We start from the raw sequence: 48,880 nt of genomic DNA, 5'->3' as shown, positions 1-48,880 counted from the left end.
TAATTTATAAGCAGTTTTCCAACTTTCATGTAATTGTTTCTTCTGTAATAAATACTCTTGCTGATTTAGTAGCATCATATCCCCATCTAATACTAGATTTCTTTCATGAATATGATCCCACCAACGAGGTATTAAGCGATTTAAGGTCTTAGCAAAGTTGCGAGAAAATTGAGCAACTATTCTTGATTTACCAGGAGATACAGGAATAGCATAAACCAGTAAACCTAATTTTTTGCCAGTATTACCAAGCTCAATTGTATATTCTAATCTACAAGGTGGTTCAAATGTAATAGTTGTGGGGACTCCCCTTTCGATATTTACTTCAATTAAATTAATGGTTGATTTGACTATATTAAGAGCTATAGGTCTAGCTTTTTCTCTATTACCTTGAACTCCATGATGAGAAAAAGGAACATGACTAGGATCTGCTACATTTTCTATTAATGTTTGCCAATCGTATTCCAAATCTCGAACATAATTCGACCACACAAATCCTTTCTCTGCATCTATTTGGGGTGATAAAGGTAAAGGTGTATTTTCAGCTATTGCTGCTGTTTTTTGATCTGGCCACACCCAAAGTAGTTCCTGTTGTTGACGAACAGGAAAGGAAACAACACAAAAATTTTCTTGATTTTTAGCGATAATTTCTGGGTTTTCTGCTTGGGGAACACGCTGACAAATGCCATTTTCATTAAATTCCCAACCGTGATAACTACACATTAAGTTACCTGTTTTAGTTTCTATTCTACCTTCGCTTAATGGTGCGAGACGGTGGGGACATTGATCTAAAAATACCCGATATGTTTCTGAGTTACTGGGTTTCCAAATTACTAATCTTTTTCCTAATAAGGTGATGGGTTTAGGTTTTTGCGGTTCCAAGTCTTCTATAGGTACGAGTGGATACCAGTGCTGAAAGAAATTAAATTCAGATTGCATATTGCTTCTAAGAGATAAAACAAGTACACTACTGATATTATATTGTTCCAAAAATTTTAATTTATCGAACTATTCAAATTCACCATGGCCAATCCCTTTTTTCCAGGTAAACCAGTTCCTCCAGAACATTTTGTAGGCCGCACATCAGAAGTTAACTTTGCCTTTGACCTAATCTATAAGCGCAGTCATTGTGCCATTTGGGGTGGACCGGGAATGGGTAAAACCTCATTTTTGCGGAAACTTGCTTCTGAACAAGCATTGCGAGAACATGGTATAGATCCATCTAAGGTTGTCATTATTTTACTTAGCTGCGAAAACATCATTCCCTTCACTCCTGCTGGTTTTTGGCGCGAGGTCTTAACTATGCTGTGTGATCAATTAGACAGCGAACCGCAATTACAAGCGGAAATTAAACCCTTACTTGAACAAACAGTTACAAATGATAGTTTACGCCAAGCACTACGGAGATTAGGGAGAAAAGGTAAATTTTTATTGTTGTTGGTAGATGATTTAGACGCAGCTTTAGTAAGCAATGATCAATACACAGAAGCGGAAATGGTAACATTTTTAGCCCAATGTCGTAACTTGGCTGTTCATGCAGAAGAAAGTCAATATCTATCCATGATTGTTACCTCACTTCAACCCCTGAGTCAACCTGATTGTGGTCCTAAACCTAATCCTAATGCTTCTCCTTGGTACAATCACTACTTATTTCAATCTCTGAAACTATTTACTACGAGTGAGTTGGTTAAACTATTGACAATAATTAGACCACCAATGTTACGGGGCGAAATTATCAATATTACAGGTGGACATCCGACTTTAGTACAAACTGCTAGTTTCTTGCTATGGGGACAGATACAAGCCGGGGCAAAGCCCGATATTGACACATTTGCTAAGGGTTTTGAAAGAGATACGCAACAAATTTTTCAAACCATTTGGGACAGATGTAATGAAATAGACCAAGCCTTATTAATGCTAATAGCTTTGTTAGATATGGGAGGTCATATAGAGGAGATTCAATTTAATTTGGATGGTATAGGACGTATTCTTACCCAACATAGACGCTGGTTAAGTACATTAGAAGATAGGGGTGTAATTACTTCCAGTTCTACGGATACAGGAACGTTTTACTCTTTCACCTCATCACTGATGAAAAAATGGGTGACAGAGGAAATTTTGAAGACATCAAATACTTTAATTAAAGATAGAGAAAAAGAATTTCTCAATCTTATCAGTCATGGACAAGTAGGGAAGGTTAAAGAAGTAGTTACTTGGTTGGGAAATCATCCACAGAAGGTAAGGTCTGTCTTAGATTGGATTGCAAAAGTAGCGCCAGTATTTCCTAAATAAACTTTTGAGTAGGAAAGTCTTATGGAACTTCTCTACTAAGTTTATGAAAAGTGATTGATGTGAAATTGAATTTATAAGTTGTGAGAAGATGAAATATGCAAAATCCTTATGTAGTAGGTATTCCAATTAGAGATCCTGAAAACCTTTTTGGACGCAAAGATATATTCAGTCTGATTGATGATAGTCTGCAACACAATGTGCAACTAATTTTATTTTACGGACAACGACGAGTTGGTAAGACTTCAATACTGAAATTTATTCCTCAAAATATTGCAGCAGCTATTGAAGATGAATTTATTTTTATTAGTTTTGATTTTCAAGCTCAAGAAAGTTCACCTCTCGAAAATATTTTACACGGGATGGCAAAAAAAATTTTAGGGGATCTGTCAATAGATGAAGAATTTTTAGATAGTCTAGCAGATGATATAAAATCTGACACTAATGTTTTCTCCAGTCAATTTTTGCCAACTATTTATGATCGCTTAGGTAGTAAAAAATTGGTTTTTCTCTGCGACGAATTTGATGTTTTAAGTGAGCCAAATGCAAGGCATATTATCCAATTACGAGAACTATTACGAGAACTACATGAAAGACTATTTATTATTGCAGTTGTAGGTAGGCATATCTCAAGATTACCAAAGTTGATTTCTTTATTGCATGAAGCACCATATCATAGAATTGGTTTTTTAGATAGAGAAAATACTAAAAAAATAATTACTCAATCTGATACAGTAGCTTTAACATATCAACCAGAAGCAATAGAAGCTATTTTCAATTTATCCGCAGGACATCCTTATTTTATTCAAGTTATTTGCTTTGCTCTTTATGGTACAGCACGCAATGACTATACAAGAGACCCAAGACCTGAGTTTTTACGGATAACTGATACAGATGTTGAAAGTATTATAGATCAAGCAATTGTACTAGCTCAAGGTGCTTTAGACTTCTGGTTTGGACTGACTCCTGAACAGCAAATTATTCTTTCCGCAGTAGCAGAATCTCAAAAGATAGCTATTACAGAAAATCAATCTATTCCTGAACAACCACTAACCCTATTAGAAAAATATGGAATAGTGTCAACAGGATATTTGATAAAAGCACACGAACAATTAGTTGAATATGAATTTTTAGATGATACAAAATGTAAAGTTAAAATGGAATTAGTTCGTCGGTTGTTATGTAAAGAACATCCGTTAGAACAAGAAATTAAGAATGTAGAAAGCACTAACCAAATTGATGTTAATAATCTTAATTCAGTAGCACAAAGTCACCCTGACAGAGCATTACATCTGTATGAACAAGCGTTACACCTTAATCCTAATAACTTTGAAACTGTAAAATCTTTAGCCGCAGAATATTTAAAGATTCAAGATTTAAGTATTCAATCCCTCGATAAAGCCTGTGAACTGTATAACCGAGCTTATTTATTTTATTCTATTAATCATCAACAAGATATTGTTTTAGATCCTTTATTGACCGTAGCTGAACAATATTCAAAAAATGACAATTTTGAGCAAGCCATAGAGATTTACACAAGAGCTTACAATATTGATAAAGAACGTAGCAAAAACGGACTTTTGCAAACAAGAGGAAATTATATACATAAGTTGATAGTTAATAAAAAACGGACTGAGGCAATACAACAGTGTGAGTTAATACTGGAAATTGATCCTAATAACAACATTGCCCAACAAGAACTAGAAAAAATTAATGCCTTCATGACAAACACTAATCCACTACCTCAAGAAGAAGATACAACACCTAAAAAGAAAACTCCTATAGCAAATATAAATTGGCTGAAGTGGGGGGTAACTGGCATCGCGATCGCAGTTGTGAGTTTAGGTATTTATCCAGGTTTCAGAACTTGTCCAGCAGGGGAAAAGAAAGAATTTGGAGTTTTTTGTGTAGCAGATAATAGTAGAATTAGTCGAGGAGAAAGAACCTTATTTTCTACCACTCCTAATAGATTCCGTGATCAAGGTATTCGGGCTTTCCAAAAAGGCGATTATCAACAAGCAGCTAATTTATTTAAACAAGCTATACAAGCAAACAGAAATGACCCAGAAGTAGTAATTTATTATAACAATGCCCTAGCTCGTGAAGCAGGTTCTCCTATTACCCTAGCAGTAGTCGTACCAACGGACACTAAAACTGTGAATGCTCAAGAAATATTACGTGGTGTAGCGCAAGCACAAGATCAATTTACTAAAAATAAAGGACTTAATGGTAGGTTACTAGAAATAGTCATTGCTAATGATAGTAACAATGATCAAGCTGAACAAGTAGCTCAAGAATTAGTGAAAGATACTTCAATACTAGGAGTAATTGGACATAATTCTAGTGATGCTACCCAAACTGCATTACCAGAATATGAAAAAGCAGGATTAGCAGTTATTTCACCAACTAGCACTAGCATTTTACTCAACAACCCAGTTTTCTTTAGAGCAGTTTATTCTGATCAAAATGGAGGTAGAAAACTCGCTGAATATGCTTATAAGAATTTACAATTAAAAAAGGCAGTAATTTTTGCCAATCCTAACAGCGACTATAGTAATAGTATCAGAGAAATATTCACAAATCAATTTGAAAAATTAGGGGGTGAGGTAGTTCGTAAACCGATGATTGATTTAACTGCTACTACATTTGATGCTGAGAAAGAAGTTGCTAAAAGCGTATATGGTGAGAAAAAAGCAGAAGCAGCGTTTTTGTTCCCAGATACACAAAGCACTGGTATTGCCATTAAGATTGCTAAAGAGATTACCAGCAGGAACGAGAGATTAAGAAATAGTCCGCCAATACGACAATTAAAAATGCTCAGTGGAGATACTCTTTATAATAATGAAACTTTAGTTAGACGCGGAAAAGATACTGAAGGTTTAATAATTGTCATACCCTGGTTTAGAGAAACATTACAAGCTAAACCTTTTGCCCAAAAATTAGATCAAATATGGGGAGGAGGTATTAGTTGGCGGACTGCAACTAGCTATGATGCAACTCAGGCTTTTATTAAAGTTTTATCTAACAATCTATCACGGACTACAGTATTAGAAGGATTAGAAAAAGTCAAGCTCGATAGCAGGGAAACATCAGGCTATCCACTTGAGTTTACAAAAGAAAGAGAACGTCAAGGTGAATCTATTCTTGTGCAAATTAAGGATGGTAAATTCGTCGAAATTAAATAAGAGGGTGTTTGAAAAGTCCCTCATGGTGTATCAAATATTTTTAGATACCCCTAAATCCCCCTTGAAAAGAAGGACTTTGACTCTAGTTCTCCCCTTAGCAAGCTACGGTGTACACCTAAAATCACAACCTAACACTTTTCAAACAACCTCTAAGAGATTTAACTGATGAAATTAATACTTGAGATGTGTTACGATGGTGGTTTTTCAGAGGTATTGTGAAAGGATGATTACTTTTCCCAAGCATCAAAGAAATCCTTATATTGTTGGCCGTCCTATTGACCAAGAACTTTTGTTTGGACGGGAGGATGTGTTTTACTCTATTACCACTCATCTTCAACAGCAGCAACAAATTATTGTATGCTATGGACAGCGGCGTATTGGTAAGTCATCTGTCATTAGGAATATTCCTCATAGATTAAAGGATTTGAACGAGTTTGTTTTTGTTAGGTCTAGTTTAGACTATTACTCTCAAGAACCACTAAGCAAGATTTTAGCAGATTTAGCGCAACAAGTGGTTAGTGACCTGTGTTTAGATGAAGAGAATATAAAATTACCTGGAATTATAGATTTGGAATCTGATTCTCAAGTTTTTTTTGATGAATTTTTGCCCCAGGTGTATCAATTAATAGAAAATAAAAATATAGTATTTTTACTTGATGAATTTGATGCATTATTAAATAATGATCATCCAGAATTATTAAGACATTTTAATACATCTCTTCCTAAAATAATCAGCACTAATAATAAACTATTTCTCATTTTATTTATAGAACAAAAATCAATAAATAATCCCAAATTAAAACAAATTTTTAAAGATGTACCTGTAATAGAAATTGGGCTATTAGATGAAAACAGTACCAAAGATTTGATTATTAAACCAGCCGAAAATATCCTTGAGTATGAAGAGGATGCAATAAAAGAAATTTTTAATCTATCAGCAGGACATCCTTATCTGATTCAGGCAATATGTTTTAGTATTTTTGGTAGAGCGCGAGAAAATGATAATTGGAGAGTTAATCGAGAAGACGTAGAAGCTATTATAAATAAAGTAGTTGAATTAGCAGGAGCTGGTTTAGCCTGGTTTTGGGATGGATTTTCTATTCCAGAAAAAATTGTTTTTTCTGCAATTGCAGAATCTCAAGAAACTTTAGAAAATTATTTAGCATTAATAACAAGATTAACAAATGAGCTAGATCATAAATTAATGACAGAAACAGAACAACTTCTCAGAAATAATGGTTTTTTGGATGAAACAGAAGAGAAAATTAAAATAGAATTAGTGCGTCGTTGGATCATACAACATCATCCATTAAAAGAAGAAATTCATGAATTGGATAAATTGAACCTTGATCAAAAAAAAAATCAAAGTATTCTAGAATTATATCTAGATGATTATACAGAAGTTAGTGACCAAAATAATGTTTCATTTTTTGAAGATGCAAATCAAGTTAAATATGAAATAATCAAATCACCAACCAAATTACCAGAAAATAATTCATTAAATATAAATATATTAAGTGACCGCCAAAAGGCTTTTCTAGAAGTTACTTTACCAAATCAAAAAGCGATTATTTTGGCGGCAATAGCCACATTATCATTAATTATTTCTAGTATTATATTAGTTAAACATACCAACCCATGTCCAGTAGGAGAAAAGAAAGAATTTGGAGTTTTTTGTGTAGCAGATATTAGAATTAGTAGAGGCGAAAGAACCCTATTTCCTGCTGATACTAATACATTTCGTGATCAAGGCATTCAGGCTTTCCAAAAAGGCGATTATGAACAAGCAGCTAATTTATTTAAACAAGCCATACAAGCAAACAGAAATGACCCAGAAGTAGTAATTTATTACAACAATGCCCTAGCTCGTCAAGCAGGTTCTCCTCTTACCTTGGCAGTAGTTGTACGAAGTACTGAAGGAGTATTACGTGGAGTAGCTCAAGCACAGAATCAATTTAATATAAACAAGGGCTTGACAGGTAGATTACTAGAAATAGTTATTGCCAATGATAACAACGATCCAAAACAAGCTCAACAAATAGCTCAACAACTCATTAAGGATACATCAATATTAGGAGTAATAGGACATAATTCTAGTGATACTACCAAAGCGGCATTACCAGAGTATGAAAAAGCTGGATTAGCAGTTATATCTCCTACCAGCACCTCTATTTTTTTACTCCAAAATCCAGTTTTTTTTAGAGTTGTTTATTCCGATGAAGTTGCGGGAAAAGCACTGGCTGAATATGCTTTTAATAAACTGAAAGTGAAAAGAGTAGTTGTTTTTATAAATCCTGGGAGTATTTACAGTAATAGTATCAGAGAGCTATTTACCCGTCATTTTGAGAAACTAGGAGGTAAGGTAGTTCGTAACGTTGATATAACTGCTAGTTCATTTGATGCAAAGAAAGAAGTAGCTGAAAGTGTAGATATTAATAAAGCACAAGCAGCCATACTATTGCCAAATATACAAATTGCTCATATTGCTATTAACATTGCTAAGGAGATTACCAATAGAAATCAGCAACTCAAGACCCAAAAAGTGGAAATACCAGAATTAAAGATGTTAGGTGGAGAGAGTCTTTATAAAAAAACAACTTTAGAGAAAGGTGGTGAAAATGGTAAAAATGTAGAGGGTTTAATAATCGCAGTTCCCTGGTTTGAAGAGCAACCAGAAGCCAAAACCTTCGCTAAAAGAGCAAAAAAACAGTGGACGGGAGATATTAGTTGGACAACTGCAACTAGCTATGATGCTACTCAGGCTTTTATTAAATCTCTAGCTGGGAGTTCGTCAAGAACTACAGTATTAGACAGGTTGAAAAATGTTAATCTTTCTACCAGGGAAACATCAGGTTATCCACTTCGGTTTACAGAAGAAAGAGAGCGTCAAGGTCAGGCTGTACTAGTGCAAATTAAGAATGGTAAATTTACTATAATTCCCAATAAGTAAATCAGGTTATGAAAAAATTGTATGTCTGATTCTGTGATTACTGTGACTGTAAAGTTATTTGCTATTTATCAAGAAGTTTATGGAGTGAATGAGTTAGTGTGGGAGTTTCAATCTGGTACACCTGTACAAGCGGTGTGCGATCGCCTAATTACTCAACACCCCAAATTAAGCAAATGGCGAGAAATAACCCGCTTTGGCGTGAATTTACAATTTGTTGAACCAGATACCATTCTCCAAAACGGTGACGAGGTGGTTTTAATTCCCCCAGTGAATGGTGGTTAGAGACTTCCAAATCAAAATATGTCCCAAAACTAACGCAAAAACTCTCTCTATTTCTTCTCTCTCTGTGTTCTCTGTGCCTCTGTGGTTCTTTTGTTCATTTATTGGGATAATTTTTTTCTTGGAAGTTCCTTAATGAGAATATATTCAAATACATTAAAAAGAAATTAAATATGATTAAGTTAATTTTTACAACAATTTTGATAATTTTCCTCACAGCTTGTACTAGTATTGCCTTATTACCAACACCGGAATTAGTGCAAAAAGCGATCGCACTCCAACTAGAACAAACCCAACAACAACTTAACCAACAGCTAGATTTAAACTTCCAAAAGTTTAATATTCAGCGCATATCTATCACTCAACAACAACCCCTCACCATTGAAAACTTACCAGCTTATCGGGTACAGGGAGATTACGACTTTACTGTAAAACTACCAAAACGCAGTTTCAAACAATTTAAAAAACCCTTTGAAGTCTACCTACAAATTCAGAAAGAAGGTAAAAGTTGGCGGTTATTAATACCAGAAAAAAACCATCAAAATCCTCAATCCAAATGGCAGAGTTACCTAATTCTTTAATGGGACGATTTTTAATTATGATAGTTATCTTATAAAAAATGGCTCTACCGCTCCCTTTATGATATTTTCGATAAAATATCCCTAAAACCCTTACACTGACTGGATTTGAGCGTTTAATATTTTCAAAAATAGGCAATCGCATATTAATTTAGATCAAACCCATATACAGCAATGGTTATGGACACATAAAAGGGGGTATTTGATCACAAGGGGAGCGGTAGAACCTAAAAAATATAAAATAATTTTATAACTTGATGTAACCTCTCTGTACCAAAATAAATGTACATTAGCTAATATAATCAAGATTATAACCGCATTAAAAAATCTATTAATCTCAGATTCAACCTGTGATATATGCTGGTTTAAGGTTAGACTCTAAATATATAGGAAAAAAATACTTCTTTCCTTAATTATTGTAAAATTCACTTAACAAACAAAGATTCAGTTTGAAAAAGTGTCATCTAATGCAAAGGAGAAATAAAAATGACAGAAAATAATCAGGATAATATCAGTAATACTGAAGAAAGTTCTCAAGGAACAATCATAGTGGCTGGAATGCGTCCCATTACCACCGGGACTTTACAAGTAGTTGATACCTTTAACTCTATGGGAATTCGTCCCATAGGTGCAAACACATTCCAAGTAGTTGATAGTATTAACTTGTCTGGTATTCGTCCCATTGGTTCTAGCTCCTTGGTAGTTTCTGACAACTATTCTGTCTTCGGAAATCGGCCAATAGCGCCGAACACCTTCGATGACTCCGAGCTTTTGATGGGTTTTCTAGACTAATTACTTTTCAATATTGTCATTATATCAAATTCAACCTGGTTTTATCAATAAACTGGGTTGTTTTATTAAAAAAATTCAGGAGTCAGGGGGTGCAGCGGAGAATTTTTTCATTACCAATTACTGATGTGAAAAAAGGAGTAGTTTAATATGCCAAAATCTCCAATTTTATCAATATCTTTAAACTTCCAAGAAAATTATCCATGTCCAGTATGTCGCGTGGGTAAAATTTCGCAAATGTTGATGATGGAAGCTATGTGTTGTGATTTCTGCAATGAGATTTTTACAGTTAATTTGGAATTACAACAAGTTAAAATGCCTTCTAGAGAACCGCCTTTAGTTTGGACTTGGGATGGATTGAGATGGACACAAGCACGATTAGGAAGTGTGGAATTAGGTTGGGGTTATGGTTTATCCGCAATTGCTTTTATTATTTTACCGACTACCTTAATAGGAGTGACAGCATATTATTTTCCTCCTCATTCTCATGTTCCCCTATCATGGATTCCATTTGTTTGGACGGTGCTAACTTTTTTGTCACACTTAGGAATTATTATTTGGATTTTTATTGAAGTTTATCAGATTCCTATTATTGCATATTTCCGAGGTATGACCCGTTGGCAAAATAGACTAATTAGATAAATGTTACCAATTGCGAGCATTATTAGAAACCTTAAGTCTCCTCACATTAAATGACACTCATCAAGCAGTAATACTCTCAAGTTTCCTGTCTCAATTTCAACGCTGTGGTTTGCCAATAATGTTTCAATCTCTTTTTTTGATGGTTTTGCTCCATATTCACGGTATTAATAATAAGTGTTGATGCAGTTTGACTTGATTGAGTATGACTAGAATACTAAAAAAGGGCATTCCAGAAAAACACCCCACCAAAATTCCTACAACACCTTACATTGCCCATAATGACGCAAAAGATGATCACATAAAACTAAAGCCACCATCGCATCAACCATTGGTACAGCACGGGGTAAAACACAAGGATCATGTCTTCCTTTTCCTGCTAAAACCGTTTCTTCCCCTTCCTTCGTTACGGTTTTTTGTTCCTTTCTAATCGTAGCTGTTGGTTTAAAAGCCACGCGGATAATAATGTTTTCACCGTTGGAAATTCCCCCTTGAATCCCTCCTGAACGGTTAGTTACTGTGCGAATTTCCCCATGTTCATCAATATAAAATTCGTCGTTATGTTCAAAACCTGTTAACAAAGTTCCGTCAAAACCAGAACCGATTTCAAAACCTTTACTTGCGGGTAATGACATTACCGCCTTTGCTAAATCTGCTTCTAATTTATCAAAAACTGGTTCACCTAAACCCGTGGGAACATTCCGCACCACACATTCAACGACACCACCGATAGAATTACCATCTCGACCGGTTTGTTCAATTAAGGAAATCATGGTATTAGCAATTGCGCCATCTGGACAGCGGACGATATTGCTTTCGACATCTGCTAAAGTGACGGTATTGGTATCAACAACGCCTTCTAAATCTTTAATTCGCTTCACATAGGCGATTACTTCTACACCTGCAACTTGATGTAAAATCTTTTTAGCGATCGCACCAGCAGCAACTCTACCTATTGTTTCACGCGCCGACGACCTACCACCACCTTGCCAATTTCTGAATCCATATTTAGCATCATAAGTAGCATCTGCGTGAGAAGGGCGATATTTCTGCGCCATCTCATCATAATCTTCGGGACGAGTATTTTTATTTCTGACTAAAATGGCAATAGGTGTTCCCAGAGTTTTTCCCTCAAACACACCCGATAAAATCTCACAGGTGTCAGCTTCTTTGCGAGGAGTGGTAATTTTACTTTGTCCTGGCCGTCTTCTATCTAACTCAAATTGAATTTCCTCGGCAGAAATTTCCAGTTGTGGGGGACATCCATCAATGATAACGCCCACACCGCCGCCGTGAGATTCGCCAAAAGTAGTAATACGGAAAAGATGACCAAAAGTGCTGCCCATGATGTTGAGAAAATACAGACCGGAATATTTATTTTACATGGAGCCAAGAGCGATCGCCAAGCATGACCGAGGAATCGCTGATGAAAAATCCCAAATTCCCCATGACAATCAGTTATCTTAAAGACTCTCACCTTCTCCCCCTGTCACCTGTTAATAATCGAGTCTGACAGTTAAACTGTTAGAAGAAAACTATAATTTCTAGATTTGACAATTTCCGCCAAAAACAGCCATAAAGCGTAACTATTATGAAAAATTTGCACAAAAAAGCTTTGATAAAACAGCAGTTACCAGGTTCATATCCGCGTCACGCCTTAGCAGGAATCATGGCTGCTGGGTTAATGATATTACCCGGTATGATTAGTGTTAGTCCCGTTTTAGCGCAACAAAAAACCGAGCGAAATTCTTTAACCTATGGTGAATTAATTCAAAAAGCCAATAAAGGAGAAGTTAAAAAAGTAGAGTTAGATCAAGCTGAACAAACAGCTAGAGTTTATTTAGTGGGACAAAAACCCGATACTCTGCCTTTACAGGTACGCCTTTTAGATCAAAATGCCGAGTTAATTAATAAACTTAAAGAAAAAAACGTTGATTTTGGCGAAGTTTCCTCCGCTGGTAACAGAGCCGCTGTCGGCTTATTAATTAATCTCATGTGGATTTTGCCCCTAGTGGCTCTCATGTTACTATTTCTGCGGCGTTCTGCCAATGCTTCTAACCAAGCCATGAGTTTTGGTAAATCTCGCGCTCGGTTTCAAATGGAAGCGAAAACAGGCGTAAAATTTAATGATGTGGCGGGAGTCAAGGAAGCAAAAGAAGAATTAGAAGAAGTTGTTACTTTCCTCAAACAGCCAGAAAAATTTACAGCGGTAGGGGCAAAAATTCCCAAAGGTGTACTATTAATTGGACCGCCAGGAACAGGAAAAACCTTACTCGCCAAAGCCATTGCTGGGGAAGCAGGTGTGCCATTTTTCAGTATGTCTGGTTCGGAATTTGTGGAAATGTTCGTCGGTGTCGGCGCTTCCCGTGTCCGCGATTTATTCAAAAAAGCCAAAGAAAATGCCCCTTGTTTGATATTTATTGATGAAATTGACGCAGTAGGAAGACAACGGGGTGCGGGTATTGGGGGTGGAAATGATGAACGGGAACAAACCCTCAACCAACTATTAACAGAAATGGATGGTTTTGAAGGCAATACAGGGATTATTATTATTGCCGCCACCAACCGTCCAGATGTCCTTGATTCGGCTCTATTACGCCCAGGACGCTTTGATAGACAGGTAATTGTGGATGTTCCCGATTTGAAGGGAAGACAGGAAATTTTGACAGTCCACGCTCAGAATAAGAAAATTGATCCTAGTGTATCTTTAGAAGCGATCGCTCGCCGCACCCCTGGCTTTACCGGTGCAGATTTAGCCAATTTACTCAACGAAGCCGCCATTCTTACCGCCAGAAGACGCAAAGAAGCCGTTACCGACTTAGAAATTGATAACGCCATAGATAGAGTAGTCGCAGGTATGGAAGGAACTGCTTTAGTAGACAGTAAAAACAAACGTCTAATTGCTTATCACGAAGTTGGACACGCTTTAGTAGGAACATTAGTTAAAGGTCATGATCCTGTACAAAAAGTTACACTCATTCCCAGAGGACAAGCGCTGGGGTTAACTTGGTTTACTCCCAATGAAGAACAGGGTTTAATTTCCCGTTCCCAAATTTTAGCCCGCATTGCCTCAACTTTAGGTGGTCGCGCGGCTGAAGAAATCGTGTTTGGGAAAGCGGAAGTTACCACAGGTGCAGGAAATGACTTGCAACAAGTTACCAGTATGGCACGACAAATGGTAACGAAATTTGGAATGTCCGATTTAGGTCCAGTTTCCTTAGAAAATCAAAACAACGATGTATTTTTAGGACGGGACTGGATGAATAAATCTGAATATTCTGAAGACATTGCAGCGAAAATTGATCACGCAGTCCGGGAGATTGTTAACCGCTGTTATATTCAAGCTAAAGAAATCATTCAAGAAAACCGGTTAATTTTGGAACGGGTAGTTGACTTGTTGATAGAACAAGAAACCATTGAAGGTGATGTTTTCCGCACCATTGTAGCTGATAATACAGCCATTAAAGTAACTAATGAGCCAGTAGCCGTAACTTATTAGTTGAGGTTCAAAAATCGGCGTTGCTGCATTGAGGGATGAAATTCAATTGAACCTTTGAAACTCCTACATTTGCGTGAGACTAAAATTCATACCATTAATCAGCAACGCCAAAAAATTCTTGTAAGTAGGTGAACACAATAAAACCAATCTGTGTAAAGAAAAGTAAAATCGCCCAAACCCTCTTCACTGTTGCCTCTTGCCTGTTGCCTTGCCATAACGACGATTTTCAATGCTAACCTACTTAGAGAAGTTCCATGAAACATCTCTACTTTTTCTGATTAATAAAAATATCAAAAAGATTGTTCCAGAACTTTTTTAAATGGTGGTTTAACATTATAATTAGTATGAATTTTATCTCGCACCATCACCTCAATAACTGTATATGCAAGATCGTGAAAAAATGATCTAGAAGATCCGATTTCCCCAAATGTACCCCATTTAAAAGAAATTTCACCAGAACCAAATATTGAACTAATTCCCGGTTCTTGCAACTTCAATTTTGCACCATTAAAAACACTATCTGCATATTCTTCTGGTATCCCAACTTTCACCACATCTAATGATAATGCCAGAGAAGAATTAACTTCCCGTTCAACTTCAGTGGAAACCGCCACTTTCAATACTAATTTACCAGAATTATTAGGCTCAAATGTAGCCCCCAAACAGCCATATAAAAACCTAGCTCCTAGAGGTGCTAATATCTCTATCATCACTTTTTTTTCAGAGAATAAACCAATCTTTGCATTTTCCAGGATGACTTCTATCTTTTCATCTACAACAGGATAGAAAACAGGTCGAAAATCTCCAGGAAAATAACATGATTCGTTATTCCAAATCCGAGCTTTTCCGGTTATACCTAAATCTAATACTTTGATCATGAGTCAATCCCCCAAGCTTTTCGCCAATTTCTGTTAAAATCTTCTGGGTAAGCTTTAATAAATAATCATTCTCTAACCTGTGCATAAAAATCTCACCATAGTGGGATTTAGGGGCAGATAAAAGCTAAAATAAGCAATTGGAGAGTTAACCGATGCCATGTTTGATATATTGCCTTTTCGCTTTGAGTTAGATACAGTTGCGATCGCTGGAGCTTGTTTATGGGCTTTAGCGTTATATGTGAGTTTTTCCCAAACCAGACAATGGGTAACGACACAACTCAACCGCTGGTTTAATTTTGCTGAACGTTTCCTCTATACCAGTCAATCAGAATTTGAAAAAACTCGCAAAGCCAGAGAATCACAAAATTCTTTTTATGCTTCACTATTTAGCATTTTCCCATTTTTGATATTTGGTAGTTTATCTAACTGGCTTCTAGATATCAGTTTAGGTAATAGCTGGGGAATTAGTATGGGTATACTTACTTGTATTGGTGCTGGTGTGTATGAATTAGGACGCGGACAAGGGGAAGAGTAAATTTACGTACATTCAATCATAGTTATTTCCGCATCAGTTAATTCATACAGTTCATAAACTAATTGATTGATTTGTCTATCAGTAGCTTGTATTTGTTGCTGAATCATCTTTTTTGCTGGGGGTGTATTCACCTCATTAATTTTTTCATGCAGAGAAAGCATTTGTTGTACTAAATTAACAATTAAATCATGTTTTTTCTTCTCTGGAATTTGAGAATTATCAATAACTTTAATAGGAAGATTGCGAATAAACCGAGATTCAAAACTGTAGTAACCACCTCTCATAGATGTAGATGATTTTTTGAGATAAAATTCTAGGACTTTGCTATTTAACAACCCTAAAATGTATTCCCATGAATAATTAGATTTTACTAAAATTCCATATCCTCCAGCAACACCACCTGTAAAAAAGATTTCCCCTGTTTTATCCCATGTAAATGATGAACCTGTAGCAATATCAGGAGTAAATATTTTTGGTAAAACCATGACATTTAAAGCTTGAAATCTACTATATCCATACCAAGTTTCTCCTAACATCTTGCTATTTTCTCTACTTTCTAAATAATTTTTATTATCTAGTAAATAATTCCAGGTTGAAGGATATTCTTTTTCAAAGATATTCATAGAAATTAATTCCATTGAACCATTATTTTTAAGCATATAGGGAAAAATAATCAACTTATTGGTTTTAGACAAATAATATCTTTTACTATCACCACCTTTGATTAAAGGATGTAGTAACTTAGATTCTAACCAATATGCTGTTTGTTTCTGTTTAGAAAAAACTTTAATTAAATTATCTTCCCGTGATAATTCTTCTACGATATATATTTTATCAGCACTGGTTTTAATTCCTTGAAAAATCCTCTCTGTTACATCTTCTAGTGTAGATTTAATTTGTTGTAATTTGGTAAATATTTTGGCATCTTCTCCCAGAGTAAAATTCCATTCTGAAGATGAAACTAATAAATGATTAATAATTCCTGTTTGACTATTATTGTTGATTTTCCAATCCATTAAATCAATGACTTTTTCCATTTCTAAATCAGATTGTTGTGATTTTTTCAAAAAAAGCAAACAAGTATAAGTTGAAACCTTGGGGAAAACTTGTTGATCTCCAAAATGCACTATTTTATTCAGATATTTACCCTCAGAAATTAACTTCCTGATAGCTTCTCCATATTGAGCATTAAAAAACTTATGAGGTAAAATAAAACCTAAATAGCCATCTTTTCTTAATAACTCTAATCCCTTTTCCACAAAAATAACATAAATATCATAATTTCCCTTACTAGCAGAAACATATTGTTGTTTATAAAATTCAACTTCCAATGCAGCCCATTCTTTTAAAGCTTGAATTCTAATATAGGGAGGATTACCAATAACTACATCAAAACCACCTCGTTTCATAATAGCAGAAAAAGCTGATTCCCAGTCAAAAATATTAACCCTATAAGCCGTATCTTCGTCCAAACAATTTAATTGAGTATGTTGATAAAAATCTCCATCTATCAAGGTATTACCACATTGAATATTATGATCTAAATCAGGTAAAGCCCTTTCCTTGAATAACTGTAATTGTCTGGTAATTGTTTCTCCTGATTCTCCCTCCAATACCTTTAATAACAAAGATAACTTAGTTGTTTCTACCGCTTGTTGATCAATATCAACACCATAAATGTGAGTTAACAGAATCTGCTTTCTTTCACTTGCTGTCAAACGCCATTGATGATCCGAAATTTGATAGAATTTATTTTTGTATTTCTTGGGATTTTGCAGATATTGTTCTAAATACCAATCTAAGATAAATTGATAAGCCACAATTAAAAAAGAACCCGAACCACAAGCAGGATCAAGAATTGTCATATCTTGGATTTTTTCTGGTTTTTTACCCTCTAAAACCTTACCAATAGTTTGTTTAATAATATAATCAACAATGTAACTAGGAGTATAATAAACACCTCCAGCTTTTCTTACTTCCGGTTTATCTTCAATAACTGCTTGACGACTTGCAGATATTTGAATGACTTTCCCTAAAAATTGTTCATACACTTGTCCCAAAATTTCCACAGGAATCACAGAAAACTCATAGGGACTTTCGGGAGGATAGAGTTTTCTAATAATTAATGTTAAAATAGAATCATCTATAGTTAAATTCAAAGTAAAATCATCAGAATTTTCTCGTCCTTTTTCATCTTGAAAATGGAATAAACCAGAATTATAGCGATAATCTGCATTAATAAATAACCGCCCTAACTCTTGATAAAAATTTTCAAACTTTAATAAATTATATAACTGTTGATAAGGTTCAATTCCCCTATCTTCACAAATGCGTAAAAAGACAATTCTATTAATTGTCATTTGCACAGCAAAATTTAACTCTCTTTGTTGAATTTGCGGATTTCGCCAAACAATATTAGCAGCTAAATTTTCTCGCCAAACTTCAATTTCTTGGAGAAATTTTTGATCAACAGTAATCCCAGACTTAACTTTAGTTTCTGCAAACCTTTCTAAAGAACCATTTAACACAGCTTCCTTAGAAAAAAGATTATAAATCTCTGCCCATTTATCAATATATTCTGTATAATTAAAATGTTTGATTCTAGCCACTGATGCTGAATCATTTTTATTGGGCATAATTCGACAGTCATAAACTGCAAATTCTTCAAAATCTGTTAAAATACTTAAAGCTAACTTTGCAGACCAGCCATAACGTCTCACTTGAAAAGCTGCACTCATATTTTGACCCACATTAACAGCGGGTTTTTTCGCTTCCACAAAAAACTTTCTGACTCCACCAACCCGAAAACTATAATCAGGTGCTTTGGCTTTATTTACATCACTAATTTTTAAAGAATCTTCATGAACAACATCTTTATAAATATCAGAAATTTGTCGTTCATTGCCAATATCCCATCCCAAAGCAGCAAACAAAGGATTAATAAATTCAATTCTGGTTTGGGTTTCATTAATTCCCCCCGCCCGATACAATTCTATCGAAGAGTGAAAATATTCAACCAGTTGAACAATACTATCAGGTGCTTTCATATTTTCAAAATTCCAATTTTATCTAAATCTATAATAACTCTTCTTTCACCAAAATAGCCAACTTCTGTGCAGCCCCACCTTCACCTCTGACACTGCGTAATTTATCCCGTATAGCCTCTAATTTCTCTGGATTTGCTAACAAATCTAAAACCATTTCTCCCACTTCTTCAGGTTGCAATTTACCTACTAATTCCGGGACAATTTCTGCTTGCGCCCAAATATTTGGCCAAGCAAATAAACCCTTACGTCTCAACACCCACCAATTAATTAATTTAGCAAAACTAGAACCTACTCCCGGTAAATTTGCCAACATTCCTGGTAAACCATCCCAAGAACGCATTGCATCTAATTGTTGAGTTGGTAATAGGACAATCATCGGTACAGCTAAAGCACCTAATTCTGCGGTATTTGCACCAACTGTAGTTAAACAAATAGAACATTGAGATAATAAATCATAAACTGGATTTTCTTGTTTTAATTCCACGATTAATCCAGTAGTAGTTGCAAGAAAATTACCAGATAAAGATGCACCTTGAAAACCAAACGCTTGTGTAAATGAATTAGTTTCAGGATTAGCAAAATTAGCTAAAGTTGGTAAATCTAAAGTTGGTGCAACGGGAATAAAAAACTTCGTTTTCGGGTTTTTATGATAAATATATTCAGCAATTGCTAACATTAAAGGTACACCTTGGGTTAATTTTGCAGATTTTGACCCCGGTAAAATTCCAATTAGTTCAACTTTAGATTGAGGATTTGCAACTTTAGGTGTGATTTCATTCTTTGCTGCTTCTAACATCAAATCACCAACAACAGTGAATTTATCAGCATATTTAGCAGAGACATTTTTCGCAACTTGAGCTTTCATAATGGCAAATTTATCTATGAAATTGTGCCAACGGGCTTCCCACTCCGCATAAACTACAGTTTTATATCCTAATTTTTTACCAATAATCACCGGAAAAATTTGATCACCACCTAAAAATATGACTACACCTTGATTTCTCCATTCCCAATTTTGCGCGGTTTTTCCCCACAGTAAAAATTGCCAAAAATATTCAGGTGCTTGAACTCTATCAACCTCTGGATAACCCAACGCTATATCAGTTTCTTTGCCACTAGCATGGGGACAAGGTGACAATATTACAGAAATTCTCACTTGAGAAACATCATGTCCTAATTCTTCTCTCAATGCTTTAACAACAGGACGTACCCACGTTGTCACCTCCCCTGGTCCATTAGAAAGAATGAGAATATCTACGGGTGTAGTCATTTAATTATTACCTAATGCGTTATAAAATATGATTATACTGATATAATGAATTAAGGCAACAAAACTGAATATCGAAATTAAAATCTCAATTAGATATAGTTACAAGGTATCTAAAGTTTTGTATCGTGGTTAATCAAATTCATAACAAAATTAAATAACAATGTATCATAGTAATTAGTAGCGTAAATGTGCAATGCTTCCCTTCCTGTTTTCAGAGGATATCAGGTAAGCTACGCCCTGATTTACTAATAGCAGAATGTGGCAGCTTTGACGGGTAAACCTAGTTGGGTGATACTGATGTCTAAGGAAAAAAAAGGTAATAAAGAAGTTAAAAAGCCTAAGAAAGATCCCAAGGACAAAAAAGAGAAAAAAGACCCAAACAGATATGATGGTTTAGGTAAGTAATCAAGAGCAAATTCATAAAAGTTTCTGGTAGGGTATAACAAAGGTTTTAGGCTTTTAGATTTTGAGAGATTTAATGGGGTTATCTATCTAGATGATCCCATTTGATTTCAATACTTATCGGTTAAGCTAAAAAAAAATTGATTTAGCAGAATATGAAAAAATATTCAAAGCGGTTAAAACCGTGGTCAGTTTCCCTATCAGGGCTAAAGCCACTGAGTTTCCCACTTACTGGGTATTCTTATGATTTTACCTTACGCAGAGGAGCAGAGACGCAAAGAGTAAAAAGGCAAGAGGGTTTGGGCGAGTTTAGCTTGATTTTATTCACTCAAATGGTAAGATAATGACGACCCCTCCAGGGCAAAAAGGTAGTTTGGCATTATTTCGAGTATAATAGCATTTAAGCAAAACTTATTATTGTTCTGATTGAGTTGTAGCAACTTGTATATAAGTACAACCGGAGAATTAGTAACTTGAGTTAGTATTGTTTGAAATATTAGTAACACGGTAATAGGTTATAACTCAGGGGAGAGGGTTTTTTCTAATTACCAACCCAAATTTGTTTTCTTTTTAGCCCAACTGCTATGATAGCTACCCACAATCCCGCTGTTTTTGTTTTGGTGATTGAACCAGATGAAACTTTAGCTCATCAATTAGCCGGTGATTTACAAGAAGCTGGCTATGATGCCATTGTGACTCATGATGCAGCCAATGGATTAAAATACTGTAGCGGTGCTTCCAGCAATCAAAGCCATCGCCAACCTGCTTTAATTGTTGTAGACCGAATGCTCGTCGGTGAATCAGGACTATCTTTATGTAAAAATCTCAGAAATATTGGTAATCGTTCTCCTATACTGGTTTTAATGGCTAGAGACACAGTAGATGATCGCATAGCTTGTTTAGACGCTGGTGCTGATGATTACATTCTCAAACCTTACCGTTCGGAAGATTTTTTAAAGCTGATTCGTCTCTATCTCAAACCAGATGTTGATACCACCGAACAATTACGCTTTGGTGACTTGATTTTGGATATAGGAACCCGTCGGGCTATTTACAACAGTAAGGTCATTGACTTGACCATGAAAGAATTTGAACTCTTAAAGTTCTTAATGGAACATCCCCGTGAAGTATTAACCCGTGAACAGATTTTAGAAAATGTTTGGGGTTACGACTTTATGGGTGAGTCTAATGTTATTGAAGTATATATTCGTTACCTCCGACTCAAAATTGAAGAAGAAGGTCAAAAACGCCTAATTCAAACTATACGCGGTGTAGGTTATGTACTCAGAGACTCCTAAAATCCATAAAATCAGAAATAATCACAAATAACTAGGACTTACGCATTGACAGGATCAACCAAATATGAGGTATGGGTTTTGGGCATTTTCAAGTGATTTTTTGATGATTTTTGAGCGATAGCGAAGTGCTGGTGCAAGCAGTTCGCTATTGATTCAGAAGGTCAAAAGCCTGAAACGACGGATTTTCGTTCATGCACATCATAGTAAATTTATATAGTGCGTAAGTCCTAATAACATCTAAATTTGTGGGCAATTTTGCCGAAATTAAGTAAGATAGTTAGAATCTAAATTGCAGTAAATAATTTAATTGGTAATTTGGTAAGAGGTGATTAGTCTATAGGACTTACGCAAGTGTCACACTAAAAATCTTTCGTAGGGTGTGTCAGACTGCATAAATCCTGCAAATAAACAGATTGTTGATCTCTGACGTGGTTGGTGAACTTGCCGAACCACACCCTAACAATGTGCCAGTTGCGTAAATCCTGGTATAATTATTAATTTTTACTGATGCCTAATTTCCCTATTCCTTATTCCCTATACGAGTTATGATTTCTTGGCTTAGTTTATGTTCAATATTACTTAGTATCCTGCTAATGGGCTGTTCATCACCAACCACAGCTAAATCTCCAGCCGTAACATCAGAATCATCAACCCAAACATCAGTAAATACTGGTCAAAAGTTGCCAATTTCGGCTAAAGCTAATCTCCCTGGAAATATAAAAATTCAGTTAGAAGTAGCACGAACACAACTACAACAACAGATGGGTTTGATGTATAGAAAGGCTTTACCAGATAACCAAGGAATGCTGTTTCTTTTTCCGAACGCACAACCAGTACAATTTTGGATGAAGAATGTGCCTGTTGCGTTGGATATGGTATTTCTCCGGAAAGGTGTCGTTCAGTACATCCAAGCATCTGCTCCTCCTTGTGACATAGAACCTTGTCCCACCTATGGTCCTAATGTACTGATAGATCAAGTAATTGAACTGAGGTCAGGACGAGCTAAAGAATTAGGTTTAAAGAAAGGAGATCAGATCAAAATAGATTTCCTAACTCCTGGTACTATTCGATAAACATAACCGAGATTGACTATAGCTCTATGCACTTAAATAAGATACAAAATCTATGCTAAAAGCCAGACCACAAGAGACTTTTGACTTTTAACTTCTGACTTCTGCTATAGCAACAATTATATGTAAAAATAGCATAAGTCTTTATGCTGAATTTTTATCTGGTACAAAATTATTTTTTGAAAAAATACTACCAAACCTGGCATAAATAGTAGTAAAGAGGTTAATATTTATCAGTAGCCTGAATGACATCAAATTTTAGTTTTTCCAGTTAAAATCACGACTTTAAAATTAAGTAACAAAATCTCCCTTTTGGCGCAAGTGTAAATAGTCGCCAATAGGTGAGTATAAATTATAAAATCTTTGTTACTTACAGCAAATTGTCATCAAACCTGGAACAAGAACCCCACCCCCTACCCCTGACAGGTGTAGGTTTTTTACATTCTGGTGAGGGCAAGACTTGGGCGACAAGGTGGACAAGGTGACAAGGGAGGAAAACCCTACAGGATGATGTTTTTTGGCAACAATAACACACCGTTAAAAGACTATTGTGCGGATAAACTCTTCCTTGTCTACGTTCCCTCCAAGTCTTCCCAGTCTTGCCTTCACAGACAATATTAAAAACCTACCCTTGTGAGCCCCCAACCCCCTCCCTCTTCGGGTTCACCAGTCGCCTACGGTGGGAAACCGTCCTACAGCGCTGGTTCACCGCAAGCGATGAGGGGTCTAGGATGTACCTTATATGATTGGAAATCGCTGTAAATCAAAACAAAAAACTAGAGGGTTTTAATAGTGACACTAACATCATGGTTGAAATATTACCTAAAATATTATCCTGATGGGATACACAAGTCGCTGTAGTAGGAATTGCTCCGTGATTGTCAGTACATTGGTCTACTAGTAGATTCAGGTAGATTAATCCTTTACAAAAGGGTTACTTGGAAGAATATATTTTTTTATACAACCTTGAATCTTTGAGCTACTTACAGCCAGGTGACACATAAAATACTGGCTACACAATACCCACAAAATTAGATAAACAAGATAAACAATCTATGATCATCAATTCTACTCAAGGAGGTGAGATACAAATGGCACCATCAAGATATTCTCGGCTAATTAATTTCCTCCAGGAAGATTTGGCAATTTCCGCTGCTTCCCTGGCTGTAGCATTACGTAATCGTGATCAAGATCCTGGTTCTTTAACCATGACTCTTTGGCAATATGGGTTAATTACTCTAGAACAGTTAGAACAAATTTATGATTGGCTAGAAACAGCGTAGGGAAGAGGCCTGGGGCAGGGAGCAGGGAGTAGGGTCAGAATTTTCCCATTACCTATTACCCGTTACCCACTACCAGCCTAATAACTATTGGGCAAAAACTTTTGCTGCTGCTGCTATACCAGCGCCGGAAGTAAAGTTTTCATGACCAACTTGTGGAAGGACAACTTCTAGGGAAGCGATACAGCTAAGAATGTCTCTATCGCACACAAAACCTAAGTGACCTATGCGGAAAATTTTATTACTCAGATGGTCTTGTCCACCTGCTAAAGCAATATCAAACCGTTTTTTCATTAAAGAACGAATTTTATCGGTTTCGATGCCTGGAGTAGCTACAGCAGTAATGGCAGGACTGGCACATTCATCAGCGGCAAACAGTGATAAATTTAATGCTTTCATGGCTGCACGAGTAGCATTTTTTTGGCGTTCATGACGGGTAAAGATGGATTCCAATCCTTCCTTTTTCATCATTCCCAAGGTGGTATGTAGTGCCACCATTAAGTTAACTGGGGGAGTAAAGGGAGTGGTATTTTTAGCGGTGGCTTTCCGATATTTCCCTAAATCTAAATAATACTTGGGCAATTTTGCGGTTTTGTAGGCTTCCCAGGCTTTAGGACTGACGGAGATAAATCCTAAGCCGGGGGGAATCATATAACCTTTTTGTGAACCAGAAGCGACTACATCTAAACCCCAAGCGTCTACAGGGACGTTGTAAGCCCCTAAACTGGTGACAGCATCAACAATAATTAAAGCCTCTCCATGTTCTTTAACGTGGCGGTTGATGGCTTCTAGATCATTTATGACACCGGTTGAGGTTTCGCTGTGGGTGATAATGACGGCTTTGATTTCTTTGTTGGTATCAGCTTGGAGTTTGGCTGCAAATTGGGCTGGGTCTAAGGGTTGTCCCCATTCTGCGGTGACTGCTTCTACATTTAAGCCAAAGGCTTGACCAACTTCTACCCAACGTTCACCGAATTTACCATTAGAACCGACTAAAATGCGATCGCCTGGAGAAAGAAAATTAATTATTCCCGCTTCTACAGCACCAGTACCACTAACATTTAGCATCAATACATCGCTGGTGGTTTGATGTAGCCATTTGAGGTTTTCTGTCACCTCTCCCATCATGCTACTAAACTCACCGCTGCGGTGGCCAATGGGGTGTTTAGCTAATGCTAGTAAAGCTGCTTCTGGAACTGGGGTAGGACCAGGAATCATCAGCATCAATTTATCGTCCATGTTTGTGTCCTAGTTGAAAATTTCAATACAATACAAATTAACCCCTCTAGGGGATAAAAACACAAAAAAACCTACTCAAATTTTTCGTAGGAATGCCAGTTAAAAACTGTTTAATTAACCCCGCTTTTGCAGGGCTAGATTTTGTCTAAATGGAAATAGACATTTATCATGAGCAATCTACTTTATCACCAAAATGGTTAATAGACCAACGGTGATCAATTACTAAGGAAGAAGATTCAAAAGTTTCTTCTAGGCGTTTTTGTTGGGATGCAGCTTTTCGCAGGGTAATAATTAGTTGATTAACTTGATTGCGTAGGTCTTGGTTTTGACCTAGAGAAGTCATGGTTTGTCTTTCTAAAATTTGAAGTATAAGTTCGTAATGGACAGGAGAAGGTAAGGGAATTGGCTCCATGTAATTTATTATGAAGTTGAAACTTAGGGATGTTTAATTTTTAACTTAGTTAAGGTTTTGTTAAGCCCAAATTAATTCTTACACAAGAAATAAATAATTGCAGTTATTCAGCAGGAGATAGAAAGGAAAAATGCGGATGTAAACCCTTATTTTATATGGCATTTAAGAGGATGTTTGAAAAGTATTAGATGAAACCATAATTTCCAAAAACCCAACCCCCCAGCCCTGACAGGTGTAGGTTTTTTACATTCTGGTGAGGGCAAGACTTGGGCGACAAGGTGGACAAGGTGACAAGGGAGGAAAACCCTACAGGATGATGTTTTTTGGCAACAATAACACACCGTTAAAAGACTATTGTGCGGATAAAATCTTCCTTGTCTACGTTCCCTCCAAGTCTTCCCAGTCTTGCCTTCACAGACAATATTAAAAACCTACCCTTGTGAGCCAGCCCCCCTTCCCTGCGTTAGCGCAGCGTGCCGAAGGCTGGGAAGGGGGGTTTTAAAGCCTCTCCCCGCGTCGGGGAGAGGTTTACCAGAGGGGTTGATTTATACATTAAAAACTTTTCAAACAACCTCTAAGACTGTGATTAAGCAAAGAGATTGGCTATTGCTAATTGAGGATCTGGTTGTTTAACCAAGGATTCACCAATAAGTACAGCGGATGCACCTGCTTTTTTAACTACACTTAAATCCTCTGGGTGATGCAATCCTGATTCGCTAACGACAAGAATGTTTTTTGCTTGTAACTGTTCACCTCTAGCTGTGAGTAATTGACAAGTTGTTTGTAAATCAACAGAAAAATCTTCTAAGTTGCGATTATTAATGCCAATTAAAGAAACACCATCTAAAGCTAAAACTCGATCTAGTTCTTCTAAATTATGCACTTCTATTAAAGTTGCCATTTTCAGGTTATGAGCAATTTTGATAAAGTATTGCAAATCTTGATCACTAAGGATGGCTGCTATTAATAAAACTGCGTCTGCTCCATGAATTCGCGCCCAATACATTTGGTAAGGATAGATAATAAAATCCTTGCACAGCAAAGGTAAATCTACTGCTGCACGGACTAAGGATAGATTTTCAAAACTACCTTGGAAAAATTTAACATCTGTGAGAACAGAAAGACAACTAGCTCCACCTTTTTGATAAGATTGAGCGATCGCTACTGGGTCAAAATCCTCCCTAAATACCCCTTTACTGGGGGAAGCTTTTTTGACTTCAGCAATTAAAGCCGGATGAGTTTTACCTTGACGCAAAGCATTAACAAAATCACGAGTTGGTGGCACTGATAGGGCTTGTGTTTGCAATTCCCGCAAAGGTAGCCTTTCTCGCATTTGCTCAACTTCTGCTTCTTTGAGCCAGACAATTTCTTCTAAAATGTTATTTGGTGCAGCCCCTTCTATAGCAGACCGATATTGAAGTATAGAAATATTAATAACTGGGCTAGGTGAACGACGACGGATTTGCATATTGGTTAGTTGTCAGTTGTTAGTTGTCAGTTGTCAGTTGTTAGTTGTCAGAGTTTTTTCCTGAAATATTGCCAATGGAGTTAAGATAAGCGTTTAACTTGGGAGAAAGTTCATCAATGATTGGTTTGAGCCTATTTACTTCGTCATCTGTTAATAGATTTGGTTTATAAGCTCGTCTTAACCAATGTCTAGTTTCATTTAAAGAACCTCTCTCTATTCTGACGAACCGGCGATTATCCTGAAAGTTATACCTGCCGCAACCTTCTGCAATATTTGCGCCAATACTATCAACAGAATGTACTATTTGCTTACCAATTCTTGCTTTGGGAAATTCCTCCCAATGAAGAACAATTTTCCAAATCTCATCAGCTAGTACAGCTTGGCGGAAATAAACCAACCATTCTAAACCCTCCAAAAGCCTATACAGTCTTCATTTTGACTTTTGACTTTTGACGAACGCCTTGCGGTACTAGTTTCTCTGATAATTGGTAAACTTGCAAATTCTCGAAGTTAAGTAGGTGGGCGTTAAAAATTGTCGTTGGGGCAAGGGAACAGGGAACTCTCAACTGGGAACAGGAAGAGAGTTTTGAGTGATTTTACTTTTCTTCACATACCTTTAAATTTTTCTGTTCACCTACTTAGATTTCGCCATTTATTCAACTGACCACTGACCACTGACCACTGACTACTAACTAACTAATGCCCGTTTATAAGCTTCATCTAAAACTTCTGAAAGCGTTGGATGAGCGTGAACTAGGTAAGCAAGAGTTTGGATAGATTGACGACTGGCAATAGCGGCGGCGGCTTCATGAATTAAATCTGAGGCGTGGGGACCAAAGATATGTACACCTAACACCTCGCCAGTATCTGTACGATAAATTACCTTCGTCATTCCATCAGTATCATTTTCTGCCAAAGCCTTGGAATTACCTTTAAAGTAACTCTTACTGGTGGCGACTTCAAAACCTTCAGTTAAACCCAAAGCATGGGCGGCTGTTTCAGTCAAGCCCACATAGCTAACCTCTGGATGGGTAAAAGCGGCGGCGGGAATGCTGCGGTAGTCAACAGTTTTGTGACGACCCATCATATTTTCTACAGCAATAATACCTTGAGCCGATGCCGCATGAGCCAACATCATTTTGCCGATAGCATCACCAATAGCCCAGAGATGGGGAACAACTTCCCCGTCCGATAATACCGCCATATTATCATTTACAGGAATAAAATTACGGCGATCAAGAGCGACTCCCACAGAATCTAACCCAAGATTTTGCGTAGCTGGAACGCGACCGGTCGCGACCAAACAAGCATCAACTTCCAGAACTTCTAAATCTTCTTTAGTTTGAAAGTCAGCCAACTCAATGATTACTGGTGAACCAGGAATAATTTTTTTAGCGTAGATACCGACTTTGGTTTCAATATCACGGGGGTTAATTAAGACCCGTTCTGCCAGTTTAGCAATGTCCCGATCAAATCCTGGCATTAACTCACTCAGGGCTTCAATTAAGGTGATTTCACAACCTAAAGCCGAGTAAACATCAGAAAATTCTAAGCCAATGTAACCGCTACCAATAATTGCCACCCACTTGGGTAGAGTTTCTAATTTAACACCTTGGTCACTGGTAAATACGGTTTTGCCGTCTACTTCAATTCCGGGGGGAACGAAGGGAACAGAACCAGGAGAAAGGATAATGTCTTGGGCGGTGATGGTTTTCTCACCTTTGTCGGTGGTGATGGTAACTTTTTGTGTACCAGACACCTTACCCCAACCCCGAATAATTTCAACTCCCAAGCGCTTGAGACTGTTCGTTAAGTCCCCTTGAATTTTGGCAACGAGATTGTTAGCATGATCAGCGATCGCTTGCCGTTCAAACTCCACATTACCAATCTGTATTCCCAAAGACTTGAGATGATGGGCATTACGTAATTCCCTCACCTTTCCTGAAGCCGCTAATAATGCCTTAGAAGGAATACAACCCCTGTTTACACAAGTTCCTCCCATATCTCCAGCTTCAATAATCGCCGTTTTTAGACCGCAACTGATAGCGTGTAAAGCAGCGCCATGACCGCCTACACCAGCGCCGATAATCACCAAATCGTAATCAAATCCAGGACTCACTTTTATTTCCCCGTTATCTTCGCCTATTATCAACTTAACTTTTTTGTGTAACTTTCTCAAATTAACAAAAAATAACGGAGAAGCTCTTGTGTCTCCCCGTTATTTTTTGTTAGTCTGTAATCAGGTTAGAAATTAGTTAATTGCTGCTCTCAATTCTTTTAGTGCGTTACCAGTTTCCAGAAAATCTTGGTTTTGTGAAAGTGCTTGCAGAGTTACGGGACTGCTTTCATCAATAATCTGGTTATAGGCATTAATGGCATCATTCAAGTCGTTTATATCTACCTCTACACTTGGTAAAGTATTATCACTTACCTGGGTAATGATTGGGCTAAATTTTAAAGCCTTAGTGCTGGCCACTAAATATCTTTTTGGTAACTCAAGTGAACTTTGTGTAGTAGAAGTAGAGGCGCCGATTTTGATTACTCTAATTAAGGTGAATATAAATCGGTTTGCTAATGCTGGACTAACACCGGCCTGACTTAATATCTGCGTAAATCTATTCGATTCACCCCGTCTGATAGCTTCCGGTTGCCTGAAAGCTACAAGAACTTTACTATTTTCCTTGGTGAATATATTGATGGCAACACGATTGAGTTTGTCTTGACGCTCTGCTGTAATTCTAAGTGAATTTCCTCGTGATGTGCGGACAATGGTAACAGGACTGCCACTTTGACCTCCGGCATTCCCCACACTAGGACTCGTATTACCATTGGAGCCAGTAGTGCCACCACCACTCATACCCCCGCCGGTCCCCACACTAGGACTCGTATTATCATCGGGATGGGAATTAGTATTACCATTGGAGCCAGTAGTGCCACCACCACTCATGCTCCCGCCAGTCCCCACACTAGGACTCGTATTATCATCGGGATGGGAATTAGTATTACCACTGGAGCCAGTAGTGCCACCACCACTCATGCCCCCGCCAGTCCCCACACTAGGACTCGTATTAATTGGTCCAATGTTTCCACCACCACTCATACCACCTGCTGTACCCAGACTAGGCGAAGTTTGGGATTGGCTTGGTTGCTGCCAATTGATTGCCAGTAGGGGAGTGAGAGTGAGAGCCAGAATAAAAGTTCTGATTTTTAACATGGTGATTTTATCAAGATTGAAGTGTTTATTTAGGGTTGGCTGAATAAAGATAGAAACAAGAACAGATAAAGCATTCAGACTTTTTCAACCAAATCTATTTGGGTAAGAAATTGAAACCATAGCCTATGCTGAGAACAAATACTGTACCGCCAAGGCTAGTATCTGTGAGATCCGCACCTACGGCATTAATTGTCAAGGGGATAGTAGATATAGGGACAAAAGAAGCTCCAACGTTGAAACCAACTCCACTCCAGCCCATACCCACACCGATTTGGGGATGAACTTGTACCCCAACTCCAGCAAATACACCCGTACTTGCATCACCTGTGCGGAAATCGCCACCGCCGGCTCCTACGGAAAAGGAGATGGGCATTTTATTAACAGTATCGTTAGGCTTTACCAGGGAGTAACTTGTAACTACACCATAGGCACTGGAAGGTCTAACTGATTCCCCTTTAACGTGCTGTGCAAAAGACTTCCAGCCAGCCGCCGCAGCTATTTGAGTATTGCCTTGAGCATAGACAATGCGGTTAGCTTTGAGGTCAAAAGTTCCGTTGTAGCCAAAATTTTTGATGCTACCAATGTTGTAGCCAAGTTCTAGACCAACTAGTCTCCGGGCATCTCCTAAACCAAAACCCATACTGATACTCCCGTCTGGTTGCGTTCTAGCTTTACCAGTGGTTGCTGCGGATGCTCCGAAAAACACATCACCCCAGGTAGCTCCAAAGGCGCTTGGTGTAGCAAAGGTCAATGAAGGGGAGTAAGTGTAGGTGCGCTTGGCTGGAATTAATTTAATAAGAGGGTCAATTTTTAGATCTTGGCGTAATTTGTTAGGATCAACTTGACTGTTATTAGTAGGAACTAAAGCGTCTTCTTGAGCAATAATTTGTAACTGTTTTGACTCAACAAAAAATTTCACATTACGACCTGATTCTACCTTATTCGCTAACACCTCTTTCAGATCCGGCAAGTTAGTCTCTAGGGCGGGTTGATTAATGATTGCCTTTTCGCTTTCATAGTTCATATTAGCTATTGTATCTGCTGAAAAAACAGGATTAACTGACAAAGCTGTAGTTAACCAAATATAACCTGAGAGAGTTGTGCCTATGAAGCATACCCAATTCGGGCGTAACAACATATATAGAAAACTTGCTTTTTTCACAGTACTACTCCTCACAACGGTCATATGCGCCCGAATGTATATTAGAGTAATTCCAGAAAAAGGGTCATCTACAGGATGAATTATGCTATTTTTGTGAATTTATTGTGAAGTTATGAGGACACATTGTGAAGTTATCAGTAAAATCCCAAAAATCCTTCAAGATTAGTCTTTCTAAATCAAACTCACCTGGACTTTAGACCTTGAATTGACAACTCCTGACAGCAGTTCCCTGTTTAATTGATAATTACCTAATTTTTAATTTGGATATTCAAAAAACACCATTTGCGGGATTAATAAATCATGTTCTATTTTCCCGATTCCTAAGAAATGGGTTTCTGTTTCATAAACTCGCACAAAGTTGTCAATAGCCAGATTGAGGGGAATTTTTTGACCTTGACACCATTTTTTAGCTGATTCTGGGGCTAAATTTACGGCTTTGAGATGTTCTAATGGTGTGTCTGCGGATATGGGTTGAAATGTGCTGTTTTCGATTTGGGTGGCTAAGTCGGTGAAGGTGAGACTGGTTGGAAGTTGGAAACTGCTGCTTTGTGTGCGAATGAGGGCGGATAGAGTCCCACCTATGTTGAGTATTGTACCTAAATCACGAGCGATCGCCCGAATATATGTTCCCGTCCCACAAGATATGGCTATATCTAATTCGGGAAAATCTCCGTCTCGCCAGTCTAATACCTGAATTTGGGAAACTTCAACTGTCCGCACCGGAACTTCAACTTTTTCCCCTTTCCGTGCTAAATCATAGAGACGTTTACCATCAACTTGAATGGCGCTGTAACTGGGGGGAATTTGCTCAATTTTACCGATAAACTGGGAAAGGGACGTTTTGATATGTTCTAAATCTAATCCTGGACAGGGTGTAGAGGTAATAATTTCCCCTTCTAAATCATCTGTAGTAGTTTGTATTCCTAGCCGAACAGTGGCTTGATAAGCCTTTTCTCCCGGTAAATATTGTAATAATCTGGTAGCTTTACCCAAGGCTATCGGTAATACTCCAGTAGCTTTAGGATCTAAAGTTCCTGCGTGTCCGACTCGTTTCATGTTCAGTAGTTTGCGGACTTTGGCTACGCAGTCATGAGAAGTCCAGTCAAGTGGTTTGTTTAAATTGAGAAAGCCTTGCACAAGTTTAGATTTTAGGGTTGAGATTTTTGTATTTTCACACAAATTGGATATCCCCGACTTCTTAAAGAAGTCGGGGATCTAAATTAAATGTAATAGAGAAATACCAATACCTAGCAGCCAAAATCCAAAATTGACGATAGGATGAGAGAGTCTTTTTTTCACAGGTTGGCTGTCTTGAAGATTACCTAAAACTGGTGCTAATTTAAGATGATCAAGGGACTGGACAAGATTTAAACCAAGAGACTGACTAGAAATACTTTGAGCGTAAGCGGCGTTAAGATAAGATAGATATTCCGGTTTTCCGGCTATATAAGTTTGGAAGAAAGGTAAACTTAACGCATTCATGTAATTATGGGCTTGGGAAGCATCACCTACCATATCTGTTGGTAATGCCATTTGGGTACTGCCAGGATTGCTGTTACCAATGATAGAAAAATGAGTACCACCAAGTAGCATGACTAAATATTTTTCGGGATGAATAATCCAAGAAAAAGGGACAATTTGCTCATATAAAGTTGGGGCAACTGTGTCTTCGCTGCTACCAACAATCATGACTGGGGTATGAATTTGGCTTAACCCGGCTTGTCCGAAAATAGAACTGGTGATCGGATTAACAGCGATCGCCGCCTTGATTCTGGTATCTTGTAAATTGTACTCCTGTCCTGACTGGTTGGGCAATTCCAAAGCCCGACATTGCAACAGTAAAGACATATTCCAAGTATTTCGCAATTTGTCAGGATGACAGTCTGCTTGTAGTTGGGAAAAGTTAATTTTTGCCCCCGCTAAAGCTAAGGCAGTATAACCTCCTAAAGACTGACCAAATACTCCCACTTGTTGTAAGTTCAGCCGCTGCTGAAATCGTGAATCTGACTCTAATTGATCTAAAATATATTTGATATCTAAAGGTCTATCTTTAAATTCATTATCGTGTGTAACTTGATTACTATTACCATTTATTAAAAATTTTAGTCGTTTAGCACCACTACCAGGATGATTGGGAATTACTACAGCAAACCCATGTTTAACTAAATTATTTGCTAAATAACGAAAGTTACTACTGTCCAAACCTAAACCATGAGAAATCACAATTACAGGTACAGGATTTTGGCTATTAGGGATATATAGGTCTGTGGTTAAATGCCGATTACGGACTACATCAAAGAACTTAATTGTTTGTTTCTGGGATGATAAAATTACTGGATTTGACAATTTTGGTAATTGAGAAAAATTAGTATAAGAAATTTGATCAGCCTCCAATTTCGATGCTTGGATTAATGCGGAAATAGTTGTTTCTGTGTCGTTGATGATTTTCTCTAACTCACCAGCAACTTTTAGGCTGGAAGCCACATCAATCTTAATATTATCTTGAGGATATTTGCGTAATAAATTTAATAAATTTAACCCTTCCGGTTCAGCAGCAGCAGCAATTAAAGCTGTACGTAATGACCAAGAAGTAAATTTTGAATAATCAGATTTAGGTTTAATTAACCCTGCTAATCTTTGTAAGATAAATTTCCCTTGTTGGGTGTCAAGAAATTGGGCAGTTACAGCCGGACTGATTTTCAGTGGTTGAACTAAAATTTTCCTTAATTCTTGCAGTTTGTTTGTAGGAATATATTGATAATAGCCTGCTAAATCTGCATTAATTATCCCATATTTTGCATAGCTTTCTAAGGCACTAATAGGGATAGAAATTTTTAGTGCTGAATAGGAAGCATGAATTTGTTCTGCCGCCATAACCGGGTTACTTATCCCCAATGTTGGCAGCAATATAGACAAAATCAGTGTTAGAGAATTTTTTTTGAGGGCGCTGCCCCAATTACCAAACATATTCATCGCTTAACTTTTGTGGTGATGTTGTTGAGCGAGGCTCAAATTTTGGTAGTGATTCAAACACCCTGTTAAACTATTCTGAATAGTGCCTATTACAAACTACGCAAACAAAATTTCGGACTGTTTGCGATTAGTTTGCTTTTAATTACTAAGACTTCTTTTAAGATCATAATAAATACATTAATTATCTACATCAGTATTTATTATGTATTTTTCCTGATTAATAAAATCTAAATAATGCTAATAAATCCCATTAATTAGGTTTGCTGAAAAAGTCTTTTGGTTAGGGCTAGGAGTCAGGAGTCAGAAGGAGGAATTAGAAGAAGAGAAGAATAGTCTTGAATCTGGTAAAGTGATAGAGTTTTGCTAATTTCAACGCTTATTCCTTGCACCTAATTCACCTTTTTTACCTTCAAACTCTCGATATATCTAAGTTTTAGCTTTATTAAGCAAACCCTAACTAGATTTACCTAATGCAATAGATATAGAACCAATGACGACTAAAAATGCACCAGTAACACCTACTAAAGAAATATTTTCTGGAGAGATAATATTAGGAGCAATTACTGACATCAGCCAACTGGAAATTAAAGTAATAATCGGAGCTAAAGCTAATACAGCACCCACTCTTGATGCTTGCCAATGTACCAAAGATTCCGCAAAAGCACCATAGGCAATGAAGGTATTTAAAGCGCAAAATAGCAAAATTGAAAAATAGAAAATATCAAGAGTAAAAATTGTATTGATTTTTGCTAATGGCGTGAATAATAAAGCACAGCCACCATAAATAATCAACATGATTTTTGCTGAAGATAACGATTGCAATAACTGTTTTTGTGATAAGGCATAGATAGCCCATGCTATTGCCCCGAACACAATCAAGCCGCTACCTAGTAAATATTCACCTTTGGCTGTGATGAGATTAGCTAATTGGGCATGAAAAAATAGTGCAAAACCGAGAGTTAGTACAGCTACACCTAGCCATTGAGACAATGTATAACGTTCGTGAAAAATGACTAATCCACCAAAACTTAATAACACACTAGATAATTGAATTATCACTTCAGCATTAGCTGGGGCGGTCAATGCTAAACCTTGCATAAACAGAAAATAGTTAGCAGCCAAAAATATAGTAGCAACTACTAATAATTGCCAAGAAGTAGCACGTAATTGCTCTAAGGTTGGTAATTGTTGCTGAAACAACAAATAAATTGCCAGTAAGAGGAAGGAAGTTAAAAACCGAAACCAAATAACGGTGTAGACATCTAGCTCTTGTAGCGTTACCGTCAAAGCTAAAGGTAAAACTCCCCATAAAAAGACAGTTACCAGTGATAAACTTAGACCCAAACGCCAACGACCAGAACTTTGATGCATGATTAATAATTACTAAAGGAGACAAATCATTTTTACATAATAATCAAGTACCGGGGATATTAATTACTTCTGGCTATGCGCTATGAGTCCGGGTAATATTAATTTTAGATATATAGGGGTTGCTGATAGCGTAGCGTGGCGTTAGCCATAAAAGTCTTTTCGTAAGGGCTAGGAGTCAGGAGTCAGGAGTCAGGAGGAAGAATTAGAAGGAGTCAGGAGGAAGAATTAGGATGGTCTCGAATCTGGGAAAGTGATAGCGTAAGTGCTGACTTGTCAGTTCGCTAAATGAATAGTTTCAAAGCTTATTCCTTGCACATTATTCACGTTTTATCCCTCTTAATTCATTGATGTATCAAGGTTTTCGGTTTATTAAGCAAGCCCTATATATAAAAATCATAAATAATTTCACAGAAAACATAAAACAGAAAAAACTCATGTTTAAAAACATGAGATTGAAAATTTTGATACGGTTTTTTTCGGGCTAGGCATCTTTTAAAAACATCTTTTTCTTAACTGAGCTTTAAACTGGTGAAAATGAGTGTTTCTTATCTGTTCCCTGTTCCCTGTTCCCTGTTCCCTTTTTTATGTAATCCTTCTCTGTGTTGATTAGCTGGGATCTTAAAAACGCCAATTCGGGTTATCATATACCTAACTGATTACCCAAAGAGATAAATATGAAGTAGACTAGATCCAAAAATGCTACTTAGTCCCCAAAGGCAAACTGAGTATCAAGGTGCATAAATTTACAATCTGGGTCGAAGGTGAAAAGGAGTAGCTATGTCAGAAACTAGTGACAAACTCATACCCATATCACAAAGGCAACCTGTACAGCGTCGCCGGCGTAAACGTCCTGTCTCGAAGACAGGACAGAAAAAAGTTATTAATCAACAGCCAGTTTCTAGTCCAAAAGAAACTGCAACATTAGCTCGTCTAAATAATCATAGCAGTCCTGTTCCTATCTCACCTGGGGGGCGAAGACCAGCATCACGGAAGATGATGCCTACAGGTGTTAAACCAGTACCTACAGTCAAGCAAAATACTCAAATTTCTTCACCAGCAAATGTGAGGTTAAAGACGGTACGCATGGAGAAGCCGAGAATTGAGAGAAGAGGGTCACACAAGACTCGGTTAAAACCTATGGCTAGAACTATGTTATATGCCTTGCGGTTGTTGATTGTGGGTGTGGGGGTAGGTGCGATTGTGGGTACGTTGTTGTCAGTTTTAGACCCTGCTAATCGCTTGGGTTCAGTGGCGTTAGTATCTCAAACTACTACTTCTCAAAAAACATCTCAAACTCCTGATACAAGTTTATATCTGTCCCAAGAAATTACTCCTTTAAAAAATTCTTTACAAATTCTCGCTACAGCTAATGCTGATTTGATGCCAGGGGTGTTTTTATTAGATTTAGATAATGGTAATTATGTAGATATTAATACTAATACAAGTTTTGCTGCGGCAAGCACGATTAAAATTCCGATTTTGATTGCTTTTTTCCAGGATGTAGATGCTGGTAAAATCCGCCTGGATGAAATGTTAACTATGCAAAAAGAGATGATTGTCGGGGGTTCGGGAAATATGCAATATCAAACCCCAGGCAGCAAATACACTGCTCTTGATGTGGCGACGAAGATGATTACAATTAGCGACAATACGGCTACGAATATGCTGGTTGCTAAATTAGGGGGACAGGAGGCTTTAAATGGACGTTTTCGCAGTTGGGGACTGACAACGACGATGATTCGTAATCCTCTCCCGGATTTAGAGGGGACTAATACTACTAGTCCCAGGGAATTGGGGAATTTGATCTCGATGGTTAATCAAGGTAATGTGGTGAGTATGCGATCGCGTGATTTAATGCTTAATATTATGAGTCGCACTGAACGAGATAATCTTTTACCTGCTGGCTTAGGAAAAGGCGCAAATGCTTACCACAAAACAGGTGATATTGGCACAATGTTAGCAGATGCGGGTCTGATTGATGTCCCTACAGGTAAACGTTATATTGCCGCTATTATGGTGAAACGTCCCAATAATGATCCTCGCGCAGCAAAATTAATTAGTTCTATTTCTAGTGCTGCTTACGAACACTTTAGCCAAGCTACAGTAACACCTAACAATCCAACAAATAACCAACCAGTTACTCAACCCATAACTCAACCAATTTCTAATTATCAACCACCCGTTCAACCCTTTATTCAGCAACCAGTTCAACAACCGATAATGAATCCTACTATGCCTAATGGGATGGTTAATAATATGCCTGTAGGCAGTTATCCGCAGCCTATAATGACTCCGCAATATTATCCACCACAATAAATAATTTAAAGTTCAAACTGGTTGCAGAAAATGTGGCTTTGTTGTTAGAACAGCGTTAAGGCTATCTATCAAATGGAGAATACATCATGAATATTCAACTTAAACCTGAAACAGAGGAATTAGTACAAGCTTATATTGACACGGGGCGATTTGAAAATATAGAAGATGCAGTAAATGAGGCTTTTAGTTTGCTGCTGGACAGAGAAAGAAGACTAGAGGAACTGAACAGATTAAGAATGGACAAGTAACAGATGGTGAGGTAGTTTTTGCTAGACTACAAGCAAAAATTGGCGTTGCGTAATTGAATTATGAATTAGCCTCACGCAAAGGCGCAAAGACGCAAAGGAAGAAGGAACAGAAATCAGAGTTTTAACATTTTTGATATCGCATTCCTGGGAGTTGCGTAACTAAACCCATGAGTTCTAATTGTAATAAGGAACTGGAAACTAAAGCCGCATTCATCCCTGTTTTTTGAATTATAAAATCAAACGATAAAACATCAATAGCCAAAATATCTATTACCTGTTGTAATTCTGGTGCTAAGTCAGGTAAAGGAGGAGATTTAATTATGGGAATTTCTATATCTATTTGGGGAATTGCACCCAACATGGTTAATAATTCACTAAGTTCTTGATTAATTAAACCTGCACCTTGACTAATTAATTTTAAACAACCTTGTGATGGTTGATCATCAATTCTTCCTGGTAATGCGTAAACATCTCGACAAAACTCATTAGCATAAGTAGCTGTGATTAAAGCGCCAGATTTTATTGGTGCTTCTATGACTAATACTGCGCGACTTAAACCGGCGATGATGCGATTTCGCCGGGGAAAATGGGTGCGGTTGGGTGTGGTTTTGGCAGGATATTCACTAATTACTATGCCAGATGTCAATATCTGTTTATATAAATCTCGATTTTTATAAGGATAAATAACATCTACTCCTGTTCCGACAACTGCTATTGTTCTTCCTCCTGCTTTCATTGCTGCTGCGTGACTTTCGGTGTCTATTCCTTCGGCCATACCGGAAACAACGGTAAAACCATTTTTGGCTAATGCGGTACTAATTTGTCGAGTCCATTTAATTCCATATTCTGTGGGTTGACGAGTTCCGACAATTCCTACTAAGGGTTTTTGTCCTGAATTTTCCTGTAAATCAACTTCTCCCCGATAGTACAATAATGGAGGTGGACTGGGAATTTCTCGCAGTAGTTGGGGATATTCTGGGTCTGCTGGTGTCCAAAAATGGGGGTTTGCTTGTTGGTGTTGAGTGAGGAGTTGTTCGGGGTTTAAACGGGATTTTTGTTGAACAACTTTTTCTAATGTTTGAAATCCGAAACCTTCAACTTTTCGTAATTCTCCAGGACTGGATTTCCAAGCAGTTTCTAAGTTACCAAAGTGCTGTTGTAATCTTTGCAGTAATATCGGTCCAATACCAGAAATTTGTGACCAAGCTAACCAATATTTACGTTCTTCTGTAGTTGACATTGTATGGTATGAGGAGGAGTCAGGAGTCAGGAATAAGAAAGGAGAAGGAAGAATTAGGTAAATTTTCTATCTCATTCAAGTGGATGTGAGTATATCAAATTTTTGCTAAATGTTGATTTTTCAAATAATCAAATACGGATTTATCACCAATGTCAGGAGGAATAGGTTGGATAACTTTTCTTACGGCAAAGATTAAAAAGAAAATTGCCCAAGTTGCTAATAAAATTTGTTCTGCTTGAGTTGATAAAATTCCGGTTAAATGTCCTAATAATAGTAAGGGAACAAGGGGGGTTAAGATTTTAGTTTCTAAACGATGGAAACAAAAACCTTCCTTGAAATAAATTCCTGTCAAAGCTGCAAAGGTAAAACCAATTCCTAATATGGTGAGGGGTTGATTATAAATAGTAATTGCAAAAGCTTGACTATCACCATGTCCAAAAATAAAGGCAGAAATGCTACCAATTATCCAAAAAAGTTGGAGAATTCGGTGCAAAAATGCCATATAAATATGAATAGTTAATAAACTGACTCCAAGTGCGAGACTAAAACAGGTGTAGAGAGGGGTCAGGAAGGCGATAGCGAAGCTCGCCGCAGGCATCGCAGCGGGTTGGGGATAAAATAAGACTAAACCGCTACCAATGGCAAAACACAGGGCTGCTATCGTTAATCCTGTGCGATAAGTTATCACACTTTGGCGATCGCTCTGAGTAATTGTAAACTCCCCAAATTGACCTTGATATACTGCCTGCGATGATATTGTTTGTGTAGTCATATTCCCAATAATAGTATAGGTTTAGGTTTTAGATCCCCGACTTCTTTAAGAAGTCGGGGATCTGATTTGATTGATTTGATTGATTAATGTCTCTTTCCAGCGCCTAAATACAATTCTCCGACTTTAGGGTTATTTAATAATTCTCTACCGGGTCCTGAGATAGCATCTCTGCCTGATTCTAACACACAACCACGATCTGCCATTTCTAAGGCTTTTCTGGCATTTTGTTCGACTAAAACTATCGCAGTCCCCGATTCTTTAATTTGTTTAATTTGTTCAAATACTTGAGTTACCAAAATGGGAGATAATGCGGCGGAAGGTTCATCTAATAGGAGTAAACTGGGTTCTAACATTAATGCTTTCCCCATTGCTAACATTTGTCTTTCTCCACCGGAAAGAGTTCCTGCACGTTGACGACGGCGATCGCTCAATCGGGGAAACATGGTGTATATTTTATCTTTAAGAGGTTTCAAGGGAACATCTCTCACAAAAGCCCCCATTTCTAAGTTTTCATCTATGGTTAAAGAGGGGAAAACGTTGGCAATTTGGGGAACATAGGACATCCCTTTGGCGACAATTTGATTTGATTTTAAACCAATCAAATTCTGATCTTTAAAGGTAATAGTTCCGGTATGGGGTGTCAGCAGTCCAAAAATAGTTTTTACTAAAGTAGATTTACCTGCACCGTTTGGACCAATTACTGTAACTAACTCCCCTGGTGCAATGTGAAAGTTGACACCTTGCAAAATATCTACATCTTTAATATATCCAGCGTGGACATTTTCTACTTTTAATAAATAGTTATTAGTCATTTGTTCGTTGTCAGTTGTTCCTTGTCAGTTGTCGGTTGTCAGTTGTCGGTTGTCAGTTGTTTTTCGTTTACCACTGACTACTGACCACTGACCAATGACTATGCTGTGATTTTCTGCAATTCTGGTCTTTCCTCTGCCAAAATTGCATTTTCTACGGGGCAAACTTGCAAACAAATGCCACAATCAATACAAGTGGCAAAGTCAATCCAGTACCAATCTGTACCTTTGACGTTTTTCCCTGGGCCTGGATGAATGCAAGCTACAGGACAAGCAGTTTCGCAGTCAGCAACACCTTCACAAACGTCTGTAACTATGGTATGTGGCATTTTTCCGATTCCCTCTCTTTTGGATTTTAGATTTTAGATTTTGGATTTTGGATTGATTTTGGGAAAGTTTACCAATATTCCTATTTTTAAGATCCTGGTTCAATGGTAGGTGAACCATCGGCTTTAATCCAGGCTATTTGGGTAATGTAGCGATCGCTTGCATATTGACGAATCGCTTCTGTATCCCTACCTCCCAGGTCTATTTCTACTCTCACTAAATCAGTGGAATTACGTAATTTATCGGCATAGGCAAAAGCCGCAGCTTCAGCACCGGGGGTTTCTGGGACTACTAACCAATTACTAGCGGGAATATCCTGGGGTAATTGCTGATTTAATAGAAGAATCTGGTATAAATCATCAATATTCAATTCAAAACCAATACCGGGAATATTTTCCTTTTGGGGATGGTATAAACCTAATAATTGGTCATAACGCCCACCACTTCCTAAAATCTGTGCTTGGGAATTTGTCTCACTCACTACTTCAAAAACCAAACCTGTGTAGTAATCAATGGTTTGAATGAGGCTCAAATCAAGGATTAAAGGGAATTTACCATCTAATAATTCTACTAAGGATTTGAGGTTATTTATTGCCTCATGCTGGTCTGGTTCTAGATGTAAACTACTAACTTTTTGTAAAACATCTCTACTATCGCCCCGCAAATCCAACATAATTTTAGCGCGTTGGCGGAGTTCTTCCTCCAGAGGCAAAGTATCAATACCTATACTATCCAAATTAGCGATCGCATTGCGGACCTGATTTCTAATTTCCGGGGGAAAAGCATTGAGAAGGGAGCGAGTAATTCCCGCTTCCCCCATAATTAACCGCCAATCTTTTAAATCCAATGCTGTTAAACAATCTGCTACCAGCAGCAACACTTCTGCATTGGCTAATAATCCCCCTGCACCCAGTAACTCTACCCCAGCTTGATAATACTCCTGCTGACGATTATGGCGGCCTTCCCAATTGCGGCGGAAAACATTAGCATTGTAATATAGTCGCTGGGGATAGGTCGCATCTGCCATGCGAGTTACCACTGTGCGAGCGATAGAGGCAGTTAATTCTGGACGTAACCCCAATTCTTCATTTTGACCATTTTGGAGTTGAATCACCATCTGACGCACAATAGCTTCACCAGCCATCAGAGTATCCATTCGTTCCAAAGTTGAGGTGATAATCCTGTGATATCCCCACCGTTGAAACACCTGTTCTAATCTATCTTCAATCCAGCGTTTTTGCGCCACATCTAAAGGTAATAGATCCCTTGCTCCCGCTGCTGGTTGATACACCATTATTTTTTCTTCCCACCAAACAAACCGCCAAACAAACCACTTTTTCCAGACTTATCTGGTTGCTTCTCTTCAGTTTGAGAAGCGGAAGTCCCTTGAGAACGACTGGTTGTAATTCCTAAAGCTTCATCTACCTTGGGTTTCCATTCCAAAGCGATTTTTTCATTAGGATTTAACTTCAGGGCATTATCAAAGTGAACTTTTGCCATTTTCAGTTGATTTTGCCGTAAATATACCATTGCCATCAAACTATGGCAATGACTATTTCGCGGTTCTAACTTTAAGGCATCTTGTAATTCTACTTTGGCTGGGGACAATTGGTTTTTTTCTAATAAAACTTGAGCGCGACGCAGGTATTGTTCTACGATTGACTCTTCTTCGGGTGGTGAGGTTAGAGTTGGTGGTAAATTTGGGGCAGAACCTTGAGGTTGACTAGGCGCCGACTTATTCATTGACTGTCCAGCCACCCGCATCAGATAAACTAGATTTAGCTCACTAATTTCCGCCATGATGTTGAGTGATTGTGGCAAATCACTAAATTGAGTTGGGGCAATTTTAGCGATCGCCTGCTTATTGGCTACGAAATCATGTGTGTTCGGCTTCAAAAGTTATGCTCTGAGACTGATATGCAGGTGGCTCAACATGAATTAAAATCCTCACAGGATGAAAACGTTGTTCTAGTTGTCTTTCGACTTCTTCCGTGATGTTGTGAGCGGTTTCTACATCTGGTGCATCTACGATTAGGTGCATTTCTATAAACACCTGACGACCAATGACACCACGAGAGGCGATATCATGACAGTTAAGGACACCAGGTACGGAAACTGCGATCGCATGAATTGTTTCGGGAGCGATCGCCATTTGATCCACAAGCCAAGGTAAATTTTCTTTTAAAACTGACCAACCACTGCAAAATACCAGTAAAGCCACCGGGAAAGCTAGTAATACATCTAACCATTGATAACCCAGCCACACACCAATCAAACCACCAATAACCGAAATTGTCACCCAGATATCACTCATCGTATGGGTAGCATCAGCAATTAAAATCGAACTACCTACCCTTCTCCCCACATTTCGTTCATAAAAAGCGACAAAAATATTTACTCCCAACACAATCAGTAATAACCACAACTCTGGAGGTGATATTCTCACAGGTTCACCACCTTTAAGAATCCTTTCTACCGCACCTTGGACAATTTCAAAACAGGCTATTCCTAAAAACGCAGCAATACCCAAAGCCCCCACAGCTTCAAATTTATTATGTCCATAAGGATGCTCCCGATCTGGTAATGGTGAAGAAAACTTAATAGCAACTAATCCTAAAACATTATTGGCACTATCGGTAACACTATGTAAAGCATCAGCCAGCAAACTTAAAGAACCTGTCCAATAACCCACAAGGGCTTTTAACCCCATCACGAATATGTTAAGTAGCAGGGTGATAATTAAAACTTTTCTAACTTCAGTGCGGTTATCGTAAGTCATATATTTATAATTGTGATTTGTGAAAAAAAGAATAGAGAATTTGTTTTCTTTAACTCTTACCTTAGAACAATAGGTATTTATTTCTCAGAATAAATATATAGGAAATATGTCAAAAATTGCTAATTAAGAATTTATCTCTTTATGACTGAATCTCATTGGTGCTAAGAAAATTGTAGGTTGGGTAGAAGGAAGTGAAACCCAACATTTCCGCAAATTTATTGGGTTGCGTTCCTTAACCCAACCTATGGAAAAATAATTGAGATTTTATTGATATTAATTATAATTAAAATCCGCAAGTTCAGCTTTAGGAATCTTTGCAAAAGTTAGAAATATTCTAGAGAACATCTTCCGGTAAGATGGATAATTACGAATTATTGTTAATAAGTAGCTTATGTCTTCTGTACCTCTCACACTGAATCTAGTAGAAGGTTCTGTTTCCGTCAGTTTTTCACCCCAAGCAGCGCAAGAATTAAAAGCAGCAATAGATGAATTAATGAAAAGTCTCAAAGTTGTTGCTAACAAAACTCCAGGAACAGGTAAAGTCAGTCCCCAACCCTCGTTAGAGTATCGTTACACTGGGGATGTATTCATAGAAATATTCTGTAATCCTAATATCTGGCCTACTCCCTTTGCGGCTAAAGTTTTGTTAACAATTCGCAATCTAGGGATTCGGTTAACGACAGAAGCGGAACTTACCCGTGTTATTGAGGATCTTAATCAGTATTTAGATCAGTTTTAAGTTAACGTCTAAACTATGATTTTTGTGATTTTGATGATTTTTATAATGAATCCCTCATCTTCATCAAAATAATTCTAAAAATCATAGTTTGGACGTTTTTCTCATCTTCATCAAAATAATCCTAAAAATCATAGTTTGGACGTTTTAACATAAATATGTCAACAAAATTTTTCACTAATAGCGAAGAAAACACCCTAATTAAAAAGTTTGAAGGGGTGTTTACATATAACCCTCATATTCAATATTTTGATGCTTTAGTAGGCTATTTTAGAGCATCTGGTTATTTTAGAATCAGACCATTTTTAGATAGAGTTCCTAATATTAGAATATTAGTGGGAATTAATGTTGATAAAATACTAGCAGATGCTCAAAAATCTGGACTGGAATTTTTCAAACATGACGAAAAAACAAGAGAAGATTTTATCAAAGAAACTCAAAAAGATATTGAAAATGCTAATTATGATCAAAAGACTGAAACAGGGATTCTCCAATTCATTGATGACATAATTCAAGGCAAAATTCAAGTTAAAGCACATCCAGAAAAAAAGATTCACGCTAAAGTTTATATTTTACGTCCTGAACCATTTAATCAACATACACCAGCTACAGCAATAACTGGTTCTTCTAATCTAACAGATGCAGGGTTAGGTGGGGGGAATTTTTATAATTATGAATTTAATGTCCAATTAACGGAATATGATGATGTCCAATTTGCCACAGTAGAATTTGAAAAACTTTGGGCTGAATCTGTGTATATATTACCATTTGATATCAAGAACATTACTAAAAAAACTTATTTAAATACAGAAACAACTCCCTTTGAATTATATATAAAGTTACTGAGTGAATATTTTAGCGATAATATTAATTATGATGCTGATTCCATTGGTGATTTACCCGAAAACTTTAAAAAACTTTCTTATCAAGTTGATGCTGTAAATGAAGGTTTTAATATGTTGATAAAACACAATGGCTTTATCTTAGCTGACGTTGTGGGATTAGGTAAAACCGTCATTGCAGCAATGGTAGCTAAAAGGTTTTTAATGGAAAATGGCAGAAACAATACCAAAATCTTAGTTGTTTATCCTCCAGCAGTGGAAAAAAACTGGAAAAACACTTTCAAATATTTTAATATTGACAAATATACTAAGTTTATAACTAATGGTAGTCTTGATAAAATATTAGCAGAACATCAAGATTATTGGACAAAAGAAGAATATGATTTAGTCATAGTTGATGAAGCCCATAAATTTCGTAATCATAAAACTGGGGCTTTTCAAAACTTGCAATTAATTTGTAAAAGTCCTAGAGTCAATCAGGGTTTAATTGCAGGTAATCAAAAGAAGGTAATTTTAGTATCTGCAACCCCTTTAAATAATCGTCCAGATGATATTTTTTATCAAATCCAAATGTTTCAAGATGCGAGACAGTCAACTTTACCAATTACAAATTTAACTGCTTTTTTTAATCCTTTAATGGAACAGTATAAAAGTTTAAAACGATTTGAAGAATTAGATGTTAATAAACTGAGAAGAATTTACGGAGAAATTAGAACCAAGGTAATTGAACCAATTACCATTAGAAGAACTAGAACAGATTTAGAAAATATTATTGAATATAAATTAGATTTAGCAGCACAAGGAATTATATTTCCTCAAGTAGAACCACCTCAAAAAGTGGAATATCTCATGGATGAAAAATTAAATGAGTTATTTCATAAAACTGTGATTTGTCTAACGGGTAAAGAACAACTTACATATAGTCGTTATCAAGCTATAGCAGGGTTAAATCCAGAAATTCAAAGTAAGTATTATGAAAATGCGGAAACGGTTTCTAAATCCTTAGCATTTATCATGAAAACCCAATTAGTGAAAAGATTAGAAAGTAGTTTTTATGCTTTTAAAAAATCATTAACTAATTTTCAACAAGCTACAGATAGAATGATTACTATGTTTGCTAATGATAAGATATTTATAGCCCCTGATACCAATATTAATAAGTTATTAGATAAAGGTTGGAGTGAGGAAGAAATAGAGAAAGAAATTGAGAGACTCAGCGAAGAAAATCCTAAAAATAAAACTTTTAAAAGCACGGATTTCAAACCTGATTTTATTGAGAGTTTAGAGAAAGATTCTCAAATTTTACAAGAATTGGTGAAAGATTGGAACGCAATAGAAAATGATCCAAAATTAGATGTATTTATTAACAAATTAAATAACCTATTTTTTGATAAAAAAACCAATTTAGAAGGTAAATTAGTTATATTTTCGGAATCAAAAGATACTGTGAATTATTTATCACAGGCTTTAAACGATAAATTTAGAAAAGATGTATTGGTAGTTTCTAGTGAAAATAGAAAACAACTATATGATACCATTGTTACTAATTTCGATGCTAATTGTGCGGTAGATAAACAAGTGAATGATTATAGTATTATTATTACCACAGAAGTTTTAGCCGAAGGTGTAAATTTACATCGTTCTAATGTGATTATTCACTATGATACACCTTGGAACTCAACTAAATTAATGCAAAGAATTGGTAGAGTTAATCGGATTGGTACAAAAGCAAATGCAATTTATAACTATGTTTTTTATCCCTCAGCACAAGGGGATTCACAAATTCAGTTAAACAAAACTGCTTTTATGAAAATCCAGGCTTTTCATACTGCTTTTGGGGAGGATAATCAAGTATTTTCTACTGATGAAATTTTAGATGAAGTTAAACTTTTTAGCGGAAATTATCAGGAAGAACAAGACGAAAGATTAAAATTTCTGTACTTTTTACGCAACTTTAGAAAAAAACATAAAGCTTGGTTTGATAAAATCAAAAAAATGCCCTTAAAATCCAGAGTTGGAAGAAGTTCCACCAGAATTAAAAAACCTGATTTGCAAAATGGCACAGTTGCATTTTTAAAGACGGATAAAAAGTTTGAATTTTATTGGATAGATAGTAATAACCAACCCAAAGAAATTACACCTTTAGCAGCATTTAAAATATTTGAAGCTGAGGAAAATGAAAAAAATTGTGAATTGATTGCTAATCATCATGATCATGTGAATCAAGCTATTGAACATTTTCAAAATCTTGAACATAAGTTGGTACAATCACAAATAGATCCAGAAGCATTAGGAGGGGTAGCGCAAAATGCTAAAAAGTTCCTGTCTCAAATTATTAATCATCCTAAATTAACTGCAAACCAAAGGGAAAATATTAAAAAAATCATCACTTTGATTGATATAGGAAAATACGCTAATTTACCTGCTGATGTTGACAAGTTGCAAAAGAAAAAGTTAAAATTAGATGTGGCTATTTTAGAACTTAATAAGATTACTCAAAAATATAGTGTAGATTCAGCCAATTTCCCAAAAGGAGAAAAAAGAAAGGTTGAGAAACCAGTATTAATTATTTCTGAATCTTTTATGTAAGAACCTTACCCCTTTCCTAATATGGTAACAATACAACTAAGACAATTAACTGTACCACCAGGACATAGAATTATATTACACAATATTTCTTGGCAGGAATTTGAAGAAATATTAACAGAGTTAGGAGAAAATCGTGCTAGTAGATTAGCTTATTATCAGGGGAATTTAGAAATTAAAATGCCGTTACCTAAGCATGAAGTAGCGAAAGTTATTATTGGGGATCTAGTTAAAATAATTCTAGAGGAATTAGAAATTGATTGTGAATGTTTTGCTTCAACCACTTTTAAACGTCAAGATATGGATAGTGGAATAGAACCAGATGATTCATTTTATATTCAAAATCATCTACAGATGATTGGTAAGGAAAAGATTGATTTAAATATTGATCCTCCTCCTGA

40 protein-coding genes and 1 pseudogene are annotated in these 48,880 nt (G+C 36.9%); 19 read left to right on the top strand and 22 right to left on the bottom strand.

Annotated features, from left to right (window positions below):
• Window positions 1-936, bottom strand: a 936-nt coding sequence (locus CA730_RS10500; protein ID WP_096667073.1) for an aromatic ring-hydroxylating dioxygenase subunit alpha, incomplete at its 3' end; no start/stop codon positions are given.
• An 84-nt stretch (window positions 937-1,020) separates the two neighbouring features.
• Between CA730_RS10500 and CA730_RS10495 the strand changes: the two genes are divergently transcribed.
• The 7 genes from CA730_RS10495 to CA730_RS10465 all read left to right on the top strand — a co-directional run bounded on the left by CA730_RS10495 (window position 1,021) and on the right by CA730_RS10465 (window position 10,709).
• Window positions 1,021-2,289, top strand: coding sequence for an AAA family ATPase (locus CA730_RS10495; RefSeq protein WP_096667071.1), 1,269 nt, complete (start codon window positions 1,021-1,023; stop codon window positions 2,287-2,289).
• A 95-nt stretch (window positions 2,290-2,384) separates the two neighbouring features.
• Window positions 2,385-5,471: an ABC transporter substrate-binding protein gene (locus CA730_RS10490; RefSeq protein WP_096667069.1), complete on the top strand. Its 3,087-nt coding sequence runs from the start codon at window positions 2,385-2,387 to the stop codon at window positions 5,469-5,471.
• Between the two features lie 307 nt (window positions 5,472-5,778).
• Window positions 5,779-8,421 carry an ABC transporter substrate-binding protein gene (locus CA730_RS10485; protein ID WP_172891172.1) on the top strand — a complete coding sequence of 881 codons (2,643 nt, stop codon included), beginning with the start codon at window positions 5,779-5,781 and terminating at the stop codon, window positions 8,419-8,421.
• Between the two features lie 21 nt (window positions 8,422-8,442).
• On the top strand, window positions 8,443-8,703 hold the full coding sequence (locus tag CA730_RS10480; protein ID WP_096667065.1) for a MoaD/ThiS family protein: 261 nt from the start codon (window positions 8,443-8,445) through the stop codon (window positions 8,701-8,703).
• A gap of 170 nt (window positions 8,704-8,873) precedes the next feature.
• Window positions 8,874-9,281 (top strand): hypothetical protein, encoded by a 408-nt coding sequence (locus CA730_RS10475; protein WP_096667063.1) that lies wholly within the window; start codon window positions 8,874-8,876, stop codon window positions 9,279-9,281.
• A gap of 483 nt (window positions 9,282-9,764) precedes the next feature.
• Window positions 9,765-10,070, top strand: coding sequence for a hypothetical protein (locus tag CA730_RS10470; protein ID WP_096667061.1), 306 nt, complete (start codon window positions 9,765-9,767; stop codon window positions 10,068-10,070).
• Between the two features lie 147 nt (window positions 10,071-10,217).
• A complete protein-coding gene (locus tag CA730_RS10465) occupies window positions 10,218-10,709 on the top strand; it encodes a hypothetical protein (RefSeq protein WP_096667059.1) in 492 nt (163 codons plus the stop codon).
• A 254-nt stretch (window positions 10,710-10,963) separates the two neighbouring features.
• Here CA730_RS10465 and aroC read toward each other — a convergent pair whose 3' ends face one another.
• Window positions 10,964-12,052 carry a chorismate synthase gene (gene aroC, locus CA730_RS10460; RefSeq protein ID WP_096667057.1) on the bottom strand — a complete coding sequence of 363 codons (1,089 nt, stop codon included), beginning with the start codon at window positions 12,050-12,052 and terminating at the stop codon, window positions 10,964-10,966.
• Here aroC and CA730_RS26025 point away from each other — a divergent pair.
• Both CA730_RS26025 and ftsH read left to right on the top strand, forming a co-directional pair.
• Window positions 12,051-12,173 (top strand): hypothetical protein, encoded by a 123-nt coding sequence (locus CA730_RS26025; RefSeq protein ID WP_269076507.1) that lies wholly within the window; start codon window positions 12,051-12,053, stop codon window positions 12,171-12,173. The two genes, aroC and CA730_RS26025, sit on opposite strands and share 2 nt — an antisense overlap.
• Before the next feature lie 124 nt (window positions 12,174-12,297).
• Window positions 12,298-14,205, top strand: a complete 1,908-nt coding sequence (gene ftsH / locus CA730_RS10455; RefSeq protein WP_096667055.1) for an ATP-dependent zinc metalloprotease FtsH — start codon at window positions 12,298-12,300, stop codon at window positions 14,203-14,205.
• A gap of 290 nt (window positions 14,206-14,495) precedes the next feature.
• Here the strand turns inward: ftsH and CA730_RS10450 are convergent, their stop codons facing one another.
• On the bottom strand, window positions 14,496-15,083 hold the full coding sequence (locus CA730_RS10450; RefSeq protein ID WP_096667052.1) for a hypothetical protein: 588 nt from the start codon (window positions 15,081-15,083) through the stop codon (window positions 14,496-14,498).
• Between the two features lie 157 nt (window positions 15,084-15,240).
• Here CA730_RS10450 and CA730_RS10445 point away from each other — a divergent pair, with 157 nt between their 5' ends.
• Window positions 15,241-15,618 carry a hypothetical protein gene (locus CA730_RS10445; protein WP_096667050.1) on the top strand — a complete coding sequence of 126 codons (378 nt, stop codon included), beginning with the start codon at window positions 15,241-15,243 and terminating at the stop codon, window positions 15,616-15,618.
• A 2-nt stretch (window positions 15,619-15,620) separates the two neighbouring features.
• Here CA730_RS10445 and CA730_RS10440 read toward each other — a convergent pair whose 3' ends face one another.
• Both CA730_RS10440 and CA730_RS10435 read right to left on the bottom strand, forming a co-directional pair.
• Entirely contained in the window at window positions 15,621-18,665 is a 3,045-nt protein-coding gene (locus CA730_RS10440) for an Eco57I restriction-modification methylase domain-containing protein (RefSeq protein WP_096667047.1), read from the bottom strand.
• 28 nt (window positions 18,666-18,693) lie between these two features.
• Complete coding sequence (locus CA730_RS10435; RefSeq protein ID WP_096667045.1) at window positions 18,694-19,935, bottom strand: glycosyltransferase family protein; 1,242 nt, start codon at window positions 19,933-19,935, stop codon at window positions 18,694-18,696.
• A gap of 258 nt (window positions 19,936-20,193) precedes the next feature.
• Between CA730_RS10435 and CA730_RS24300 the strand changes: the two genes are divergently transcribed.
• From CA730_RS24300 to CA730_RS10420, 4 genes are all read left to right on the top strand, one after another.
• Window positions 20,194-20,340 (top strand): hypothetical protein, encoded by a 147-nt coding sequence (locus tag CA730_RS24300; RefSeq protein WP_157749952.1) that lies wholly within the window; start codon window positions 20,194-20,196, stop codon window positions 20,338-20,340.
• 581 nt (window positions 20,341-20,921) lie between these two features.
• A complete protein-coding gene (gene nblR, locus CA730_RS10430) occupies window positions 20,922-21,635 on the top strand; it encodes a response regulator transcription factor NblR (RefSeq protein WP_096667043.1) in 714 nt (237 codons plus the stop codon).
• 545 nt (window positions 21,636-22,180) lie between these two features.
• On the top strand, window positions 22,181-22,708 hold the full coding sequence (locus CA730_RS10425) for a DUF192 domain-containing protein (RefSeq protein WP_096667041.1): 528 nt from the start codon (window positions 22,181-22,183) through the stop codon (window positions 22,706-22,708).
• A gap of 1,052 nt (window positions 22,709-23,760) precedes the next feature.
• On the top strand, window positions 23,761-23,988 hold the full coding sequence (locus CA730_RS10420) for a DUF2949 domain-containing protein (protein WP_096667039.1): 228 nt from the start codon (window positions 23,761-23,763) through the stop codon (window positions 23,986-23,988).
• Window positions 23,989-24,072: 84 nt separating this feature from the next.
• Here CA730_RS10420 and CA730_RS10415 read toward each other — a convergent pair whose 3' ends face one another.
• The 10 genes from CA730_RS10415 to CA730_RS10370 all read right to left on the bottom strand — a co-directional run bounded on the left by CA730_RS10415 (window position 24,073) and on the right by CA730_RS10370 (window position 35,824).
• Window positions 24,073-25,224, bottom strand: coding sequence for a pyridoxal-phosphate-dependent aminotransferase family protein (locus CA730_RS10415; protein ID WP_096667037.1), 1,152 nt, complete (start codon window positions 25,222-25,224; stop codon window positions 24,073-24,075).
• Window positions 25,225-25,390: 166 nt separating this feature from the next.
• A complete protein-coding gene (locus tag CA730_RS10410; RefSeq protein WP_096667035.1) occupies window positions 25,391-25,636 on the bottom strand; it encodes a DUF5340 domain-containing protein in 246 nt (81 codons plus the stop codon).
• A 586-nt stretch (window positions 25,637-26,222) separates the two neighbouring features.
• Window positions 26,223-27,104: an indole-3-glycerol phosphate synthase TrpC gene (gene trpC / locus CA730_RS10405; RefSeq protein WP_096667033.1), complete on the bottom strand. Its 882-nt coding sequence runs from the start codon at window positions 27,102-27,104 to the stop codon at window positions 26,223-26,225.
• A gap of 40 nt (window positions 27,105-27,144) precedes the next feature.
• Window positions 27,145-27,519: a four helix bundle protein gene (locus CA730_RS10400; RefSeq protein ID WP_096667032.1), complete on the bottom strand. Its 375-nt coding sequence runs from the start codon at window positions 27,517-27,519 to the stop codon at window positions 27,145-27,147.
• Window positions 27,520-27,792: 273 nt separating this feature from the next.
• On the bottom strand, window positions 27,793-29,223 hold the full coding sequence (gene lpdA, locus CA730_RS10395) for a dihydrolipoyl dehydrogenase (RefSeq protein ID WP_096667029.1): 1,431 nt from the start codon (window positions 29,221-29,223) through the stop codon (window positions 27,793-27,795).
• A 132-nt stretch (window positions 29,224-29,355) separates the two neighbouring features.
• On the bottom strand, window positions 29,356-30,318 hold the full coding sequence (locus tag CA730_RS10390) for a hypothetical protein (protein ID WP_096667027.1): 963 nt from the start codon (window positions 30,316-30,318) through the stop codon (window positions 29,356-29,358).
• Between the two features lie 94 nt (window positions 30,319-30,412).
• Entirely contained in the window at window positions 30,413-31,480 is a 1,068-nt protein-coding gene (locus CA730_RS10385; protein WP_096671436.1) for a hypothetical protein, read from the bottom strand.
• 255 nt (window positions 31,481-31,735) lie between these two features.
• Window positions 31,736-32,617, bottom strand: coding sequence for a tRNA pseudouridine(55) synthase TruB (gene truB / locus CA730_RS10380; RefSeq protein WP_096667025.1), 882 nt, complete (start codon window positions 32,615-32,617; stop codon window positions 31,736-31,738).
• A gap of 78 nt (window positions 32,618-32,695) precedes the next feature.
• Window positions 32,696-34,453 (bottom strand): alpha/beta hydrolase, encoded by a 1,758-nt coding sequence (locus CA730_RS10375; RefSeq protein WP_096667023.1) that lies wholly within the window; start codon window positions 34,451-34,453, stop codon window positions 32,696-32,698.
• 453 nt (window positions 34,454-34,906) lie between these two features.
• Window positions 34,907-35,824: a DMT family transporter gene (locus tag CA730_RS10370; RefSeq protein ID WP_096667021.1), complete on the bottom strand. Its 918-nt coding sequence runs from the start codon at window positions 35,822-35,824 to the stop codon at window positions 34,907-34,909.
• A gap of 777 nt (window positions 35,825-36,601) precedes the next feature.
• Here CA730_RS10370 and CA730_RS10365 point away from each other — a divergent pair.
• Both CA730_RS10365 and CA730_RS10360 read left to right on the top strand, forming a co-directional pair.
• Window positions 36,602-38,140, top strand: a complete 1,539-nt coding sequence (locus tag CA730_RS10365) for a serine hydrolase (RefSeq protein WP_096667019.1) — start codon at window positions 36,602-36,604, stop codon at window positions 38,138-38,140.
• Between the two features lie 86 nt (window positions 38,141-38,226).
• Complete coding sequence (locus CA730_RS10360) at window positions 38,227-38,388, top strand: ribbon-helix-helix domain-containing protein (RefSeq protein ID WP_231940078.1); 162 nt, start codon at window positions 38,227-38,229, stop codon at window positions 38,386-38,388.
• Window positions 38,389-38,509: 121 nt separating this feature from the next.
• Here CA730_RS10360 and dprA read toward each other — a convergent pair whose 3' ends face one another.
• From dprA to CA730_RS10325, 7 genes and pseudogenes are all read right to left on the bottom strand, one after another.
• Window positions 38,510-39,628 carry a DNA-processing protein DprA gene (dprA, locus tag CA730_RS10355; protein WP_096667017.1) on the bottom strand — a complete coding sequence of 373 codons (1,119 nt, stop codon included), beginning with the start codon at window positions 39,626-39,628 and terminating at the stop codon, window positions 38,510-38,512.
• Between the two features lie 94 nt (window positions 39,629-39,722).
• Window positions 39,723-40,400: a DUF2301 domain-containing membrane protein gene (locus CA730_RS10350; protein ID WP_096667014.1), complete on the bottom strand. Its 678-nt coding sequence runs from the start codon at window positions 40,398-40,400 to the stop codon at window positions 39,723-39,725.
• An 83-nt stretch (window positions 40,401-40,483) separates the two neighbouring features.
• Window positions 40,484-41,212, bottom strand: coding sequence for an ABC transporter ATP-binding protein (locus tag CA730_RS10345; protein ID WP_096667012.1), 729 nt, complete (start codon window positions 41,210-41,212; stop codon window positions 40,484-40,486).
• Between the two features lie 98 nt (window positions 41,213-41,310).
• A complete protein-coding gene (locus CA730_RS10340) occupies window positions 41,311-41,538 on the bottom strand; it encodes an indolepyruvate ferredoxin oxidoreductase subunit alpha (protein WP_096667010.1) in 228 nt (75 codons plus the stop codon).
• A gap of 86 nt (window positions 41,539-41,624) precedes the next feature.
• Window positions 41,625-42,830, bottom strand: a complete 1,206-nt coding sequence (locus tag CA730_RS10335) for an ATP phosphoribosyltransferase regulatory subunit (protein WP_096667008.1) — start codon at window positions 42,828-42,830, stop codon at window positions 41,625-41,627.
• Window positions 42,830-43,399, bottom strand: a pseudogene (locus CA730_RS10330) (tetratricopeptide repeat protein); the annotation flags it as partial. The pseudogene CA730_RS10330 and the gene CA730_RS10335, both read right to left, overlap by 1 nt.
• A gap of 13 nt (window positions 43,400-43,412) precedes the next feature.
• Window positions 43,413-44,315: a cation diffusion facilitator family transporter gene (locus tag CA730_RS10325; protein WP_096667006.1), complete on the bottom strand. Its 903-nt coding sequence runs from the start codon at window positions 44,313-44,315 to the stop codon at window positions 43,413-43,415.
• 391 nt (window positions 44,316-44,706) lie between these two features.
• On the opposite strand from CA730_RS10325, the gene CA730_RS10320 reads away from it, so the two are divergent.
• The 3 genes from CA730_RS10320 to CA730_RS10310 all read left to right on the top strand — a co-directional run.
• Window positions 44,707-45,054, top strand: coding sequence for a hypothetical protein (locus tag CA730_RS10320; RefSeq protein ID WP_096667004.1), 348 nt, complete (start codon window positions 44,707-44,709; stop codon window positions 45,052-45,054).
• A gap of 155 nt (window positions 45,055-45,209) precedes the next feature.
• On the top strand, window positions 45,210-48,482 hold the full coding sequence (locus CA730_RS10315) for a helicase-related protein (protein ID WP_096667002.1): 3,273 nt from the start codon (window positions 45,210-45,212) through the stop codon (window positions 48,480-48,482).
• Between the two features lie 21 nt (window positions 48,483-48,503).
• Window positions 48,504-48,880 (top strand): Uma2 family endonuclease (locus CA730_RS10310; protein ID WP_172891171.1); only part of this gene is annotated, 377 nt, incomplete at its 3' end.

This window comes from Dolichospermum compactum NIES-806, from assembly GCF_002368115.1.
In the GTDB taxonomy this organism is placed as follows: domain Bacteria; phylum Cyanobacteriota; class Cyanobacteriia; order Cyanobacteriales; family Nostocaceae; genus Dolichospermum; species Dolichospermum compactum.
Note: the sequence above shows the minus strand (reverse complement) of the source record. Positions and strands in the feature narration are given on the sequence as shown.

Excerpts from the sequence above, each read along its gene's own strand:
- CA730_RS10495 (WP_096667071.1), top strand. The coding sequence starts at position 1,021 with ATGGCCAATCCCTTTTTTCCAGGTAAACCAGTTCCTCCAGAACATTTT.
- CA730_RS10490 (WP_096667069.1), top strand. The coding sequence starts at position 2,385 with ATGCAAAATCCTTATGTAGTAGGTATTCCAATTAGAGATCCTGAAAAC.
- CA730_RS10480 (WP_096667065.1), top strand. The coding sequence starts at position 8,443 with ATGTCTGATTCTGTGATTACTGTGACTGTAAAGTTATTTGCTATTTAT.
- CA730_RS10475 (WP_096667063.1), top strand. The coding sequence starts at position 8,874 with ATGATTAAGTTAATTTTTACAACAATTTTGATAATTTTCCTCACAGCT.
- CA730_RS10470 (WP_096667061.1), top strand. The coding sequence starts at position 9,765 with ATGACAGAAAATAATCAGGATAATATCAGTAATACTGAAGAAAGTTCT.
- CA730_RS10465 (WP_096667059.1), top strand. The coding sequence starts at position 10,218 with ATGCCAAAATCTCCAATTTTATCAATATCTTTAAACTTCCAAGAAAAT.
- CA730_RS26025 (WP_269076507.1), top strand. The coding sequence starts at position 12,051 with ATGATGTTGAGAAAATACAGACCGGAATATTTATTTTACATGGAGCCA.
- aroC (WP_096667057.1), bottom strand. The coding sequence starts at position 12,052 with ATGGGCAGCACTTTTGGTCATCTTTTCCGTATTACTACTTTTGGCGAA.
- ftsH (WP_096667055.1), top strand. The coding sequence starts at position 12,298 with ATGAAAAATTTGCACAAAAAAGCTTTGATAAAACAGCAGTTACCAGGT.
- CA730_RS10450 (WP_096667052.1), bottom strand. The coding sequence starts at position 15,083 with ATGATCAAAGTATTAGATTTAGGTATAACCGGAAAAGCTCGGATTTGG.
- CA730_RS10445 (WP_096667050.1), top strand. The coding sequence starts at position 15,241 with ATGTTTGATATATTGCCTTTTCGCTTTGAGTTAGATACAGTTGCGATC.
- CA730_RS10440 (WP_096667047.1), bottom strand. The coding sequence starts at position 18,665 with ATGAAAGCACCTGATAGTATTGTTCAACTGGTTGAATATTTTCACTCT.
- CA730_RS10435 (WP_096667045.1), bottom strand. The coding sequence starts at position 19,935 with ATGACTACACCCGTAGATATTCTCATTCTTTCTAATGGACCAGGGGAG.
- nblR (WP_096667043.1), top strand. The coding sequence starts at position 20,922 with ATGATAGCTACCCACAATCCCGCTGTTTTTGTTTTGGTGATTGAACCA.
- CA730_RS10425 (WP_096667041.1), top strand. The coding sequence starts at position 22,181 with ATGATTTCTTGGCTTAGTTTATGTTCAATATTACTTAGTATCCTGCTA.
- CA730_RS10420 (WP_096667039.1), top strand. The coding sequence starts at position 23,761 with ATGATCATCAATTCTACTCAAGGAGGTGAGATACAAATGGCACCATCA.
- CA730_RS10415 (WP_096667037.1), bottom strand. The coding sequence starts at position 25,224 with ATGGACGATAAATTGATGCTGATGATTCCTGGTCCTACCCCAGTTCCA.
- CA730_RS10410 (WP_096667035.1), bottom strand. The coding sequence starts at position 25,636 with ATGGAGCCAATTCCCTTACCTTCTCCTGTCCATTACGAACTTATACTT.
- trpC (WP_096667033.1), bottom strand. The coding sequence starts at position 27,104 with ATGCAAATCCGTCGTCGTTCACCTAGCCCAGTTATTAATATTTCTATA.
- CA730_RS10390 (WP_096667027.1), bottom strand. The coding sequence starts at position 30,318 with ATGTTAAAAATCAGAACTTTTATTCTGGCTCTCACTCTCACTCCCCTA.
- CA730_RS10375 (WP_096667023.1), bottom strand. The coding sequence starts at position 34,453 with ATGAATATGTTTGGTAATTGGGGCAGCGCCCTCAAAAAAAATTCTCTA.
- CA730_RS10370 (WP_096667021.1), bottom strand. The coding sequence starts at position 35,824 with ATGCATCAAAGTTCTGGTCGTTGGCGTTTGGGTCTAAGTTTATCACTG.
- CA730_RS10365 (WP_096667019.1), top strand. The coding sequence starts at position 36,602 with ATGTCAGAAACTAGTGACAAACTCATACCCATATCACAAAGGCAACCT.
- CA730_RS10360 (WP_231940078.1), top strand. The coding sequence starts at position 38,227 with ATGAATATTCAACTTAAACCTGAAACAGAGGAATTAGTACAAGCTTAT.
- dprA (WP_096667017.1), bottom strand. The coding sequence starts at position 39,628 with ATGTCAACTACAGAAGAACGTAAATATTGGTTAGCTTGGTCACAAATT.
- CA730_RS10350 (WP_096667014.1), bottom strand. The coding sequence starts at position 40,400 with ATGACTACACAAACAATATCATCGCAGGCAGTATATCAAGGTCAATTT.
- CA730_RS10345 (WP_096667012.1), bottom strand. The coding sequence starts at position 41,212 with ATGACTAATAACTATTTATTAAAAGTAGAAAATGTCCACGCTGGATAT.
- CA730_RS10340 (WP_096667010.1), bottom strand. The coding sequence starts at position 41,538 with ATGCCACATACCATAGTTACAGACGTTTGTGAAGGTGTTGCTGACTGC.
- CA730_RS10335 (WP_096667008.1), bottom strand. The coding sequence starts at position 42,830 with ATGGTGTATCAACCAGCAGCGGGAGCAAGGGATCTATTACCTTTAGAT.
- CA730_RS10325 (WP_096667006.1), bottom strand. The coding sequence starts at position 44,315 with ATGACTTACGATAACCGCACTGAAGTTAGAAAAGTTTTAATTATCACC.
- CA730_RS10320 (WP_096667004.1), top strand. The coding sequence starts at position 44,707 with ATGTCTTCTGTACCTCTCACACTGAATCTAGTAGAAGGTTCTGTTTCC.
- CA730_RS10315 (WP_096667002.1), top strand. The coding sequence starts at position 45,210 with ATGTCAACAAAATTTTTCACTAATAGCGAAGAAAACACCCTAATTAAA.